The organism is Methanobrevibacter sp., from assembly GCF_017431965.1.
Taxonomy (GTDB): domain Archaea; phylum Methanobacteriota; class Methanobacteria; order Methanobacteriales; family Methanobacteriaceae; genus Methanocatella.
Genome location: NZ_JAFRKB010000055.1, coordinates 1 through 51,146, shown reverse-complemented (window position 1 = coordinate 51,146; position 51,146 = coordinate 1). Strand labels below are relative to the sequence as shown.

At 34.0% G+C, this 51,146-nt stretch carries 52 protein-coding genes and 6 tRNA genes; 21 read left to right on the top strand and 37 right to left on the bottom strand.

The genetic code is table 11. From position 1 onward, the window contains the following. A partial coding sequence (locus IJI93_RS08460; protein WP_292822130.1) for a 6-pyruvoyl tetrahydropterin synthase family protein occupies positions 1-330 on the bottom strand: 330 nt, incomplete at its 3' end. Beyond that, positions 327-920, bottom strand: coding sequence for a DUF366 family protein (locus tag IJI93_RS08455; RefSeq protein WP_292822128.1), 594 nt, complete (start codon positions 918-920; stop codon positions 327-329). The genes IJI93_RS08460 and IJI93_RS08455, both read right to left, overlap by 4 nt. 170 nt (positions 921-1,090) lie before the next feature. Here IJI93_RS08455 and IJI93_RS08450 point away from each other — a divergent pair, with 170 nt between their 5' ends. The 3 genes from IJI93_RS08450 to cas4 all read left to right on the top strand — a co-directional run bounded on the left by IJI93_RS08450 (position 1,091) and on the right by cas4 (position 4,630). Beyond that, entirely contained in the window at positions 1,091-2,164 is a 1,074-nt protein-coding gene (locus IJI93_RS08450) for a DNA polymerase subunit beta (RefSeq protein WP_292822126.1), read from the top strand. A 57-nt stretch (positions 2,165-2,221) separates the two neighbouring features. Further along, positions 2,222-3,697: a sodium-dependent transporter gene (locus tag IJI93_RS08445; RefSeq protein ID WP_292822124.1), complete on the top strand. Its 1,476-nt coding sequence runs from the start codon at positions 2,222-2,224 to the stop codon at positions 3,695-3,697. Positions 3,698-3,835: 138 nt separating this feature from the next. Continuing rightward, entirely contained in the window at positions 3,836-4,630 is a 795-nt protein-coding gene (cas4, locus tag IJI93_RS08440) for a CRISPR-associated protein Cas4 (protein WP_292822123.1), read from the top strand. Positions 4,631-4,682: 52 nt separating this feature from the next. Here the strand turns inward: cas4 and IJI93_RS08435 are convergent, their stop codons facing one another. From IJI93_RS08435 to IJI93_RS08345, 19 genes are all read right to left on the bottom strand, one after another. Beyond that, positions 4,683-5,342 (bottom strand): DUF5612 domain-containing protein, encoded by a 660-nt coding sequence (locus IJI93_RS08435; protein ID WP_292822122.1) that lies wholly within the window; start codon positions 5,340-5,342, stop codon positions 4,683-4,685. Next, the gene (locus IJI93_RS08430; RefSeq protein WP_292822120.1) at positions 5,335-5,598 is read right to left on the bottom strand and encodes an energy-converting hydrogenase B subunit P; all 264 of its coding nucleotides are present in this window, start codon (positions 5,596-5,598) and stop codon (positions 5,335-5,337) included. Before IJI93_RS08430 ends, IJI93_RS08435 begins: the two co-directional genes overlap by 8 nt. 10 nt (positions 5,599-5,608) lie before the next feature. Further along, positions 5,609-6,607, bottom strand: coding sequence for a respiratory chain complex I subunit 1 family protein (locus IJI93_RS08425; RefSeq protein WP_292822118.1), 999 nt, complete (start codon positions 6,605-6,607; stop codon positions 5,609-5,611). Positions 6,608-6,610: 3 nt separating this feature from the next. Beyond that, positions 6,611-7,738, bottom strand: a complete 1,128-nt coding sequence (locus tag IJI93_RS08420) for a nickel-dependent hydrogenase large subunit (RefSeq protein WP_292822116.1) — start codon at positions 7,736-7,738, stop codon at positions 6,611-6,613. Between the two features lie 12 nt (positions 7,739-7,750). Continuing rightward, complete coding sequence (locus tag IJI93_RS08415; RefSeq protein WP_292822114.1) at positions 7,751-8,197, bottom strand: NADH-quinone oxidoreductase subunit B family protein; 447 nt, start codon at positions 8,195-8,197, stop codon at positions 7,751-7,753. After that, positions 8,198-8,689, bottom strand: a complete 492-nt coding sequence (locus tag IJI93_RS08410) for a 4Fe-4S binding protein (RefSeq protein ID WP_292822112.1) — start codon at positions 8,687-8,689, stop codon at positions 8,198-8,200. Next, positions 8,690-10,096, bottom strand: coding sequence for a 4Fe-4S binding protein (locus IJI93_RS08405; protein ID WP_292822110.1), 1,407 nt, complete (start codon positions 10,094-10,096; stop codon positions 8,690-8,692). A gap of 12 nt (positions 10,097-10,108) precedes the next feature. Beyond that, the gene (locus IJI93_RS08400; RefSeq protein ID WP_292822108.1) at positions 10,109-10,360 is read right to left on the bottom strand and encodes an energy-converting hydrogenase B subunit J; all 252 of its coding nucleotides are present in this window, start codon (positions 10,358-10,360) and stop codon (positions 10,109-10,111) included. Beyond that, positions 10,357-10,833 (bottom strand): MnhB domain-containing protein, encoded by a 477-nt coding sequence (locus IJI93_RS08395; protein ID WP_292822106.1) that lies wholly within the window; start codon positions 10,831-10,833, stop codon positions 10,357-10,359. The genes IJI93_RS08400 and IJI93_RS08395 overlap by 4 nt, the downstream gene beginning before the upstream one ends. After that, positions 10,830-11,111, bottom strand: a complete 282-nt coding sequence (locus tag IJI93_RS08390) for a hydrogen gas-evolving membrane-bound hydrogenase subunit E (protein ID WP_292822103.1) — start codon at positions 11,109-11,111, stop codon at positions 10,830-10,832. The genes IJI93_RS08395 and IJI93_RS08390 overlap by 4 nt, the downstream gene beginning before the upstream one ends. Continuing rightward, a complete protein-coding gene (locus IJI93_RS08385; RefSeq protein WP_292822101.1) occupies positions 11,104-11,439 on the bottom strand; it encodes a hydrogenase in 336 nt (111 codons plus the stop codon). Before IJI93_RS08385 ends, IJI93_RS08390 begins: the two co-directional genes overlap by 8 nt. Beyond that, positions 11,436-12,890 carry an energy conserving hydrogenase EhbF gene (gene ehbF / locus IJI93_RS08380; protein ID WP_292822099.1) on the bottom strand — a complete coding sequence of 485 codons (1,455 nt, stop codon included), beginning with the start codon at positions 12,888-12,890 and terminating at the stop codon, positions 11,436-11,438. The genes IJI93_RS08385 and ehbF overlap by 4 nt, the downstream gene beginning before the upstream one ends. Next, positions 12,883-13,269, bottom strand: a complete 387-nt coding sequence (locus IJI93_RS08375) for a cation:proton antiporter subunit C (RefSeq protein WP_292822097.1) — start codon at positions 13,267-13,269, stop codon at positions 12,883-12,885. Before IJI93_RS08375 ends, ehbF begins: the two co-directional genes overlap by 8 nt. Next, positions 13,269-13,511 (bottom strand): DUF4040 domain-containing protein, encoded by a 243-nt coding sequence (locus IJI93_RS08370; protein ID WP_292822134.1) that lies wholly within the window; start codon positions 13,509-13,511, stop codon positions 13,269-13,271. The genes IJI93_RS08375 and IJI93_RS08370 overlap by 1 nt, the downstream gene beginning before the upstream one ends. Then, positions 13,504-13,926 (bottom strand): cation:proton antiporter, encoded by a 423-nt coding sequence (locus tag IJI93_RS08365; RefSeq protein WP_292822095.1) that lies wholly within the window; start codon positions 13,924-13,926, stop codon positions 13,504-13,506. Before IJI93_RS08365 ends, IJI93_RS08370 begins: the two co-directional genes overlap by 8 nt. Then, a complete protein-coding gene (locus IJI93_RS08360; protein ID WP_292822093.1) occupies positions 13,923-14,189 on the bottom strand; it encodes a hypothetical protein in 267 nt (88 codons plus the stop codon). The genes IJI93_RS08365 and IJI93_RS08360 overlap by 4 nt, the downstream gene beginning before the upstream one ends. 47 nt (positions 14,190-14,236) lie before the next feature. Continuing rightward, entirely contained in the window at positions 14,237-14,551 is a 315-nt protein-coding gene (locus tag IJI93_RS08355) for a monovalent cation/H+ antiporter subunit E (RefSeq protein ID WP_292822091.1), read from the bottom strand. A gap of 297 nt (positions 14,552-14,848) precedes the next feature. Further along, positions 14,849-15,556, bottom strand: a complete 708-nt coding sequence (locus IJI93_RS08350; RefSeq protein WP_292822089.1) for a metal-dependent hydrolase — start codon at positions 15,554-15,556, stop codon at positions 14,849-14,851. A 156-nt stretch (positions 15,557-15,712) separates the two neighbouring features. Next, positions 15,713-16,453: a succinylglutamate desuccinylase/aspartoacylase family protein gene (locus IJI93_RS08345; RefSeq protein ID WP_292822087.1), complete on the bottom strand. Its 741-nt coding sequence runs from the start codon at positions 16,451-16,453 to the stop codon at positions 15,713-15,715. A 44-nt stretch (positions 16,454-16,497) separates the two neighbouring features. Here IJI93_RS08345 and IJI93_RS08340 point away from each other — a divergent pair, with 44 nt between their 5' ends. The 3 genes from IJI93_RS08340 (at position 16,498) to IJI93_RS08330 (ending at position 20,603) form a co-directional block, all read left to right on the top strand. Then, positions 16,498-18,420 (top strand): IGHMBP2 family helicase, encoded by a 1,923-nt coding sequence (locus IJI93_RS08340; RefSeq protein ID WP_292822085.1) that lies wholly within the window; start codon positions 16,498-16,500, stop codon positions 18,418-18,420. A 251-nt stretch (positions 18,421-18,671) separates the two neighbouring features. Further along, positions 18,672-19,850 carry an argininosuccinate synthase gene (locus tag IJI93_RS08335; protein ID WP_292822083.1) on the top strand — a complete coding sequence of 393 codons (1,179 nt, stop codon included), beginning with the start codon at positions 18,672-18,674 and terminating at the stop codon, positions 19,848-19,850. Positions 19,851-19,877: 27 nt separating this feature from the next. Further along, positions 19,878-20,603, top strand: coding sequence for an NAD-dependent protein deacylase (locus IJI93_RS08330; RefSeq protein ID WP_292822081.1), 726 nt, complete (start codon positions 19,878-19,880; stop codon positions 20,601-20,603). Here IJI93_RS08330 and sfsA read toward each other — a convergent pair. Then, positions 20,553-21,296, bottom strand: a complete 744-nt coding sequence (gene sfsA, locus IJI93_RS08325) for a DNA/RNA nuclease SfsA (protein WP_292822079.1) — start codon at positions 21,294-21,296, stop codon at positions 20,553-20,555. The genes IJI93_RS08330 and sfsA overlap by 51 nt on opposite strands. Then, positions 21,283-22,824, bottom strand: coding sequence for an NAD(P)H-hydrate dehydratase (locus IJI93_RS08320; RefSeq protein WP_292822077.1), 1,542 nt, complete (start codon positions 22,822-22,824; stop codon positions 21,283-21,285). Before IJI93_RS08320 ends, sfsA begins: the two co-directional genes overlap by 14 nt. A gap of 69 nt (positions 22,825-22,893) precedes the next feature. On the opposite strand from IJI93_RS08320, the gene IJI93_RS08315 reads away from it, so the two are divergent. Further along, positions 22,894-24,024 carry an NAD-binding protein gene (locus IJI93_RS08315; RefSeq protein ID WP_292822075.1) on the top strand — a complete coding sequence of 377 codons (1,131 nt, stop codon included), beginning with the start codon at positions 22,894-22,896 and terminating at the stop codon, positions 24,022-24,024. A 45-nt stretch (positions 24,025-24,069) separates the two neighbouring features. Here IJI93_RS08315 and fhcD read toward each other — a convergent pair whose 3' ends face one another. Both fhcD and IJI93_RS08305 read right to left on the bottom strand, forming a co-directional pair. Then, positions 24,070-24,954: a formylmethanofuran--tetrahydromethanopterin N-formyltransferase gene (gene fhcD / locus IJI93_RS08310; protein WP_292822073.1), complete on the bottom strand. Its 885-nt coding sequence runs from the start codon at positions 24,952-24,954 to the stop codon at positions 24,070-24,072. Between the two features lie 178 nt (positions 24,955-25,132). Then, the gene (locus IJI93_RS08305; protein WP_292822071.1) at positions 25,133-26,185 is read right to left on the bottom strand and encodes a UPF0104 family protein; all 1,053 of its coding nucleotides are present in this window, start codon (positions 26,183-26,185) and stop codon (positions 25,133-25,135) included. 81 nt (positions 26,186-26,266) lie between these two features. Here IJI93_RS08305 and IJI93_RS08300 point away from each other — a divergent pair, with 81 nt between their 5' ends. Together IJI93_RS08300 and IJI93_RS08295 are read left to right on the top strand one after the other, a co-directional pair. Next, on the top strand, positions 26,267-27,700 hold the full coding sequence (locus tag IJI93_RS08300) for a TrkH family potassium uptake protein (RefSeq protein WP_292822069.1): 1,434 nt from the start codon (positions 26,267-26,269) through the stop codon (positions 27,698-27,700). A 55-nt stretch (positions 27,701-27,755) separates the two neighbouring features. Next, the gene (locus IJI93_RS08295) at positions 27,756-28,406 is read left to right on the top strand and encodes a TrkA family potassium uptake protein (protein ID WP_292822067.1); all 651 of its coding nucleotides are present in this window, start codon (positions 27,756-27,758) and stop codon (positions 28,404-28,406) included. Here the strand turns inward: IJI93_RS08295 and IJI93_RS08290 are convergent, their stop codons facing one another. From IJI93_RS08290 to IJI93_RS08255, 8 genes are all read right to left on the bottom strand, one after another. Continuing rightward, the gene (locus tag IJI93_RS08290) at positions 28,407-29,024 is read right to left on the bottom strand and encodes an MBL fold metallo-hydrolase (RefSeq protein WP_292822065.1); all 618 of its coding nucleotides are present in this window, start codon (positions 29,022-29,024) and stop codon (positions 28,407-28,409) included. Between the two features lie 61 nt (positions 29,025-29,085). Continuing rightward, positions 29,086-29,233: transfer RNA gene (locus tag IJI93_RS08285), tRNA-Trp, on the bottom strand. Between the two features lie 53 nt (positions 29,234-29,286). Continuing rightward, positions 29,287-29,694 carry a Holliday junction resolvase Hjc gene (gene hjc, locus IJI93_RS08280; RefSeq protein WP_292822063.1) on the bottom strand — a complete coding sequence of 136 codons (408 nt, stop codon included), beginning with the start codon at positions 29,692-29,694 and terminating at the stop codon, positions 29,287-29,289. Between the two features lie 97 nt (positions 29,695-29,791). Beyond that, positions 29,792-29,867, bottom strand: a tRNA-His gene (locus tag IJI93_RS08275). 28 nt (positions 29,868-29,895) lie between these two features. Beyond that, positions 29,896-29,978, bottom strand: a tRNA-Leu gene (locus IJI93_RS08270). A 55-nt stretch (positions 29,979-30,033) separates the two neighbouring features. Beyond that, positions 30,034-30,108 (bottom strand) — tRNA-Glu (locus tag IJI93_RS08265). Positions 30,109-30,136: 28 nt separating this feature from the next. Then, positions 30,137-30,210, bottom strand: a tRNA-Ile gene (locus IJI93_RS08260). A 5-nt stretch (positions 30,211-30,215) separates the two neighbouring features. Continuing rightward, positions 30,216-30,288: transfer RNA gene (locus tag IJI93_RS08255), tRNA-Asn, on the bottom strand. Positions 30,289-30,465: 177 nt separating this feature from the next. Here IJI93_RS08255 and IJI93_RS08250 point away from each other — a divergent pair. The 8 genes from IJI93_RS08250 to IJI93_RS08215 all read left to right on the top strand — a co-directional run bounded on the left by IJI93_RS08250 (position 30,466) and on the right by IJI93_RS08215 (position 38,736). Further along, positions 30,466-31,458, top strand: coding sequence for a radical SAM protein (locus tag IJI93_RS08250; RefSeq protein WP_292822132.1), 993 nt, complete (start codon positions 30,466-30,468; stop codon positions 31,456-31,458). Positions 31,459-31,607: 149 nt separating this feature from the next. Further along, complete coding sequence (gene gatB / locus IJI93_RS08245; protein ID WP_292822061.1) at positions 31,608-32,960, top strand: Asp-tRNA(Asn)/Glu-tRNA(Gln) amidotransferase subunit GatB; 1,353 nt, start codon at positions 31,608-31,610, stop codon at positions 32,958-32,960. Between the two features lie 14 nt (positions 32,961-32,974). Next, positions 32,975-33,778 carry a CBS domain-containing protein gene (locus IJI93_RS08240; RefSeq protein ID WP_292822059.1) on the top strand — a complete coding sequence of 268 codons (804 nt, stop codon included), beginning with the start codon at positions 32,975-32,977 and terminating at the stop codon, positions 33,776-33,778. A gap of 2 nt (positions 33,779-33,780) precedes the next feature. Beyond that, on the top strand, positions 33,781-34,071 hold the full coding sequence (gene hisE, locus IJI93_RS08235; RefSeq protein WP_292822057.1) for a phosphoribosyl-ATP diphosphatase: 291 nt from the start codon (positions 33,781-33,783) through the stop codon (positions 34,069-34,071). 17 nt (positions 34,072-34,088) lie between these two features. Next, positions 34,089-34,856: an ABC transporter permease gene (locus IJI93_RS08230; protein WP_292822055.1), complete on the top strand. Its 768-nt coding sequence runs from the start codon at positions 34,089-34,091 to the stop codon at positions 34,854-34,856. 12 nt (positions 34,857-34,868) lie between these two features. Beyond that, entirely contained in the window at positions 34,869-35,684 is an 816-nt protein-coding gene (locus tag IJI93_RS08225; protein WP_292822053.1) for an ABC transporter ATP-binding protein, read from the top strand. A gap of 13 nt (positions 35,685-35,697) precedes the next feature. Next, the gene (locus IJI93_RS08220) at positions 35,698-36,204 is read left to right on the top strand and encodes a hypothetical protein (RefSeq protein WP_292822051.1); all 507 of its coding nucleotides are present in this window, start codon (positions 35,698-35,700) and stop codon (positions 36,202-36,204) included. A 12-nt stretch (positions 36,205-36,216) separates the two neighbouring features. After that, positions 36,217-38,736 carry a CDP-glycerol:glycerophosphate glycerophosphotransferase gene (locus IJI93_RS08215; RefSeq protein ID WP_292822049.1) on the top strand — a complete coding sequence of 840 codons (2,520 nt, stop codon included), beginning with the start codon at positions 36,217-36,219 and terminating at the stop codon, positions 38,734-38,736. Here IJI93_RS08215 and IJI93_RS08210 read toward each other — a convergent pair. Together IJI93_RS08210 and larB are read right to left on the bottom strand one after the other, a co-directional pair. Beyond that, positions 38,725-39,285: a GNAT family N-acetyltransferase gene (locus IJI93_RS08210; protein WP_292822047.1), complete on the bottom strand. Its 561-nt coding sequence runs from the start codon at positions 39,283-39,285 to the stop codon at positions 38,725-38,727. The two genes, IJI93_RS08215 and IJI93_RS08210, sit on opposite strands and share 12 nt — an antisense overlap. Then, positions 39,275-40,048 carry a nickel pincer cofactor biosynthesis protein LarB gene (larB, locus tag IJI93_RS08205; RefSeq protein ID WP_292822045.1) on the bottom strand — a complete coding sequence of 258 codons (774 nt, stop codon included), beginning with the start codon at positions 40,046-40,048 and terminating at the stop codon, positions 39,275-39,277. Before larB ends, IJI93_RS08210 begins: the two co-directional genes overlap by 11 nt. A 52-nt stretch (positions 40,049-40,100) precedes the next feature. Between larB and hypF the strand changes: the two genes are divergently transcribed. Further along, positions 40,101-42,341, top strand: a complete 2,241-nt coding sequence (gene hypF, locus IJI93_RS08200; RefSeq protein WP_292822043.1) for a carbamoyltransferase HypF — start codon at positions 40,101-40,103, stop codon at positions 42,339-42,341. A gap of 52 nt (positions 42,342-42,393) precedes the next feature. Here the strand turns inward: hypF and IJI93_RS08195 are convergent, their stop codons facing one another. Then, complete coding sequence (locus IJI93_RS08195; protein WP_292822041.1) at positions 42,394-42,969, bottom strand: ArsR family transcriptional regulator; 576 nt, start codon at positions 42,967-42,969, stop codon at positions 42,394-42,396. A 305-nt stretch (positions 42,970-43,274) separates the two neighbouring features. On the opposite strand from IJI93_RS08195, the gene grpE reads away from it, so the two are divergent. From grpE to dnaJ, 3 genes are all read left to right on the top strand, one after another. Further along, positions 43,275-43,826 (top strand): nucleotide exchange factor GrpE, encoded by a 552-nt coding sequence (gene grpE / locus IJI93_RS08190; RefSeq protein ID WP_292822039.1) that lies wholly within the window; start codon positions 43,275-43,277, stop codon positions 43,824-43,826. Positions 43,827-43,867: 41 nt separating this feature from the next. Further along, positions 43,868-45,739, top strand: a complete 1,872-nt coding sequence (dnaK, locus tag IJI93_RS08185) for a molecular chaperone DnaK (protein ID WP_292822037.1) — start codon at positions 43,868-43,870, stop codon at positions 45,737-45,739. Positions 45,740-45,878: 139 nt separating this feature from the next. Further along, on the top strand, positions 45,879-47,021 hold the full coding sequence (gene dnaJ, locus IJI93_RS08180) for a molecular chaperone DnaJ (protein ID WP_292822035.1): 1,143 nt from the start codon (positions 45,879-45,881) through the stop codon (positions 47,019-47,021). A gap of 350 nt (positions 47,022-47,371) precedes the next feature. Here dnaJ and IJI93_RS08175 read toward each other — a convergent pair. After that, the coding region (locus IJI93_RS08175) for an Ig-like domain repeat protein (protein ID WP_292822033.1) at positions 47,372-51,146 on the bottom strand (3,775 nt) is incomplete at its 5' end.

The following is a 51,146-nucleotide window of genomic DNA, read 5'->3' as shown; positions in this document are numbered from 1 at the left end:
CCCTTTACCATCAATTTTAAAGTAAACTGATTTTTGATTTTTTAAATCAAAAATAGAATCCTTGTCCTTGTCAAAATCCTTAAAATCAATTAAGTTATTGTAAACGGGAATTAATAATCTGTGATCCAGTTCATCACAGATGGCCTTAGTATAACCTTTAACATCTTTAAAGTCAACTACAAAATCAAATTCCCCTGCCCTTTCACCTTCAATTTCTACATCCACAAAGTAAGAATGTCCATGGATAAAACCACAGGACTCATGACCTGGAATTACATGAGCAGAAGAGAATCTTAAATTTGATTGGATACCATTAACTAAAATTTTCATCCTAACACCTTTGTTTTGCTTATGTCCTTTTCAATTGTTTCCAATTCATTTATAAATCTACTTGCAATATCATTTATTAAATCCAGTATATTATCTTCATTAAATATCTGTCGATTATTAACTTCAATATCATACAATCCAATTGTTTCGACATCATCAGGAGTTCCTTTATCCTCCAGATTAAAAGCGAAATGAATTTTGGAAGAACTCAAAGAGATGGAAGCTATTGAAATGGATAATTTTCTATTGCAAACAAAAATATCATCCCCTTCTCTTTTTGTGGTCACACCATGTTCCGCTAAGATTTCTCTAAATATCATTACTAAGAGTCTTTGCCTTAAATAAGCAATCCTCATATTCGGAGGTTGCTGGTCAAAGAATTCACAAATGAAATTGACCATATAATTGGATTTTATTTCAAGGCCAACATCTGCAAAATCCTTTAAATTGTCTGGAGTAATATTGACCGGACCTATCCAAGTTATAATTGAGGATCCGTAAATTCCAAACTCTTGAAAAGCCCAAGATGGATTAATCTGACTTCCATCATATTCAAAAATTTCATCAATATGTTTATGTGTAATAGTCATTATAAAAACCTAAATTATATTATACTATTAAATATACTAACTTCAAATTATATAAACTAAACTAAAAATAGGCTTCAAAACTAAACCAAATGAAAAAAATATTAACCAAAATATATTCTTGAAAATATTAATTAATGAAAAAAACAATATTTAATCAAGGAGCCAAAAAAATGAAACAAGTTAGAACAAGAGATTTTATTTACACAAGCGATGACTTATACTTCGCATCAACCAATTACATTCATCCCGAAGACAGAGTAATATCTTTTTTAAGATATGTTCCCGATCCTGAAGGTGACCGCGAAAAAGATGGGAAACGATATAGGAAAGTGGGGTCTGAGGAAGCTTATGCTTACCTAAGAGAAAATCACCCAGATTATTTATATTTTTGTGATGTGACAAATGTCGAAATGATGGGTGTTCCACTCGATAAAGTTGAAAGGATTATAAAACCTGAAGACAGATTATATGGTCTTAAAAAGACTTTTGAAGCGGGCGGCGAAGTTAAAAATCCGGAATTGATTGCAAAATTAATGGATGTTGCTGACTTTTTCCACTTTATGGCAGATATTCCTTATGACCATCTAGGCATTTCCGGTTCCATTTTACCTGGCCTTCAAAAAGATGATGTAAGTGACTTGGATTTTGTTGTTTATGGTCTTGACAATCACAGAAATGCAATTAAAGCATTCAAAGAACATAGAGGCAAAGAAGTCTACATTGAAGAGGTGGATAAACATATCACAGTACAAGGAATTACAAATGATTATTGGGATTTCGTGTATAATAAAAGAATGAGTGATGCAAGCTTAACTAAAGAAGAATTTAGATGGTATGAAAATAGAAAAGCGAATAGAGGAACTATCAATGGAACTTTATTTGACATTTTGGCTACAAAGGATTATGATGAAATCTCTGGTGTTTGGGGAGACACTGTATATGAACCTCAAGGAATTGCACAAATTGAAGCGGATATTGTAAGCGCACTTGGTGCATTCGATAATCCTTCACTTTATACAATTGAAAATGTTAAAATCCTTGATGGTGTTGAATTCGATTTGACTGAAGTGGTTTCATTTACACACACCTATGCCGGCGAAGTAATTGACGGCGAACATGTAATAGCTAAAGGAAAAGTAGAAAAAGTTATTGTTAATGGTGAAGACTCACATTACCGTTTAGTTGTTGGAACTACTCGTGAAGCTATTGATGAGTATCTGAAACTTAAAGAAAGTCCTGCATAGGATTGAATTATATTTTAAGGAATGTAACGAATTATATCATTAAATTAATGTGATACAATGGGCGAACAAGAAAAATCAGAATGGAACAGTAACTTCGCGTTTATGATGGCGATGATTGGTTCGGCTGTCGGACTTGGAAATATTTGGCGTTTCCCGAATGTTTTATATTCCAACGGTGGAGGATCATTTATGATCCCATATATTGTTTCTTTATTCCTGCTTGGAATTTCATTTGTTTTAATTGAATATGCAGTTGGATTTAAATTCAAAAAGTCATTGGCAAGAATATTATATTCCATCAGTAACCGATTGGAACCTGTCGCATGGTTCATTTTGTTAACTGTATTTTTAATTACAACATATTATGCATGTGTTGTTGGATGGGATTTGATTTATGTATTTCTAAGCATTACAAAAGCTTGGGGTGCAAATCCTGATTTATATTTTACAAATAATGTATTGCACTCAACAGATTCCATTTCTGGCTTATTTACAATTGTGCCAATAGTATTTGTCTCCGTATTCGCCATTTGGTTTATGGCATGGTTCATTATTAAAAGAGATTTGAATGATGGAATTGGACGTGTGAGTAAAATCCTATTGCCCCTACTTTGTTTAATTGTAGTGGGCATTGTTGCATTCTCTTTAACATTGCCAGGAGCATCAATTGGATATACACAGATTTTTACTCCTGATTGGAGCGCATTAGCAAATCCAGAAGTTTGGCTATCAGCTTTTGGACAAATAGTATTTTCACTTAGTTTAGGAATGGCAATTGCTATGACTTATGCAAGTTACCTGCCCGAAGGATCCAAATTAGTGGACAATGCTTTAATTGTTGCTTTCTCAAATTCCGGTTTTGAAGTATTTAACTCCATCGGAATATTTTCGATTTTAGGATTCATGGCATTAACAAGCGGAATCCCATTTAATGAAATTGTAACTGAAGGAACAGGACTTGCATTTGTGGTATTCCCACAAGTATTTAATATAATGGGCGATGCAGCTTATATCGTTGGCCCCTTATTCTTCTTATGCATATTGTTTGCAGGAATTACATCAGTCATTGCACTTCTTGAAGGCGTTTGTTATTCTATTTCAGAAAAATTCCTTATTGAACGTAAAAAGACTGCTACAGTGGTATGCATTATAGGATTTTTAATATCCACATTATTTGCAACCGGTGCAGGAAGTGCAATTTTAGGAGTATTCGACACATATCTGAATAGTTTCGCATTATTATTTGCAATACTCCTTGAATGCATAATATTCGGTTGGATTTACAAATTTGATTATTTAGCTGAAACATTAAATAAAAACTCAACACTCAAAGTAGGAAAAATTTGGAAAATCATTATTAAATTTATTTTACCGTTATGTATTTTTTTCCTTTGGGCTCAAGGAATATACTACACATTTAAAGCAGCAGACGGATTCAGCATCACTATCGAAATAATATTAACAGTATTGTTAATAATAATCCCATTCATTTTTGCAAAATTACCTGCTGTAAATGAAAATTATTATGACTGATAAAATTGACTTAAAATAGCTAAATTACTAGCTATTCACTTTTTTTATTTTAATTGAAAATATTTATGCTCCTTATAACTTCTAAATATTTATATTATTAATTTTAAAGTAATATTACACAATTTTAGAGGTTATTATATGATAAACATATCTTCAATAAAAACACACATGTTCTGTCCCATGAAACTATATATTCAAACACATGTCGATACTGAGGAAAATAATGATTATCAACTAGCTATTGAAATTAAAAAGCTTAAAATTGATATTCAGGATTTAATTAATAAGAATATGCGAAAAATCAGAAAAGAAATGACAATTACGGAAATTGAAAATGAGTTATCCGAAAACATCAATATTTTCATTGAAAGCAGCACCAATGCCATTAGAAGCATGGAATTAAATTTGGAATCCTCACAAATTAATGAGATAATCGACAATACATATTTCAATATTAAAATAACTGCATTAAGAGTAAAACAAGCAATGAACATACTTGAAAAAGATGCATTTGCGATTACAGATATGTTTTTTCCTAATTGCATGTATTCCTACTTACTGAAAGATTCACAACTTGAATTAATTGGAATCTGTGATAAAATAGAAATAATTGATGGGAAATATTATCCAGTATCAATCAAGAGTTCAAATCCTCCATTAAAAGGAGTTTGGGACCAAGATGCAATCGAACTAGTGGCACATGCAATTTTGGTTGAAGAGGAATTTGACACGGAAGTATTTGTAGGCTTCATATACTATGAAAAAATTGCTGAAAAAAGACCTATAATAATGGACGTGAATTTGCGAAAAGGATTATTCGAAGTAATGAGAGAAGTTAAAGAAATAACTGAAAATAATAAACTTCCAAATGTTAAAATAAATTCTAAAAAATGTAAAAATTGCAAATATAAAGAAATGTGTATTAAAAATTAAAATTTAAAGGGAGTTATAAAATAACTCCCCTATATGTCCATAAACATGAATATTAATACTTGATTTTGTCTCCAAGACGATTAATATCAAAAACTGCAGTATCCGCTATAGACATTACTGCCAAAACACCGGCTTGAATCGGATCGGTAATAATCAAATCAGCATAATCAGTTACACTACCTGGCATATTAAGAGAAATAACAATTAAATCTTTTTCTTCTTTTACTTTCTTAACTGCTTGTGTAATTTTTCCTCCCATTAATGAACCGGCCAAAACCAGCACGTTTACACGAGGCAATCTGGAAATTGCTTCAATAGCTTCAGATAAATTTTTTTCACCTACTAATGGGATTGTATCAACACTGATCCGTTCACCACGTATATTATGTCTATCAGCTTCAATAATAGCACCTGTAGCCACTTGTGACACTTGTGCTCCACCACCAACAATGATTATACGCTTTCCCCATATGTCAGATTGAGAACCGTGCAATTCAACTGATTTTACTTCATCGATATTGTTTAAATCATCAATTAAATCATCAATATCCGCAACATGCTCAAGTTCCAAATTAATGGAACCCATGTTATTTTTTTCGACGAAAAGATGAACATAACTGATATTGGCACCATGATTGGTGATGACATCAGTAATATCATCCAATACGCCTTTCTTTTCATCTGATTTAATGGTTAATGTATAATCACTCATTTTTTGGCCTAATTTTATCTAATTCTGCATGTGCCCTTTTCCACATGCTTAAATAATTATCATCCTTAGTAACTGGAATTACATCAAGACCTAATTTTTTATGTTCAACAATCCATTCTTCATGAAAGACTGGTATTTCGATTTTGATTGGTTCAGAGGTTTTATTTACAACTATAAGATTTCTGTAAGGAAAATCCCATTCAACAATGTATCCTCCAAGACTTACCATATGATATGGCCTCATAACAAATTTCAAAATAATCACCTCATAATAATCCAAGTATAATAGATAGTACACCAAGCAATGTTGTACCTAAAATTGTAGGTAACAATTGCCTATTTGTAAATACAGGGCTAAATGCAGATAATATGCCCATCATAAATACGAATATTAATGCAACTGCAATATTGACTAAAATTCCTAATGACAATATGTTTGGCGGGATTCCAATAAACAATACTGAAAAGATTGCACCAAGTACAAACATGAAAAATCCTCTTGTCAAGTAAACAACGGCACGATATTTTGCAGCGTATTCCATGTATGGGCCTTCAATAACATCAGATTTTGCTTTGATTATTGAAAATGGATATTCATTTAATATAATCATGTAACCTATGAAGAATACAATAGCTGCAATTCCTCCCGCTACAGTAAACAAGAATGGACCATGAACATGTTGATAAGCTACAATATCTTGAAGGAAAATACTTCTTGCAGCAGTTACCGGAGCAAACAATGCCAAGTATAGTGGGAATGAACCATATGTAATCATTCTTAAAGATCTTCTTGCACTTATATCTTCAACAAATGACCTTGTAGCATTTAAGTGAGCAGCCCCTCTAGTCAAATCAGGGAACGGCATTCTAACAGACATGACTGATTTGGATAATGCCCCCATCAAAACATAACAGATTTCTTCCAATTTTAAAAATCCGACAATAGCCACCAAACTTGCTAATGCAGGAATTTGATAAGCTTGAGGTGTTAATGCAATAAGTATGCATAAAACCACAATAAAACAGATTATTGGTAAAGCTTTGTATAATTTTGGAACAGGAGACGAAATTTCAACATTTTCCTTAAACATGAATTTTAACGGAGCCATAATTCCTGGAGAAGTTACAGGAGGTCCGATTCTCTGTTGAATTCTTGCATGAATATATTTTCTCTCAATTCCCGGAAGCAATGTTGAAATAATAAAACAAACAAGCAATGTAAGAAATACTGCAAAAATTGAAACTATAATAGTATTAGCTGACATGATTTATCTCCTAATTATTTCAATTGCCCTGTCAGTACAAGTGAAACATGGATCACATTGTACAATACATAATTGAGCATCTGTAATCTGATCTCCAATACATGCATATTGCATTGCGCCAATATTTGCCATAGATGGAGTTCTTATAACACAGTGCCTTACTCTTCCACTTTCAAGTGCATATGAATGATATAAAGTTCCTCTTGGAACTTCAATATAACTTTCAATTAAATCTGTGTCAAACATTTCCCAATCCCTATTTATTACTTTACCTTCAGGAATGTTTGCAATTGCTTGTCTGATAATTTTAATTGACTCAAATGATTCCAATGCCCTCATAACTAAATTTGATTTGACGTCACCATCCTGTTGGGTGATAACATTAAAATCAAAATTGTCATACTCAAACATGGTTGTCCTTAAATCTCTTGCAACACCAGTAGCCCTAAGAGACGGACCAGTGACAGCCAGCTCAATAGCCTGCTTTTGAGGAAGCACACCAATGCCTGTGACCCTTGACAATAATATGGAATCTGCTAAAAATCTTTCAACGAATCCAGTAAGTCCTTCTTCAACTGCATCCATATCTTTCCTAAGCCTTTCTATCTTAGCTTCATCCAAATCACATCTAGGCCTTACTCCACCTAAAACAGAACAACCGTATTGGACTCTGTTTCCACCAATCATTGCAAGCAGTTCCATGACAATTTCCCTTAAGTAAAATATCCTCATTGAAAAAGTTTCATGAGACAACACTTCACAACCATGCGCCAAATACAAGAAGTGTGAATGCAAACGTTCAAGTTCACCCATTATCACACGAATATATTCAGCCCTCTCAGGAATTTCAATACCTAATCCAATTTCCGCGGTTCTGCAAGAATTCCATATATGTGAATTAGAACAAATTCCACAAATTTTTTCAGTAAGTGCATTAGCTTTTTCAACTGGAAGACCTTCCATAATCCTTTCTATACCCCTATGGTTAACACCAATAGTTATTTCGGCTTCTTGAACTATTTCATCTTCAACAAAAAACCTAACTCTATATGGTTCCAATGCAGCAGGGTGAACTGTACCCATTGGAATTTCCGTTTCAATAATATTGCTTCTTGGTACTTTTTCATCCATTTAATCACCTCTTCAATCCGCATCCAATAATGTAGGTAAAAGTGATACAACTCCAGCTAAAACATCTTGAGGCCTTACGGCACATCCTGGAACTTTTGCATTTACCGGTATAATATTTTCGACTGGTCCTTCAATTTCCTCAGATGGAATGTCACCATAACAGTTTTTATAAACACCACCCATCAATGCGCAACTTCCTGCCGCTACAACCAATTTAGGATTAGGAATAGCTTCGTAAATTGCTTCCAATGGCTTTCTGTTTAAGTGAGTTACAGGACCTGTAACAACAAGCACATCAGCTTCACGAGGATTCCAAGTTAAGAATACCTTATATTGTTCAGCATCAAAACGAGGTGATAAAATTGAATTAACAATTTCAATATCGCATCCATTGCATCCGCCGGTATAAACCAGCATCACATGTATTGCTCTTGCTCTTGAAAATGATTTAATTCCCATCTAATCACCATCCTCTCTATTTTTCAATACTGTTTTATCAGATAAGTATTGTGAAATAACTTTAAGCTTTTCATCAGAAATTTTAAATGGTTGTTCAAGGCAATCTGAAATATTGACCTCCTGGTCACCAACACAACCCGGATGTACTGCTCCCTTCTGCCCATAAAGTGAAAATATTGGGCAGAAATCATGACAGTAATAGCATACAACACATTTTTCAAGATTAATTTCAGGTACTTCACTTTTTATCCAATTATCAGTTAACTTAACAGGAATTGTTAAATTTTTCATCTCAATTGCACCTGTTGGACACACATTAGAACAGCCAGCACAACCAATACAAGCGGATTCATCTACCCTGTCATCCACTTCTACTGAAAGTGTTGAAATTTGTCTTCTTAACTCCATATCAGTGACTCTATCAGCTGCAAAAAAGATTCTTTTAAAGTTAGTAAATGCTCCTTCTAAAGCTACTCTAAGTATACTGCTCATTTAAATACCCTCTATTGAATCTTTAAAATTTCTTTCGAATAAAAATGCCTTTGCAGGACATGCATTTTTACATGCACCACAATAGGTACATTTTTCCTCATTAACAATAAATTGACCGTCAACTTCATCAATTGCGTCATATGAACAAATTTTATGACATAACCCACAATGCATACATAATTTTTGCTCAATGAAATTAAATCCATCACTAATTTCATTTTTATACAGAGTAGATTTTGGAATGGCGTCAACCGGACAATGGACAGCACAGTTTTCACATAATATACATTCATCTAAGTTAACGGAAATTGTTCCTCTGTGAAGAGTTATTGCCTGTTCTTGACATACTTCTACACATATTCCGCATGAGATACAATCATCACTAACAGAGCCGTCCCATGAATGAGTCATGAATTGGCGGGCTCCAGTCTCATCACAAACTTGAACACATTTTCCACAGGATACACAGAACCCAGATAATGTAGGAAGTTCTTCATCTGTAAACTCATCATAAATGAACATTTCCTCGTCTTCAGTTAATGTATTAATTGGACATGAAGCAATAGCTATCTCATGGGTTGTATTTTCCCCATCAGCACTAGGATCATATCTTAACTTGCCCTCAACATTTTTAAGCGATTCATTTTCACACAAATCAGCGCACAATCCACAATTTAGACAGGAGATAATTGAACCATTTGGCTTTTGATTCAACTTATTTACAATGATTTCAAACCCGTCAACAGAAATTGCATTGTTAGGACATGATTTCATACAATTGAGACATAGTGTACATGATGTTTTGTTAACGATTTGACGTTTATTCATTGATTCATTAGGACAAACATCACTACATAATCTACATTCTCTGCAGATTCCATCATCCCTGTCAATAGATACATGAATTGCTCCAGTAGGACAATATTCCTGACATCTTCCACACAAAATACATTTTTCTATGTCTGTTCCGACATAAGTTCGTGTGACCTCTTTTGTTTTACTTTCAACTTTATGAGGAACATTATCCAATGGAGGATACAATATTTTTAATGAATTTATTAATGTAAGTTGCTTGTCTTTTTCAAGCTCATATCCATCAACACGATTTGGACAAACTTCTTCACATACTCCACAACGTGAACACAATCCATATACAATCCCATCTTCAATAGTAATATTGTCAGTAGGACAATTGTACATACACATTCCACAGCCATTACATTTGGCTCGGTCTACAACATATCCTCCGTAGCTATTAATAAATATTGCTCCATTTGGACAGTTTTTATAACATATTCCGCATGTAAGACAACTAAAAGCTCTGCCGTTGATTAATCTAATAGCTTTTGTAGGACACTGTTTAATACACTCCCTTTTTCCATCACATGTATTAGTCGATAAAAACATTATAAAAACTCCTTATTTACTCCTTGCAAATAGTAGTTTACCTACAAAAATTCCTATTAAAGCAGACACGAATGCAGTTGATATAGGTAAATCATTATAAAATGGATAATTACCTGATTGCCATGCCACAATTAGTCCTGCAATAAATATTATTACAAATGATGCCAAAGTGAACTTTGCATCACCAATATTGAGCTTGATTTGAGATCCTATAATCACACCCAATATCAATCCGAATATAATTGGTCCTAAACTTAACATCATTCGCTCTCCTCTACAATTTTCTTAAATCCTGCAAATGCTATAACAATTGAGGATAACCCTACAAATACTTTTAAACCCACGAATATATTGAGGTATGGGATAATACCCGCATTAGTGACATCCGGATAATGTAAGATACTTTGAATTGATGCAGGAACTATATTCAATATGTCCGCACCAACATTATACAAGAAAAATCCTCCTACAAATAATCCTATTAAACCAAAGATAATGAAACCTAATGCACCAACAGATTCAAGAACTTCAATATATGCATGAGAGAACTCTAATGGAGAATTACCTAAGCCATAAACAAGAATAGATAAAATGATTCCACTAGCTATCATTGCACCACCTTGGAAACCTCCACCAGGAGTGATATGGCCTCCAAGAATAGTCATTATACCTAAACAAATCAATATGATTGATATTGGCAAAGATATAATTTTTAAAATCACACTACCTTGACTCATCGTTTATCCCCCAATAATCCTCTACCGAATATAAGCAATACAACTAAACCGGCGGATAACAGTATAATTGATTCTCCTAATGTATCATACGCTCTGAAATCAAAAATAACTACAGTAACTAAGTTTGGAGCTATTTGAGTTCCTAAAGCATTATAAATATTACTTACACCAGGATTTATCATGTTACTTAAATGGAATACTGCATCAAATAATGTAACAGAAAATACTGCTGCAAAAACTGCTGCAATTAAATTACGAAGTGAAGTTTTACTAGACAAAGTTACCACCCCAATACAATACTGTAACAATAATCACAAGTGTTACCACAGCATAAAACAACATCTTTTCAAGAGAATCCTCTTGTTCCATTTTAAACTTCGGAATAAGTGGAATATTAAAGATTAACACAAAGCCCACAATCAATGCAACTAAACCTGCAAGCAAAACACTTATATGACGCAACAATAATGTTGAAAGGACTAATGAAACAATTATAAATATTTCAGCAGTGATACTACCGGAAACATCTGCATTTGTTACTGGACCCGGTGAAAACAATTTCCTGAATTGTTTTACAACATCAAATATCTGATCATACAATTTCATAATATCCCTCCTACAAAGTTAGAAATTCCGCTTGTAACCGCATCAGGGAATAAACCTAACACAATAATGATTATTAATAATATTCCCATTGCAAAAATCATTGCACGAGGAATCTCTTTTCCTCCAACTTCCAAATCATTTGGTTTTGGTCTTAAAAACATTGCATAGAATGTTTTTACAAATACCACAAATGTAGCTATACTAACCATTATGGCCAAAATAGACAACTCCGGATATCCGCAACTTAATGATGCTTGAACAAGCATTAATTTTGATTGGAAACCGCTTAATGGAGGAACACCTGCCATTGCCAAACCTCCAATTAAAAGCATTAAACTAACTTTCGGATGGTATGCGAAAAGCCCTCCCAATTTACGGGTATCCACTTCATCTGTTGCATCTACAATTGCGCCAAATCCTATGAACAATAATGCTGTAATAATGATTTCATTTAATGCCTGGAACAGTCCTGCTGTTATTGCATACTGAGTTCCAAGACCAATACCCAAACCAATGAAACCTAACTCACCAACAGCTAAAAATCCAATCATTCTTCTGAAGTCTGTTTGGGTAAGTGCAAGAGAGACGCCCAATATCATAGCCAAGATAGAGAAGAAAACTACGAGAACTTCAAATATCGGTAAAGTTGAATAAATTCTAAACATTACAATAACAATTGAAATCATTGAAATAACTGTAAATGATTGAAGTAACGCTGCTCCGTGAGGTTCTGCTTTTGAATAAATTCCAGATTTTATAGTATGGAACGGTGGTAAACCGGAGGCATATAACCAGCCAAAGAATATTAATCCGAGTGAAATTAAAAATACTGGAGAAGTAATATCAACCAAACCACTATGAACAGCAGCTGCAATATCTGTAACATTTACACTACCAGTTATCGCAAGTAGGAATCCAATTCCCAAAAGCATTATAGGAGATCCGATTGACCCTAAAATCATATATTTTAAAGCCATCTCATAACTGTAATCTATTGATGAAGCCGCAACAATACCTACTTGTGCAAGAGCCAATATTTCAAAGAATACAAACATATGGAAAATGTCATCTGTCAACATCATTGCAGTAACTGCAGCGGTACCCATAAACAATAAGAACAGATAAGGTCCTGAAACTTTCTTATATTTAGTTAGATAAATGAAAATAACTAAAAATGTTAAAAGACCGATCATCGCTATGAATATCTGTTGCAAAAATGTGAATGAATATGTAATGGCCGGATGGAACATTGTGCTTGTGACATTGTCCAACATAGGCTCATATCCGCCAAAGTAATGAAGACCATAATTTGAAAGCAATGGAATGATTGGCAGACAAATTGCAACAACAAATGCCAAAATCTTTGAAACTTTATTAAACTTTGAAAATGCACTAATGAGCAATGCAGCCATCATAGGAACAATAACCATAAGTGGAATTAATTCATTCATTGTATTCCTCCTGTTTTGATGTGTCAGCTAACATTACCTTAGTGGATAAAGTGCCATATCTTCTATAAAGTACCATCACTAATGCAAGCATGACCGCTAAAGTACTTGCACCAATTACAATACTGGTAAGTACTAATCCGAAAGGAAGTGGATAAGCCGCATTTGAAGCAAAGAATGAAGTATCCATACCCGGCATTAAAATAGGTACAACTCCACCTTCCTTATAACCAATGGCCACAATGAACAGGTTAGCACCTTCTTCAATGAAACTAATACCAATAATCTTTTTTATGATATTATCAATAAAAATTGCTGAGTAAACACCAATAACAACCAAAGCAACTGATGTCAATAATATCGCAAGTTGAACGTATGCCATTAGCTATCCTCCCTTTGAGTTTTCTTAACAGCCAATGCAATAAACACAGGAACGATTGCCGCGCCAACAATGGCTTGAGTTAAAGCAACATCCGGCGCCAGCAATACTTGGAAAAGAACTGCCAAAGCTGCACCGGAAAATCCTGTTATAATTGCCGCTTTTAATAAGTCTTTTTGAATAAGAGCGAGAATTGCACTTACAACAATTATTATCATCAATACAAATTCCAACATCTTAATCAACCTCATCAATTTCTAGTGTAGTAACTGAAAACCTTTCATCAGCTTTTAATTTTTCTGAATTTTCACTTTCTAAAGCTTGCATCTTTTCTTTAGGATGGATGAAAGGATTATTTTCATCTACAACTTCTTCAACATTCTGTAAATCTAAATTATTTTCTCTATCTTCTTTTTTCCAATAAGCATTAGCTATTGCATGGGCTATAAATGGTGCAAGAATAAAGTAAATTCCGGCCAATAAGAATTGCCCGATTCCAATCATAGCAATAATACATGCAACATCAAAAATACCTACAATATGGATTCTTGCATAAACGATATTCTTGGTATCCTTACCTAAACTAATAAGACCTATTGCAGAAACTATCATTAAAAATGCTGAAATAATAAGAAGGATTGATTGAATATACTCTATCATTTGTCTTCACCTCCCAAAACAACAGCAAAAGCAATAGTGCCTACAAAACCAAAGAATATTAAAGCTAATGATATATCCCTAAAGAATCCAAGATTATATAAATCACCACCAATTAGCAAGACTACTGCAAAGGCATTTACGATTAAAGAACTTCCCAGAAGCCCCATGGATGTGGATTTATATGCACTTGCTCTTAAAGCGGCCAACATCACTATAATTAATGCAATAACCACCATATATTTTGAAATAAACAATATATCCATACTATCTCACTCGATTATTTTAATGAGAAAATGTAATTAACGTGAAATTATTCTAACATTTTCTTTATATACGGTTCAAAAGGAATAATATCCTCTTTACTTCTTGGAGAAATAGCAGCTACTTTGATAATGTTATTTTCACTGTCCAAATCAACAGACAAAGTACCAGGAGTTAAAGAAATACTATTTGCTAAAATTGTCTGAGAAACAGGTCTCTCTAAAACTGTTTCAACTTCAACAATTATAGGATCAATATTTCCCCTCATAATTCCATTAAACGCAACATCTATTGTTGATTTAATGATTTCATAAATAAGGTCTAAGAAATAAATAATTCCATAACCAATTCTAGTCAAAAACATTAAACAAGCTCCATTTCATTTTATAATTAATTTGCCAAAAATTGACATTAAATAATAATATTATTATTTATCATGATTATTTATTATAAATGTATGCTTTTTAAAAAAATGATAGAAAAATTTAGATAAATAATTACAAAATTTACTTAAAAATTGCATGAAAACAAACAAATTATAAAATTAAGAAAAACAATGAAATTTTATAATTAATTTTAAAAAATAGGCAATAATTTCCAGATTAGCAAAGCATTAATACAATAATGTATAAATTGGAATTTCAAAAAAATATAGTTAAATTCAGTTACTCAAAGCATATTGTTCAAACAATTCAAACAATAAAGGAACATTACAAAAAATAGCTATTACAATCAAAGCAAAAATTGAAAGTAATGCAAAGTTCTTATAAACCTTTTTTGAAGATAAAGGAGCAAAAATCTTAATTCCTGCAGGAGTGAATGAATCAAGAACAATATGTGAAAACACTCCTAAAAATAAAGCAAGGACAATTTGAATATAATTTATATCCAAATCATTAATCAAAAATAAACTAACGAAAAATACTGGCAGAAACACCATCAATAACTTCCTGTTTAAAAATAAAAAGCTTAAAATAGCTATTAAAATAGCTAAAATTATATAATGATTATTTAAAACAGTTATTCCTATTATTAATTCATATCCCCAAATTAGAATCAATGATACAGCCGAAGTTAAAGTTAAAACACCGAAAATAGAATGAGTAAAACTTCTGTGTTCGGAAAAATAAAATGTTACACCTAAAAAAACAATGATTAAACCAATATAGTAAGGTAATTTTAGAATGTAAAGTGAAATGAATATTATTAACCCAAATATAATCAACTTATAGACATTATCCTTTTTGAATTTATGATCAAAGTCTGGGATATTTGCACCGATGAATGTTAATGCAATTAACAGAGGATTGTGAAAAAACATTATTGCGAGCAGTAGTGCAAATATTGAATGCCCTTTATAAGAAGACATATTGTGACCCCAAAAGTGTTTTGCGAATGTCAATTCCCCAAGAAGCGACAAAATTCACTTTACACCAATTACCTTAATTCGGAATTTAAAATTCCATAATGAGTATATTATTAAAGTAAATATAACTACCTAATCCAAGAGCATTTGATAAGTAATTCATGTTCCAAAATAAGACAAAAAGCTTTTCATTTGAAGCAATGACCTCTCAACGCTGCCATCACCCACAGTAGAAAACGGAGATAATACCTCTCCAGTAATTGCAGGAATTCCTTTTAAGTTACATACATCTTCCACTGCTCCCTTATATGATTCACCAGCGGAATCAAGAGAAATAATTTCGCATCCGACATCCCTAGAAATATAACTTGCTATTAAAAAACTTTCTGGAGTCGGGGATTTGGTTGAAAATATAGACTCCACACCAGGATTGCTGTTAAATGCAGTTGAGTGAAAGTCCCCTACAAAATTTATTCCGAGTTCTTCAATCTTTTGAACGATGACATTGCTTAAAGAATTATTAACATGAGCAGCCCTGTTTAAATCCAATGTATGGAAAAACCTTCTATTATCCATTGTTGCTTTTGGAGCTGCAAATGGAATGAAAAACAAAGTATTGTTGATTTTTTTAGCAACCAACTCATTTAAAAGTTTGATGTTTGCAATTTGTGGAGGCAATTCATTGCCATGAACCCCAGATAAGATTAAAAGCTTATTTCCGCCCTTACCTAATTTGAAAATTGGAGTCCCATAAACAGATTTTTCCAAAATGAATCTATTTAATTTGTTTAATTCAATATTATCAAATAGATGGGTGTTTTTAGAAATGTAACCTCCAGAAAGGTTAGATATATAACCCACTTCCAAATTATCAAAATCCTCCACTTTTTCAAAATACATAATTAATTATACATTAAAGCTCTTATTTAAAATTAGGGATTAATTTGAAGAAATATATCAAGAAGTTAATAAGGCTCATAAATTACGAAAGAGATGCTGAAATTGAGTTGATGCAGACAGAAATAATGAATATGTCTGGAAAAAAAAGAGAAGAATTGGGAAGAGCAATTAATAAAGTTAAAGGGAAGTATATCGGCAAAGAATTGGGTCTGCAGATTGTTCAGTTTGGAAGATCAGAGCCCATCGATACGGAAATAAGTGTGGGCGATATGGTTCTGGTCAGTACAGACAATCCTCTCAGAAGTGATTTAACCGGCACCGTAACCGAAAAGGGAGCAAGATTTATAAAAGTTGCTTTTGACAAAAGTATTCCCAAATGGGCCTTAAAAAAGAAAGTCAGACTAGATTTGTATGCTAACGATGTCACTTTCAGAAGAATGGAAGACAATTTGAATCATTTAAGCTTGAAGGGAAAAAATGCATTGGAATACATTCTAACTGACAGAAACCCTAAGAAAAACCGTTCCGTGCCATACATTGATTATATTGATAAAAATTTAAATAACTCACAGAAAACTGCTATTGAAAATGCTTTATCCTGTGAAAATTTCTTTTTGATACACGGCCCTTTCGGAACCGGGAAAACCAGGACATTGGTTGAGTTAATCTCTCAAGAAACAAGACAGAACCACAAAGTTCTAGCAACAGCCGAAAGCAATGCCGCCATTGACAACATATTGGAAAGGTTAATGGAAAACAAGAAATTGAACTTAACAAGACTAGGTCATCCTCAAAGAGTCTCTAAAAAAAATATTACCTATTCTCTAGCATACAAAGTCGAAAATCATGAATTGAATAAAAAGATTAAGAAAATCTATAAAAAAATAGATAACCTAATTGAAAAGAGAAAATCATTTACAAAACCGACTCCCCAATACAGAAGAGGTTTTGGAGACTATGACATTTTGTTCAATGCATCGAAAGGAAAAGGCGGGCGTGGAATAAGCCCTGAGAAAATGAAATCAATGGCCCAATGGATTGAATACAATCAGGAAATTGATGAGGAACACAGCAAGATTAAGAGAATTGAAAACAAAATGATTAGAAATATTATTGAGGAAAGCGATGTGATTTTGGCTACAAATTCATCAGCCGCACTTGAATCAATAGCCAAAACAAAATTTGATGTTGCAATAATCGATGAAGCATCACAGGCAACAATTCCAAGCATATTAATTCCAATTGCGAAGGCACATAGATTTATCCTGGCAGGAGACCACAAACAACTTCCCCCAACTATAATCAGCAATCGTGCAAGCGAACTTGAAAATACACTTTTCGAGGAATTGATTAGAAAATACCCCCATAAATCACAATTATTGAATATTCAATACAGAATGAACAAATTACTTATGAAGTTTCCAAACTCCGAGTTTTACAACAATAGCCTAAAAAGCGATTCCAGCGTCAATGCCATTAACATTAAAGATTTGATCGGTTCAGATTATGATGAAGAGGCACTGCTTTTTATGGACACATCCGCTATTGAAAATAACAAAGAAAACCATTTAAAAGATTCAAAGTCCATCATTAACAAATTGGAAGCTGAAATAGCGATAAGCGTTGCAAATGATTACATTACAGGAGGAGTCAACGAAGAAGACATAGGCATAATCAGCCCTTATGCCGATCAAGTAAAGATTATCCAAAACGAAACACCCGTTGAAGTTAAAACAGTTGATGGTTTTCAAGGAAGAGAAAAAGAGATTATTATAATATCTACTGTTAGAAGTAATGATAATGGAAATATTGGATTTTTAAGCGACTTAAGGCGTTTGAATGTTGCAATTACAAGGGCAAAAAGAAAACTAATCATAATAGGGAACAGAGAAACCTTAAAAAACAATCCTACATATGCGAGATTAATTGATTTTGTTGAAGATGAAAACCTATTGATAAAAATTTAGGCATACCTAAACTTTATATACTATGAAGTTCAATCTATTATTAGGTGTGAAAGTACATTCTACTTTCACAGCTTAGAACTCTTAATTGAGGTTTTTAATTTTTCCAAAACCCATATAACTTTCAACCTCAATTATCCCTCAATTAAGAGTTTTTCTTCTGCCTTGTTTTTTATAAATTATAAATACTATTAAAAATAAAAATAGTTAATGAATTCTTATTCTTATTTAAAATTATTTAACGGTGACTAATTATGACTGATAAAGTAGTTTTAGCATTTAGTGGTGGTTTAGACACCTCAGTATGTGTTAAATTATTAGAAGAAAAATACGATGTAGAAGTAATTACTGCATGCGTAGATGTAGGACAAGGCGAAGAAGAAATGGAAAAGGCAAAAACAATGGCATCAAAAATTGGAGGATTAAAACACTACAACATTGATGCAAAAGAAGAATTTGCAAACGAATACATCGCTCGCGGAATCAAAGCAAATGCAGAATATGAAGGATATCCATTAAGCACTGCACTTGCAAGACCATTAATCGCTCAAAAAATCATTGAAGTGGCTGAAAAAGAAGGAGCAACCGCAATTGCACATGGCTGTACCGGAAAAGGAAATGACCAATTCAGATTTGAAGCAGTTATCCTTGCAATGTCCGATTTGGATATTATTGCACCAATCAGAGAAATGAATTTAACAAGAACCGAAGAACAGGAATATGCAGCTTCAAAAGGTATCGAATTAAGTTATGATAAAATTTACAGTATTGATGAAAACCTCTGGGGAAGAGCAATTGAAGGAGATGTCCTGGAAGACCCTGCAAATGAACCTCCTGAAGACATTTATGAATGGACCGCTTCCTGGAGCGATGCTAAAGATGAACCTGAAAAAGTATCCATTGAATTTGAAGAAGGTATCCCAGTAGCTATAAATGGGGAAATGATGCCTTTAATTGATTTGATTAAAAAAGCAAATGAAATTGCAGGATCCCACGGTATCGGAAGAATAGATACTATTGAAAACAGAATGATTGGTCTTAAAAGTAGGGAAATCTATGAAACTCCTGGTGCAAAATTATTAATTGCAGCTCACCAAGCTCTAGAGGAATTGGTTTTAACTACTGATGAATTAAGATTTGCTGAATACATGTCCACACTATATTCCGATTTGGTATATAGAGCACTCTGGCAAGAGCCATTAAGAGATGACTTGGACCAGGCTATTGACAATATGCAAGAAAGAGTAAGTGGAGAAGTTGTAATGAAACTCTTTAAAGGTTCAATCCAACCGATTATCAGAAAATCTCCATTCAGCTTACACAGCATCGAACAAATCACCTTTGAAGACAAAGAGACTGATCAAAGGGAAGTTGAAGGTATGATTAAATACCACGGTCTTCAAGCAGCAAATTATCAAAAATTAAACAGATAGCTTTAAAGCTATCACTTTCTTATTTTTATGTCAAAAATTAACGAATTGCAAGAAATTATTGACTCTTCAGACAATATCGTGTTTTTTGGAGGAGCTGGCGTTTCAACTGAAAGTGGAATTCCTGATTTCAGGTCTGAAAGCGGCATCTTTAAAAGTTTGGAGAAATACGGAGACACGCCAGAAAATTTAGTCTCACATAGCTATTATATGGACCACACAGAAGAATTTTTTAATTATTATAAGGAAAATCTAATTTTCAAGGATGCTAAACCTAATCCTGCACATATCACATTAGCCAAGTTGGAAAAAGCAGGAAAATTAAAAGCAGTAATTACACAAAATATCGATGGTCTTCATCAAAAAGCTGGAAGCAAAGAAGTATTGGAACTCCACGGAAGCATTCACAGAAACTATTGTCAGATTTGCGGAAAGGAATACGGCTTAAATCATATTCTCGAAAGTGAAGGGATTCCAAGATGTGAATGTGGAGGGATTGTGAAACCGGATGTTGTGCTATATGAAGAACCGTTGAATAATGCGATTTTAAGCTTTTCAATTGACTATATTCAAAATGCAGAAACATTGATAATTGGCGGGACATCATTAGTTGTATACCCCGCAGCAGGATTAATAAATTACTTTAACGGGAAAAATCTGGTTCTTATCAATAAAAGTGAAACTCCTTATGATAATCTTGCAACATTAGTCATTAATGAAGCCATTGGAGAGACTTTCTCCCAAATCAAAATCTAAAGATTCAGGAACCAATTCAATTCCATCCAATTGATTATCACATTTATAAACCAAAATCTCAACGCCCTCATCATATGCTTCATTAAGTGTTTTTGAAAATTCTGGATCATTATCCCAATTTGGCCTGAAGAAATTGCCAGCAGGATGTTGAATTAAAAAGAACACAACGCAACGATTTCCTTCTTTTTTAAGTTTAATCAGCTCTTTTAAATGCTTTGTACCCCTTTCAGTTGGGGCATCTGGAAATCTGGCTTCGCCGTCAACAATCAATGTGACTCCCTTAACTTCAATATAGCAGGAGTCAACCAAAAAATTCATTCCGCAGCAATCATCTTCATTATTTGCCAGGTAAATATCTATTCTTGAGTTATCAACCGTTTTTTCCCTTTTGTGGTATGAATAGCCAGAAAGTTCCTTAATTTTGCCATCAATTATTGCATCATATACAATGCTGTTTGCTTCTTGGGAGAAAAGGGACACCAACACACTTTTATTCTCAACAAAGTGAAGTGAATATTTTGTTTTTCTATTTGGATTATCCGAAGGCTTTAGCCAAACTGTTGCACCTTCAACCAGAAGTTCCTTGCATCTTCCAGTGTTGGGCACATGAGCTATCTCAACATTGCCGTCGACTTCAACTTCCGCAATAAATCTGTTGGGTCTTTTTAAAAAAGTCCCCTTAACATAATCCATCTTTAATCACACTGCCAATATATGAAACCAAATCTGTAGCTGAAAAGCCATTGCCTTTCACTTCAAATGCCTTATCTCCGGCAAGACCATTGATAAAAGCGCCTAAAGCGGCTGAATCAAAAGAACTTAGTCCTTGTGAAAGTAAAGAAGTGCAAATTCCCGCCAGCGCATCACCAGTTCCTCCAACTGTCATTCCCGCATTACCTGATTTGTTTATCTTAAATCTTGTTCCGGACAATATAAGATCATACTCACTTTTGACAACAACGGACGCATTGATTTTTCTTGTTATCTGCTGGAATTGGGTGATGTTTTCATCAACTTTTTTAAAGTCAAAGCTGTCAATATCCAATTTCAAGTCCTCTTCAACATTGAAAAATGACTTGAATTCAAAAATATGAGGAGTCAATATGATGTCGTGCCTATTTTTAATCAATGAAAGTTCAACCTGTTTTAGGGCATCGGCATCAAGCACAATAGGTTTCTTGATTTTAGTTACCAAAACATTGAACAATTTTGAGGTTTCATCATCAATTCCAGCGCCAGGACCTATAAGAACTGCATCGACATTTTCTGCAAGTTCCAATATTTCATCAGCATGATTTAAAGATAGTTTATCTCCCTCCAAAGATTTTACTATTAAATCTGGAGAGGTTGATTTGATGGCTTCAGCAGCATTTTGAGGGCTTGCAACGTATACCAAGTCTGCACCTGCTCCAATGGCCGCCATTCCTGCAATGGCCGGGGCGCCAGAGTAATCCTTACTGCCACCAACTACAAGCAACCTTCCATTGTTTCCCTTATGTGATTTTGAATCCCTATTGTTAAGTCTTAAAAAGTCCCCATAGTTAACGAAATACTCCGCTTCAAATGGAATTCCTATATCTGCAGTTACAAGACCTCCGACATCTTCCTCATCGGCATTTCTCACTCCGGTTTTTATCTTATGAAAACTGATTGTATAATCCGGAACAACCGCCAAATCATTAACTTCTCCAGTTAAAGGATCCATTCCTGAAGGAACATCGACACTGATTTTCAAACCGCCTGATTCGTTGATTACTTCAATAGCTCTCCTGATGTTGGTCTGTAATTTTCCATCGATTCCAGTTCCCAAAAGGCCATCAACAATGATGAATTCAGAGTTGTCACTTGTGGCGACTTCACAGGAATTTATATCCTCAAGAGTTTTTAAATTATATATCTTCAAGCGTGACAAGCGAGGTTTCATGTTTTTCAGTATTTCAAAATTGGTTTTTGCATCGCCAGAACGAATGTTTTCCTTTAACATGTAAATGTCAACATCATAACCTCTATTTAATAGATAACGTGCTGCAACAAATCCGTCACCGCCATTTCCACCGGAACCCGTAAATATTACAACTTTCACAGGTTTTGAAAAAGCATAAACCGCTATCTTACCAACTTCTTCTGCTAGAGATTTTCCAGCCGATTCCATCAAACACAGTCTTGACAAACCCAAATATTCACAATTGTAATCTGTAACCATCATATCAATAGGATGCAAAAAATCACCTTAAATTAAAATATAACTAGTCAATATAAATATAATTATCTTAACTAATGGAAAAATAATATGAAAAAAATTACTGTAAAACTTCTAAAAACATTACCAACAAGATATGTTACAAACGGCATAATCCTGATTTTAGCATTGTTTATCTATGGAATAGTGGGTTCTTACCTCATAATGGGTTTGAATTTAATTGATTCCATTTATTATGCAGTAATTACTATGGCTACCGTAGGATATGGAGACTATACCCCACACACAGGCATTCAAAAGATTTTTGCAACAACCCTTGCTTTGGGAGGTGTTGCACTGCTCGCTTATGTATTTAATATTATTTTAACAAATTTTCAGGAAAAAATGAGCGAATATTCAAAAGGAGCAATGAAAATGAGAGCAATTGAAAATATGGATGATTATTATATTCTTTGTGGTTATGGGAGGGTTGGAAAAGTAGTTTTTGAAGAACTGACCAGAAGAAACCAGAATATTATATTGTTTGAAAAAGATGAGGAAATACTTGAAAGTATCGAGGAAAACGATTCTGTTGTTGTAATACACAAAGATGCAACCGAAGATGATTTGATTTCAAAATTGGCTGGAGAAAAATGCAGAAGCGTGATAATAAGTACTGGGGATGACGTGACCAATTTATTTATAGTTTTATCCATTCGTGAAAGCAATCCAGATGCATGGATTGTATCAAGAGCAAGCAAAGAGGAAAATTATTCAAGGCTTAGAAAAGCTGGTGCAGACAAAATCGTGTCTCCAGAATTGATTGGTGGAAAGGATTTATATTATGAATCAACAAGACCACATATCCTAAAAATAACCGTAAGGCATACCGTAGACGAGATTTATGATGAATTCAAGATAATCAGCAAATATGGATGCACATTAGAAAACATACAATACCACATTCCGGGAATTGAAACACCTCTAACACGAAAAATAAATACCATGGACATCAAGGACGGCAAACAGTTTAGAGATTATCTTGAAAAGAACGTGGAACAAAAAGAAGCCATTGAAAACTTGTATTCCCTTGTAAACAATACACATTCACATATCATCTCAGGTCCTGATCGTGCTACTTTCATTAAACTAGTGGATGAACTGAAAAAGCATGAAGAGATTCTTGGAATAAACTTAAGCAAAAAAGAAGTAACAGAAATAACAAGGAAAAATATTAAATAATTTCATTTTATTAAAAAAAGAAAGGAAAAGAGAGTAAAACTCCCTCTAGAATAATTCTTGTAAGTGAATTTGGTAAGGTCCTAAGCTTCCGCCGTAGTTACCTGCACCAATTTCAATAACACCCGGTACTTGACAAGCAGCTTCAATACCTGCTTTCATAGCAGCTTTAACGGATTCTTCATCTACACCATCAATAACGATTTCCATATTTCCGAATACGTTTTCCGGTAATTCTGTGTCAACTTGGTCTTTTAAGGTTACACATTCTTTTTCGTTGGTAGATGCGCTCATGAAAGAGTATTTGGAACCAGTTTTGGAACCGGAAGCAACCATTCCTCCTGAGAACGGAGTGATTACACCAGGAATAGCGTGAATAGCATCAACAGCAGCTTCAGCAGCAACGATAGAAGCCATTTGACTGTCAGCCATGATGAAGAAGTTTCCACCTGCTACACCATCTTTCCATCCCATTTCATCTTCAACTAAGAAGTCACCAGACATAATTGGAATTACGTGCATTTTTTTGCCGTTTACATCTTTTTCTGTTTCATATCCGTCACCGAAGAACTTGAGTTGTTTTCCGGTTGGGAATGATTCTTCACTTTCAAGGGCATTGAATGCAGCTGCAGTAGGAGCGGTTAAAACACATTGACCGATTCTGTCCATAATTTGTCCACCTAAAGCTTTTTTGGACATATGACAAATCATGATTGCATAACCAGGTCTTCCATCTGGAGATTCAGTTGGAGGAACATATTGGTCGATACCTGCTTCTGCAGGACATCCGATAACTGAAGTAGCAAATCCAGTAGCTTCAGTAGCTGCAATTTTAGCTAAATGTTTAGTAGCTGCAGTAATAATCAATCTAGATACTTTAATTCCGAAACCTTCAGCAAAGGTGTCTTGTATATTTACGCCATTAATTTCCATTTTTTCACCATTAAGTTCGTTAAAAATTAGATTAAATTATAAATTAAACTAATTTTCTATAACATTTAAAGATATATTTAATTATTAAAATAAAGTTTTCTATTTTATATCCCACTCATAATTGTCAAATAAAAAAAGATGTATCCTGCAGTAAATTATCCTCAAAAACCGCTTATTTTCATTCATCCAGTCCTTCTTCGAGTTTTTCATTTGAAGAACCTAATGAAATCTTATCAAGAACGGAAGATCCATAGTAAGGCATTAAGAGCATACCAATAATTGTAGCCATCCAAAATGAAATCAACCTTTCTATAACGGTTGCAGCTGCACTTACTGAAGCTGAAATTCCTGCAGCAGAGTAAAATAGAATCATCAATCCATCAACAGCCCCAAGGCCTCCAGGAAGAAGTGGAATCATACCCACCAAACAGGCGACAATGAATACTTCACCTATGACTATCAGATTGACATTGGCGCCGAATGCCAAAAATACCAAATAAACCCTGATAATCTCAAAAATCCATATAATAAATGATAATGTTAAAGTATAAACCAATCCTTTCCTGTTTGAAATCAGGAGTTTCATTGTTTCCTGAAAACCGGCAATGGCTTCGTGTATCTGATTTTCCAATTTTTCAGAATTTTTCTTGTAAAACCTTCTGACAAGCCCGATAATCCAACCGTCAACCCTTTTTCCAAAACTAGGATTGATGCACATATAAACAATAACAATCAATAGAGCAACTATTGCTATAACTGCCAAAACCATAACAACAAGCAGCCATAAATCAAAGTTGAAAAAAAGTGCCATGGAAGCTATTGTAATTGCAGCCAGCACAACAAACGGAAATGTATCCAACGCCCTATCTGCAACAACTGTTGCCAATGTGTCTTCAAAGTGATACTCTTCCTTTTCTTTGGCCAATATATATGCCCTTACCGGCTCCCCACCACCACGTCCTGATGGAGTGATATTGTTAACGGCAAGCCCTACCAAAACCATTGGAAGCAACCTTTTAAAGCTTACATCCATATCTGCTAATGAATTAAGGATTTGCCAACGTAATGTGTATAAAAAATAAGTAAAAACCTGAGTAACCACTGCCAAAGCTATAATGCCAATATTAGCTATCTTTAAAGCAGCCACTACTTCCTCTATCCCTATAAACCATAACATTATGAGAAGGATAAGAACACTTATTCCCAGCAACAATACTGTTTTTTTGTCCATGATTTAACCAACTTATAATTTATAATATTATTTTATAATACTTATAAATTTATATAGATATTTATTCAAATTATTAGAATAATGAGGTATATAACTAAAACTGATTTGTTGATTGTAGCAAGAGATTCATCATATTTGATGATTGGTATTGGAATAATGTGCATAATACCCCTAATTTTTGATTTGATTTATTTTGAATTCGACATGATCAGTTTTCTTATCCCTGCAGCGATTTCGATAGCATTAGGGTTGTTTTTCAAGAAATATTTTGAAAATTCAACTAACAAAAAGATGAGACTCAAACATGGGATGATGATTTCATCATTTGCATGGCTCTGGGCAAGTGTAATCGGAGGACTTGTCTTCATGCTTGCAACAAACATGCCATTCATAGATGGAGTCTTTGAAAGCATGTCTGCTCTGACCGGAACCGGAATAACCATGTTTGAAAACGTTGAAATCTTACCTCACAGCATACTATTTTTTAGAGCTTTAGAACAGTGGATTGGCGGTTTGGGAGTTGTTGTTATGGTTATCGGTGTTTTAACAAAACCTGGATCTGCTTCATCAAAACTTTATCAATCAGAAGCTCGTGACGAACGTATTAAACCCAGCATTAAAACCACACTTGAAAAAACATTGGAAATATATGTAATTTATACCATCTTAGGGATAGTTCTATACTTATTGGCGGGAATGCCTGCCTTTGACGCCCTATGTAACACATTCAGCATCATTTCCACCGGAGGAATGAGCATTAAAAATGCAAATATGGGATACTATCAAAATGACATATACTACATGATTTCCATAATTTTAATGGTATTGGGAGCAACAAGCTTCTTAGTACATTATAAAGTTATAAAAACAAGAGGAAAATCATTAATTCAGGATTTACAATTTAAAATCATAATTTGTGTAATAGCATTTGTCAGTTTAATGCTTTATCTTGTATCCAACATAGTCCCTATAGAATTGGTGTTTACAGTAGTATCTGCAATTACAACAACAGGAGCAAGTGTCGCCCTACCTCAAACAATGGCGGGATGGCCGTCATTTGTCATAATATGTTTAATGTGTCTAATGCTGACTGGAGGGTCCAATGGATCCACAGTAGGTGCAATCAAGCTTGTAAGAATGATTACTTTCTTTAAGGGAATGTATAGGCATGTCAGAGAGATATTATCTCCAGAAGGAAGAGTAGTTGCTATAAAATTAAACGGGCGTAAAATACCTGAAAAGGCAATATCACAATCTGGAAACTTCATTACACTATATATGATGTTTATCATGTTTACATGGGCATTATTCTGCCTTTACGGATATGATCCATTTAGAAGTTTGTTTGCTGCAATGTCCCTTCAAGGTAACAACGGTTTAGAGCTGGGAATTATAAATCACACATTAAATCCGGTGTTAAAAGTAGTAAGCATGTTTGACATGTGGACCGGAAGGCTGGAAATCTATCCTGTATTGATAACATTAAGAGCATTTTTTGAAATTTTTAAAAGATAGATTTATAATGTACTAAAATAAATATTGATTATTTAATGTTAAGTAAGGTGATTTAATGTATGTGGTCATTATGGGGGGAGGCCGTGTAGGTCTTGCACTTGCAAATTTATTAATTGATAACGGTGAAGATATTACACTTATTGAAAGTGATGAAACATTATGTGCAGAAGTGGCAGCGGAGCTTGATGCACTAGTTATTTGCGGAAACGGTACAAATTCAAAATTGCTTGAAGAAAGCAATATTGAAGATGCTGATTTTTTCATTGCAACAACCGGGAATGATGAAGCAAACCTATTATCCTGCATTTTAGTTAGAAAATATGATGTGCCGAATATCATTGCCCGTGTAAGCAATCCTGACCACGAAGAAGCATTTAAAGCAGTTGGAATCGACCATGTAATCAGCCCGGAAACTGCAGCTGCAGCACAATTGCAAAAATTGGTTACAAGACCTAATGCTGCAGAGTTAATGACACTCGGTGAAGGAGATGCCGAAATATTGGATATGACCATAACCAACGATAAAATTGTTGGAAAACGTTTCAAGGAGATTTCACCAACTAAAGATTATATCATTATATCATCCTATCAAAACGGGAAATTAGTTATACCACAACCGGACAACACAATCAGCCGTGGGGAAAAAGTAACAGTTCTCGTTAAAAGAGGATCATTTAAAAAATTAGCTAAAAAATTAGGAAAATAATTATAAAATGGAATAAGACAGTTTAATATGGTCCTTTCCATTATTTTCCACAATTGGACCATGACCCGGATAGATGTTTTTAACATCCAATTCCATTAATCTTTTAACACTATTTTTCATATCTTGGTAATTTCCGCCGATATCCATTCTGCCAACACCACCACCGGCAAATATTGTATCACCAGATATCAAGTTTTCACCATCCCATAAGCAAATTCCACCGCTGGTGTGTCCAGGAGTATGGATTACTTCAAAATCGCCAATTTTATCTCCCTCTTCAAGTTCAATGTCGACACGAGTATTGTTTACGTTTTCAAACCCAAAAGCGGAACCTGCAGTACCTAATGTATCTTCATTTCTAATAGGAATTGCATCCAATTTATGAACTGCAATTTTTGCATTTGGAAATAGGTGATTGCCACCGATATGATCAAAATGACAATGAGTATTTACAACCAATTCAATATCTTCAGGTTCAACACCATTTTCACGAAGTTTAGAGAATAAATATTCCTTATTTTCACCAGCGCCAGTGTCTACCAAAATATTGCGATTAATTAAATAACAATTTGAATCATAATTATAACCTAAAATAAAAATAATCTCATTAGAACTCATGAAAGATACTATTGTCAATAAAGTAATTAAAATTTTTGAAAAAAAAGTTTTGTATAGAAAATGGGGTCACAGGGATTTGAACCCCGATCCTGGGATATCTCTTGCCTCAGTACTCCAATTGTTCATCACAACGGATACTGTTCAGTTACGCGTATATTTCTTCAAAGACAACTGGAGTCCCAGATGATGCCAGGTTACACCATAACCCCACATAACATACTATATTAAATATATTTTAATGATATATAAAGATTACCATTACTTAAAATTTCATTTGCTTATCTATTCCAGCAATTTCATCAATTTCCAAGCCTTTTTCTAATGCATAGTCCTTTTCTACCTTATAATTTCCATTACGGGTACGGGGAGTATTATTAGGTTCCAAAAATAACCATTTTGTATATTTGAATCTAACCCCAATATATGGTTTAGCACCGAATATCTTCGAAAATTCGCAAAGCGCTTCGATTTGGGGAGCTTCAATATAAACTTTATCCTTTGTAGTTGTTTTAACTTCAATAGCCAAATATAATTTGCCATTTCCAGCAACAACATCAGGCAATGGATTTTTTGTAGCCCCTCCAGAAGCCGGAGCCCTCATTGCTGCAAAATTCCTTTCCCAAAGTTTATGCACCAAATCCCTTTCTTCAGCAGACCCTTTTTTAGCCATGATTACACCTTATATTCACTAATTTATTAAAAGTTACATATAAAAAGAATGTGAGAGCATTTGAAAAGTAATGAATTTTAAAAATAAGTTTTATAAATGGGGCCGGGGCCGAGATTCGAACCCGAGTCCCGGGATCCACAGTCCCGGAGGATGACCACCTACCCTACCCCGGCATTAATGAATTGAAAAAATTGTTAAAAGTGCGGGAGCAGGGATTTGAACCCTGGTAGACCTGCGTCAACAGGTCCTAAGCCTGTCCCCTTTGGCCTCTCGGGCACCCCCGCTTATAAAAGAAAGGATACATAGAAACCATTAAAAATCTTAACAAATTTTTTTAAATGCTCCGGCCGGGATTCGAACCCGAGTCTTCGGCTCGAAAGGCCGAAATGATTGGCCGGACTACACCACCGGAGCATACAAATACAACAAATTTTAGTTAACATGGGCCCAATGGGGTTCGAACCCATGGCCTTCCGGTTATGAGCCGGACGCTCTACCTGGCTAAGCTATGGGCCCCAAAGCGCCGTCGACAGGGCTCGAACCTGTGACCAATCGGTTAACAGCCGAACGCTCTACCTACTGAGCTACGACGGCATATAATAACCCATCTACTCAACCAACTAAAACCCATGTTTAAAAATCAAAAGACTTTAAACAGTAATAATAATTATTATTTGAATAGTATATAAAGGTTTTGGTTTTTTGTAAATTTATTCAAAAAACAAAATAAAATTGAAATAATAAACTAATATATAAACTTAAACAGACAATATAAAAAATATGGATTCAGACATATTTGACTTGATAAAAAATGCTAATAAAGCAACCTTAAAACATCATGGTGATTTAATTACTCTTGAAAGGGCAGTATTCCTATCATGGTGGTGTGATAAGGGAGATTGTGCTTTTTGTTATATGTCTACACAAAAAAACAAAATAAAAGATCCGAAAAAAGCCAGACGCAACATAAGCAATATCTATGCAGAAGCGGAAATGTGCAAGCGTCTCGACTGGAATATAGAATTTTTATCAGGAGGATATGAATCATTCACCACCCAAGAAATTAAGGAAATAGCTACAAACATTAAAGACATTACCGGCGATGGAGTTTGGTTAAATACAGGAATCACCGATGAATTAGATCACTACGGTGATGAAATCAAAGGAATAACCGGAGCAGTGGAAGTAGCAAACCCCGAAATTCATGAAAGAGTGTGTCCTTCTAAAAAATTGGATGACATAAGCAATATGCTGGATGCAGCAGGAGATTACGGATTTAAAAAAGCAATTACAATCATATTGGGACTTGGGGAAACATTAGATGATGTTAACTATATCATAGATTATATCCGAGACCATAAAATCGATAGAGTGATTTTTTATTCACTGAACCCCCATAAAGAAACTATTTATGCAAATTCGTCACAACCTGCATCACTATATTATGCACAAATCGTATCTCAGGTCAGATTAGCTTTTCCAGACATTGAAATCATCTGCGGAACATGGGTGGATAATTTGGCAAATATTGGAATACTGATTTTAAGCGGAGCTAACGGAATAACAAAATTCCCACTATTTAAAATGTTTGGAACAAAATATGGAAAACGTGTTGAAGAAGAGGTGAAATGGGCCGGACGTAAACTTAAAGGAACATTTACCGATGAAAACAGATTAGGTCCGCAAAAAAGTGAAATTTCACCTGAATTGGATAAATTTATAAAAAGGTATGTCAAGGAATCCCTGAAAAATAAATACCAATGACATTTAATTGATTAAATATATCAATCGATTTCCAACAAAAACCCTTATTTTAAAAATCTTTATAAATCTAATGTAATAAATATAAATATAATATAAATTATTAAAAAATTATCCTAATTGGAGGAATTATTATTAGTGACGATGTTGATATGATGTGTGGACTTGAAATCCACGTACAATTAGAAACCGAATCAAAATTATTCTGTGATTGTCCTACAAATTATCAGGACGCACCTGCAAATACAAACATCTGTCCAGTTTGTTTAAACCAACCAGGTGCAAAACCACATCCAACAAACGAAAAAGCTTTAGAAAATGCATTGATGATAGCTTTAATGCTTAACTGTGAAATTGATCAAGATGTAATTTACTTCATGAGAAAACATTACGATTATCCTGATTTGCCTTCCGGTTATCAAAGAACTTCAGTTCCTATTGGATTTAATGGAGAATTGAATGGAATCAGAATAAGAGAAATTCACGCTGAAGAGGACCCTGGACAATTTAAACCTGACAGAGGTACTGTTAACTTTAACCGTTCAGGAATTCCGCTAGTTGAAATCGTTACCGAACCGGATATCAAATCCCCTGAAGAAGCAAGAAACTTCTTAAAAGAGTTAATTCGTGTTTTACAATATAGTGGAGGAGCACGTGGTGAAGGTACTATGAGAGCTGACGTAAATATCTCCATTAATGGAGGAAACAGAGTAGAAATGAAAAACGTTAACTCCATCAAAGGTGCTTACAAAGCTTTGAAATTTGAACTCATCAGACAAAAAAACCTTATGAAAAGGGGAGTTGAAGTAAAACAGGAAACTCGTGCATACTTGGAATCCCAAATGATTACTGTAGGAATGAGGATGAAAGAGGATGCTGATGATTACAGATTCATTACAGACCCTGATTTGCCACCAATGAAAATAAGTGATGAAACAATCCAGAGAGTTTTAGACACCATGCCTGAAGCTCCGCACAATAAAGTAAAAAGATTTGTTGAAGAATACGGCATTGATGAGGAATCTGCAAAAGTATTAACCTCAGAGCTTGATTTGGCTATCGCATATGAGGAAGTAGCTAAAGAAATTGATCCTAAATTCGCTTCAAAATGGATGAGAGATGAGCTTAAAAGAGTATTAACCTACAATAAACTAGACTTTGCAGACAGTGGAATTACAGTAGAAGATCTCGTTGAATTCTTAAACATGTTACAATCAAAAGAAATCACAGTTAAAGCCGGGCAAAGAATTATCGAACAGATGCCAAATAATGACAAATCACCTAAAGCTATTGCAGAAGAATTAGGCTTGCTTGGTGTTGTAAAAGATGATGAAGTATTGGCTGCTGTAAAACAGGCCATTGATGAAAATCCGAAAGCTGTTGAAGATTATTTATCCGGTCAAAAAGCATCCCTTAACTTCCTGGTAGGTCAAGTAATGAGATTAACACGTGGAAAAGCGGATCCTGGTGAAACTGTCAAATTATTAAGAGAAAATATTGAATAAACGGAGAGAGAAACATGTCTGAGAAAAAGACTTTTGTAAAAGATTATATGACAAAAAACGTTATTAACGTTTCTCCGGATACAACAACTGAAGAAGTTATCAGATTAATGAGAGAAAGTCGTCACAACAGTTATCCTGTGGTAAAGGATAATAAATTAGTAGGTATGATAACCGCATTCGATATTGTGTCAAAGAAATGGGCAGACACTGTTGAAGGCTTGATGAGTACAAAGTTAGTTGTTGCAAATCAAGATTTATCAATTAACGATGCTTCCAGAGTAATGTTTAGAAGAGGAATTTCAAGAATGCCTGTTGTTGATAAAGAAGGAGTATTAGTTGGAATCATTACAAATACTGATATGGTAAGGTCCCACATTGAAAGGTCAACACCTAATAAAGTAGAATACTTCAAAAAAACAATGGAACAGCTATATGGAATTAAAACAACCTTAAAACACATGCCTGTTGAAACTGATAAATTGAGGCCTACACAAGACAGAGTCTATGCCGATGAGCTTGAAGGAAGAGCATATGAATTGGAAAAAGGTTTGGCAGAACCTGCAATTGTAGTCAAAACTGGAGACAGATGGATTTTAGTTGACGGTCACCACAGAGCAGTAGCTTCAAAACAAAGAGGCTATGAAACTGTTGATTCATATGTTGTTGATTTAGGTCAGGACATTAAATTGGGTATGGAAAAAACCGCAGATAAAGCGGGAATTAAAACCTTTGACGATATAGAAATTATTGATGACGATAAACATCCATTAATCGCCCTTACTGAAAGCCTTCAAGACCAAGAATCAAAGGGTGATTAATAGTGGCTGATGATAAAATAATACGTGAAGTATATGAAGTTTTAGAATCCAGAAGAGACAATCCGATTGATTCATACACTTCAAACATCATGCAAGATAGCGATAAAAAGGCTGAAGATAAAATTCTTGAAAAAATAGCTGAAGAAGCTGGAGAAGTTCTGCTTGCAGCTAAAAATGATGAAAATCTCGTATATGAATCCGTAGATTTGATATTTCACACCTTATTGATCTTGGTTTACAAAGGTATTGAAATCGAAGAAATCTTTGATGAATTCGCAAAAAGAAGAAAATAATTTAATTGAGGAACAATATGTTTGATACATTCTCAGAAATGAAATTTTTGCTAAAGCAACTGGTTAAAAGGGATTTAACTTCAAAATATAAGGACTCTGTCCTAGGTATCCTTTGGAGCTTTTTGAACCCCCTTTTGATTATGCTAGTTTTTACAGCAATCTTTTCAATGTTATTCGGTAGAGCTATTGAAAATTATCCTGTTTACTTCCTTTCCGGAAGATTAATCTTCGATTTTTATAATAATGCTACAAAAGGAGCAATGAGGTCACTTAAAAGCAATGCATATATCCTGAAAAAGATTTATGTTCCAAAATATATGTTCTCCATAAGTGCCGTTTGCTATGAATTTGTAAACTTTTTGATTTCATTTGTAATCTTATTTGGAGTGATGCTAATTACAGGTGCCCAATTCCACCTTACACTCATATATGCAATCATACCTATAGCATTATTATTTATATTGATATTCGGAGCAGGATTGATTCTAGCAGTCTGTAACACTTATTTCTCAGATATCGGATACTTATACAACGTATTCACATTGATTTTAATGTATTCTTCTGCATTATTTTATCCGATGGAAATTGTGCCTGCACAGGTTCAGATGATATTCACATTAAATCCAGTGTATTCTGCAATTTCCTGTTTTAGGGAATGTGTTATGTATGGAGTTCCGCCAACAGCAGGCACATTGTATTACTTAGCCGCATTTGCATTTACAGTATTTGGAGTAGGAATTTTGTTATTTAACATATACGATAAAAAATTATCGTTAGAAATATAAGTGGGTAATATTATGAAAATAATTGATAGACTTTTAATATTTTTTGGAAAAAAAGAAGTGCCAGTGTTGCCTGCCGAAGACGATAATGAAATTGCAATCGAAGTGAAAGATTTAGTAATGGAATTCAAAGTTACGAAAGATAAGATTGATACACTGAAAGAATATGTTATTAGAACCATTAAAAGAAACAAAAAGGAAAAACGAAAAATCAGGGTTCTTGACGGCATTTCATTTAAGGTTTATAAAGGCGAAAGAATGGGTATCCTCGGATTCAACGGGGCGGGAAAAAGTACGCTGCTAAGAATTATTGCAGGAATTTATGAACCTACCGAAGGGTCCATTACACTCAACGGAAAAATTGCACCATTGCTTGAACTCAGCGCGGGGTTCGATAAAAACTACACAGGAAAAAACAATGTGTTTTTGAATGGCGCATTTTTAAGTATGGATGAGAAATTCATCAATGAAAAATATGATGAAATAGTCGAATTTTCCGAACTTGGAGAATTTATCAACTATCCTGTTAAAAATTACTCTAGCGGTATGAAATCAAAATTAGGATTTTCAATAGCTACTGTAGTGAATCCAGACATTTTAATTATTGATGAAATCCTATCTGTGGGAGACATTAAATTTAAAAAGAAAAGTTCCAAAAAACTCAAGCAGATGATGAAGGATGGTACTACAGTTCTTTTCGTTTCACATTCACTTAGAGACATAAAAGAAATTTGTGACAGATGTATCTGGATTGAAAATGGAAAGATAATGATGGAAGGAGAAACCAAAAAAGTCGTTGACGCTTACGTTGAACACAGTGAAAATAAATAAAAAAGGTTTTATTATGGATAAACGAGTTATTGGAATTATAATTATATTAATAATCGGGATTGGATGCATGTATTTTGCTGCATCAAACTCCAATAATGTAGGAAGTGCAATTACAACTTTTAGTAAAACAATTGTAACACTGCCAAACGGTTTTTCAGTTGGAGAAACAAATGAACAGACTGCAGAACTATACAATAAAAACACTCCTGAAAGAATAAACATTAGTGATTTGGGAAAAAATGATTCTTCGTTAAAAGCGTTTGAAGATGATTTGAACTCATTAAGCAAAGATTCGAATGTGAATGAAATAACTAACTCTACAAGGACAGTGAACAATATAAATGTTTACACCATTACTTATAAAACCAATGATGAAACCAAGTACAGTTCCTTTGTTTATACGTCCAACCATACCTACTGCATAAACATGACCGGATTTGACAATGCAGATAAAGTTAATAACGATTTGGATTTGATAATTAAAACAATACAACCAGATTACAAACAAGGAAAAGATTAAAGGGGAATGAAGTTGAATGAGTTTAAATTTTCAATCATATTGCCCACACATAATTCCGCAGCAGGTATTAGAAATACAATTGAATCACTAATTAATCAGACACTTGATTTTAAAGAAAACATTGAAGTAATCATTGTAGATACCAACAGTATTGACAATACTGAAAAGATATGTAGTCAGTATCTTGACAAATATCCCGAAAACATTAAATTTTTACAAAACACCACTCCAATAGCTAAAAACATAGGGCTTGAAAATATTAACGGAGAGTATGTTGGCTTTTTAGAAAATAATGATTATCTTTCAAAAAATACGTTGCAAAATGTCTTAAAATTTATTAAAAATAATCCCACTACCGATTTAATAACAATACCAATATATTATTATAAAAATGGTAGAAAAGAAAGATATTTGGACCATAAAATTAAAGACAGCAAGAATTATGACCTTATAAAAGAGCCAGAACCCGTGCAACTGTTGAATCCTGCAATATATTTTAAAAGAGAATCAATTGCTGGATATTTTAAAAACAATTACAATGAGTATACTTCATTCATAAGTGAAATTTTATTGAACAATCCTCATTTGGGAGTTTGTAAAGATGGAAGTTACTATATGGAAAATATCGAAGAAAAAATGCTTCCTACAGAGGATTTCACCTTTAACTCCAAAGAATACAATCGATTCATCGAAGAAAATTTAAATAGCCTAATTGAAAAAAGTGAAAAGAAATTATCCTGCATTCCAAAGTTCATGCAGTATATCCTATTAAATCAAATTAAATGGGTATCATCAATTAAAAAATCAAAAGAAGATATAGACTTATCTGAACTCAAAAAAATAACACAATACATTGATGACGATATACTCCTAAACAATATTTTAATTGAAAATGACTATAAGATATTTCTATTATTGCTGAAATACGATGAGTTAAACAATGAGGCAATGGAAAAATTAAATCTAAACACAGTATTTATTGATATTTACGATATAATAAATAACAAATTAAACATTCTGGGCAATATCTCCAATATCTCAAAACGAGAGATTGAACTTTTAGTCAATGGTGAAAAAATACCTATAAAAAAAATCAGATTTCCTCAAAACGATCTGTACAGTCTCGGACATAGGTATGTTGAGAACTATTCCTTTAAAGCGGAAATACCACTATCCACTAATGAAACATATCAAATAGAATTCAAACATGGTAATTGCAAACTAAACATTGATTTTTCAAGGCCATGCAATTTTTCAAAAAGTGTGGGATATGCCAAAAGCAAACATTATCTCAGTGTTTATGAAAATGATAAAATAATTATAAAAAAGAAAACTGGACTAAATTGGATTCTGCAAGAGCTAAAATCTGAAATCAACATGATTAAAAATCATGAAAGCGGTTTTGAAAAGGCACTTCCATTTAGAATAGCTTACATGATTGGATATCCATTTTTAAAAAATAAAAGAATATGGTTTTATATGGACCGCCCAGATGAATCCGATGACAATGGCATACATCTTTTTAAATATTCGCAGAAAAAAGATGATGGAGTGAGAAGATATTTCATATTGGACTCAAACAACAGGGATTATAATGAAATTAAAAAGATTGGTAAGGTCCTGCCTTACAAATCACTTCGCCACAGATTTCTGGGAATGTTTGTTGAAAACATAATCACATCACATCCAGACAATGGAATAATCTATCCGTTTTGGGGTGGTTATCCATTTTTTGCAGGACTTTTAAAATCAAATACCCTATTTCTGCAGCATGGAGTTCTTAAAGACAACATTTCATCCTGGCTAAATAAATCAACCACCAATTTATCTTTCTTTTTAGTCAGTTCTACAAAAGAATATGAATCAATCTTTAAATATCATTACAACTATGAAGAGAACGTCATTCAATTGAAAGGTCTGCCTAGATATGATAATCTAAAAAATATTGAAAACAAAAAACAGGTTATTATTATGCCTTCCTGGAGAAGGGATCTTACCGGAAAGTCAAATGAATATATTCTAGAAACTGAATATTTCAAAAGGTTCAACTCATTAATCAATAATGAAAAACTAATCGAAAAAGCGAAAGAATATGGTTACGAGATTATATTTAGGCCACACCCTAACGTTTATAATTTTATAGGACTATATGATAAAAACGATTATGTGACAATTGATTATGAAAAGACAAAATTTCAAACATTATTCAACAATGGATCCATAATGATTACTGATTATTCTTCAGTGTCTTTTGATTTTGGATATCTGCACAAACCAGTGATTTATTATCAATATGGCAATGACTATCACTTTGACATTAAGGAAAGCTACTTTAATTATGATACAATGGGTTTTGGAGAAGTCTGCAAGGATGAAGATGAACTGGTAGATATAATAATCGAATATCTGGAAAATGATTGTGTGGCCAAAGAGAAATATTCAAAAAGAATTGATGACTTTTTTGTATTTACAGATAAAAACAACTGCAAAAGAGTTCATGAAGCGATAAAAAAAGTTCCTTTAAAGGATTAATTCCATATTGCTCATGCCCCTTTCAAAACTTCCTATTTTTAATCTCTTTTTGTTGAATACATTAAATCCTATTTTTTCATAAAGCGCCTTTGCACCATCATTTCTGAAATCAGCATCTAAGATTACACGTTTATAATTTTTAGATTTGGCATAATCAATAGCGTCGAATAAAACCTTTCTTCCCAAACCTTGACCCCTTAAACTCTCATCAATGGCAATTTCTGCAACATAGAAATCACCTTTTTCAATGTCGCACAATACAAAATGATCCAAAATATCTACGATTAACAGTCTAATTGATTTGAAATAGAATTTATGTGATGTTTTGGAAGTATATATTATCAATATCCCGATTATATTCCCATCATCATCCAAAACAACCTTGAAATATTCATCTGTTTTTCCTTTCCTCAAATCCTTTTCTATTGTTTTAACTGCATTCTGCGGTTTTTTAAAAAGCATGTCAAAAGTTCTAAAATCAACATCATAAACCAATTTTGCCACTTTTGAAACATCATGGATTTTCGGATTGAAAGTTTCATAATTCATGTTGATCACTATTAACAATTGTAAGTGCAAATACTCCCGCCCCGAATCCATTATCAATATTTACAACTGCAATTCCAGGAGCGCATGACTGAAGCATTGCATCCAACGCAACTCTTCCACCTTCACCTACGCCATATCCAACCGAAGTAGGCACTCCTATTACAGGAACATCAACAAGACCTGCAACAACTGAAGGAAGAGCACCTTCCATTCCCGCACAGACAATAAATGCTCGAACGCCCTCCTTTACCATATGTGCAATCTGTGGAAACAACCTGTGGATTCCTGCAACACCAATGTCATAAGAGGTTATGGCATCACAACCTCCTTCCTCAACGATGACCCTTGCCTCTTCGGCAATGTTGATATCAGAAGTTCCGGCAGTTATTATCCCAATTTTTGCAATTGGATCTTTTTTAATAATCTCTTTTCTTATAATTAAAATCTGGGCCCTTTTATTATAGTCAAATATGTATGAATTTTGTCCCAAATCATCCAAAATTTTTTCATACCTCTCATAGGACAATTTGGTTATTATCAAGTCTTCATCGCTATTATTAAGATATTTTTTAATGATTAAAATCAAGTCTTCATAATCCTTGCTTGGTGAAAAGACCGCTTCAGGAAACCCTGTACGTTCATTTCTTTTAATATCAAATCTAACAATCTCATCAAACTCCAGAATATTATCTGCCCTTATGAGATTTTCGGCTTCATCAACATTAAGCTCCCCACTTACCAATTTTTCAAGAATATCTTTCATAGTATTAATTAGGATAAAATTTTATATAAAATTTAACTTAAATAATATATTTATGAAAGCCCAAAAGATTTTGACACAAGGAATAGTTCAGGGTGTGGGATTTAGGCCATATGTCTACAGGCTTGCAACCGAACTAAATCTTAAAGGATATGTTAGAAACCTTGGAAATGTAGTCGAAATCATAATTGAAGGCGAAAATACTGATTTGTTTATTGAAAGACTGCCTCGCGAACTGCCACCAATCGCCAAAATAAATTCCATGAATGTGGAAGGAATTGAGGTTAAAGATTATTCCAGTTTTGAGATTATCGAAAGCGGAGATTCCTACTCTGGAATCAGCGTAATTCCACCAGATATCGCAATCTGCGATAAATGTCTTGATGAGATAAGAAATCCCCAAGACAGACGATACAAATATCCATTCAATGCATGTACAGATTGCGGACCTAGATTTACTGTGATTGAAAGTGTTCCCTATGACAGAATAAGAACCTCAATGGATGAATTTCCGTTATGTGATGACTGTATGGTTGAATATAAGCAGCCACTTAACAGAAGATATCACGGGGAAGCCATCTGTTGCGGAGAGTGCGGACCCCAAATGGCATTTTATGATGGATTAAACAAAATCGATAGCGAAAATTCAATCAAGTTAGGTGCAGATGCCTTAAAAGATGGCAAAATTCTTGCGATTAAGGGAATTGGCGGGACACACTTGGCAGTTGATGCATATAATGATGATGCAATAAAAGAATTAAGAAAAAGGTTGAACCGTCCAAATCAGGCATTTGCAGTAATGAGCAAGGATTTAAAATCCGTTCAAAATTATGCGCAACTGTCAGAAAGGGAAATTGATACAATAACCTCAAACAAAAGGCCTATTGTTATCTTAAAGAAAAACGACAATTATCCATTCCCTGAATCACTGTCACCGGGACTTCACAATATCGGAGTTATGCTCCCATACTCTCCAATGCATTATTTGCTTTTTGATGAAGGGGATATCGATACTTATGTCATGACCTCTGCAAATATTCCCGGCGAACCTATGATGATTCAAAACGAGGAAATCATTACAGGAGTCAATGATTACTCTCTAGTTCATAATCGTAAAATCCTAAATAGATGTGACGATTCTGTAATCAGGTTTAGAAACAACGAATTATCATTTATCAGGCGTTCTAGAGGTTATACACCTGAACCGTATAAGATCAACTATGAAACAAATGACCTGAATGTTCTGGCAGTGGGGCCTGAACTTGACGTTACATTTTCAATTGCCAAGGATGACATCGTATATCCATCACAGCATATCGGAAATACTAATAAACCCAAAACATTGGAATTTCTAAAAACAGCCATTGAAAATATGGAAAGAATTACCAAAATCAATGAATTCGATGTTATTGCATGTGATATGCATCCCCACTTTTTTACAACACGATTGGCATATGAACTGGCCGAAAAATATGGTGCTGACGTTTTGCCTGTACAACACCACCATGCACATTCAGTTAGCCTGGCCAACGACAGTGCAATTGATGAGATGATTGTAATTGCAGCTGATGGAGTTGGATTTGGAAGTGATGGGACAAGCTGGGGAGGAGAAATCCTATATACTGATATTAAAAGCTTTGAAAGAATGGCTCACTTGGAAAGCCAACTTATGCCTGGCGGAGATATGGCAACCAAATATCCTGCAAGAATGCTTGCAAGCATCCTGAAAGATGAAGATTTGATTAAAAACTACTCAAATCATTTCAAATATGGTGAAACGGAAATCAAAAACATATTCAAACAATTGGAATCAGGAATTAATGTTGGAAAAACAACAAGTACCGGAAGAGTTCTTGATTCAATTGCCGTTGCTTTAGATATATGTGATGAAAGAACATATGAAGGAGAATGTTCAATGAAACTTGAATCCTGCGCATATTACTCAACAAGCGATTTAAATATACCCTATATTATCGAAGGCAATACCCTAAATACAACAGAGATATTAAGGGAAGTTGTAAGACTATACAAAAATGGAGAAAAGAAAGCCGATATTGCACGTGCAGGCCAAACTGCTGTTGCCCAAGGATTGTCAGAACTTGCTGTCCAATCAGCAGACAAGAAGAAAATTAGAGAAATTGGAGCAACAGGCGGCGTATTCTACAACGAAGCCATTACCGACACCGTTAAAAATTATATTGAAAACAACGGCTATAATTTCATACAACACAAAAACACCTGTGCCGGAGACGGATCGGTGTCTCTTGGACAGGCAATTATTTCTAAAAAAAAGTAAAAAGAATTGTTTGAATTTCACAAACAATCAAATTAATGGCCACAACGCGAAGTTATCGATTTTTCAAGGTCCTCTCAAGTATATATTCAGCTCTTTCTTTAAGATTACCATATAATCTAATCTGATTTTTCAGCTCGTCGATTGCTTCAAGTTGCCCATCATCTATCCTTCTTTCGATATCCAAAAGTTTAGACCATTCATCGCCTGAAGGAAGTTGTAATGTATTGAGCATATCTTCTGAGAGATTTACATCAAAAGTGTTTCTGTTGATAGTAATATGGATATTAACTTCGTTTTGCAAATCATAATATTTACGCGGACGGCCCCTTAAGATTTTTTTATAGGAAGAGTTCAGAATACCTATTTCTTCCATTGCACGCAAGTGCTCTATTATTGCCTTTTGACCTATGTCAAGCTCATTTGATATCTCACTGACAAACATAGGTTCCTCTCTTAAAAGGTTTATAATATCTCTTCTAGTTTTACAACCCATTACATCAAGTATATCTTCTTTATCAATCTCTCCTAATGAGTCATTATAGTTTCCCCTAATTTCTATGCGGCCATTAGAAGAATTGACATTTCCATGATATTTATCATTTTTTCCAATGTCGTTACTATTAGTCATAATTATCATTATATCGGATGGCATATTTAAAGTATTGTATTTTTATTACACATTGTAAGAAAAAAGTACCAAAATATCGAAACCTTTATATAACTTTTTGTTACTATAATATAGTAGGAGAAAGATAACTTTTTGTTACTTTAATATTTGGTTCAGAAAAACTTGAAGTAATAACTCTTAAATGATGAACCATTTTCCTATATGTCCATAAATTCCCAAAGCCAATATTAAAGTACTTAAAGCAAACTATTCTCTGCCAAGAGTTATTACCATAGTTTTTCAAAAAATGCACAAAGGGTGGCACTATGACTGATGAAAATAAAAGCGAAACTGAAGCTGAAACTCAAGATTATCAGGAAAAATATGATGAACTTCTTGAAGAGTTAACCTTAAAAGATGAAGAGTTGACAAAACTTAAAGAAGATCTTGAAAAGCAGGAAGCTGAAACTCAGGAATATATTTCATTATCCCAAAGACTTCAGGCAGATTTCGAAAATTTCAAGAAAGTTACCGATAAACAGAATAAGGAAATTATCAAATTTGCAAATGAAAATATCCTTAAAGAGTTTTTAGACTGCTATGAGGATTTCGGTAGAGCTTTGGAAATTGAAGATGATAAAGATTTAAAACAAGGAGTAGAACTCATCTATAATAAATTTAAAGATATTTTGACTAAAGAAGGTATAGAAGAAATTCCTGCAAAAGGCGAAAAATTCGATTTTACACGTCATGAAGCATTAATGACACAAGAATCAGAAGACGTTGAAAACGGATATATTATTGATGAATTAATGAAAGGATACATGTATAAGGATAAAGTCCTTAAATACTCCAAAGTTATAGTTTGTAAAAAATAATCATGTTTATTAAATTATTTATAAAAAAATAGGTGATAATTATGTCTGACGCTAAAAAAGAAAAAATTATTGGAATTGATTTAGGAACAAGTAACTCAGCAGCATCCGTGCTTGTAGGAGGTAAACCAACTACAATTCCTTCTGCAGAAGGTGCAAGCCAATACGGTAAATCCTTCCCAAGTTATGTTGCTTTTACTGAAGACGGTCAAATGTTAGTTGGAGAACCTGCAAGAAGACAAGCAGTAACCAACCCGGAAAATACAATCAGTGCTATTAAAAGAAGCATGGGTACCGACCACAAGGTAACCGTAAACGGCAAACAATATTCCCCACAAGAAATTTCCGCATTTATCTTGCAAAAAATCAAAAAGGATGCAGAAACTTTCTTAGGCGAACCTGTTGAAAAAGCAGTTATTACCGTACCTGCTTACTTCGACGACAACCAAAGGACCGCAACCAAAGATGCGGGAACCATTGCAGGACTTGATGTTGTAAGACTCGTTAACGAACCAACTGCTGCAAGCCTTGCATACGGTCTTGACAAAGCTGATGAAGATGACATGAACATCATGGTATACGATTTAGGTGGAGGTACCTTAGACGTAACCATCATGGAATTCGGTGGAGGAGTATTCGAAGTAAGATCAACCAGCGGAGATACCCAACTTGGTGGTACCGACATGGACAATGTATTGCTCAAATACTTAGCTGATGAATTTAAAGCAAAAGAAGGCGTTGACCTAATGGATAATGACCAAGCAGTGCAAAGATTAAGAGAAGCTGCTGAAAAAGCAAAAATCGAATTATCCACTACCACAACCACTGAAGTAAACTTGCCATTTATTGCAATGGGAAGCGATGGAACCCCTAAAAACTTAATCATGACACTTACCAGAGCCAAATTAGAAGAGTTAGTTGATTCCATTGTGGAAAAATCAGGTAAACCAATGCAACAAGCATTAGATGATGCTAAAATGAGCAGAAATGATATTGATAAAATCATCTTAGTCGGCGGACCTACCAGAATGCCAATTGTACAAAAATACGTTGAAAAATTCATAGGCAAACCAATTGAAAGAGGTATTGATCCAATGGAATGTGTATCCATGGGTGCAGCTATTCAAGGAGGGGTATTGGCTGGTGAAATTAAAGACATTGTTCTTTTAGATGTAACCCCATTATCCTTAGGTATTGAGACCTTAGGTGGAGTATCCACTACTTTAATTGAAAGAAACACTACCATTCCTACCAAGAAAAGTCAAATATTTTCCACTGCTGCAGATAACCAACCTTCCGTGGACATCAATGTATTGCAAGGGGAAAGAAAAATGGCTGCTGACAACACTTCACTTGGACGTTTCCAACTTGTAGGAATCCCACCTGCTCCTAGAGGCGTTCCACAAATTGAAGTGACTTTCGATATCGATGCGAACGGTATTATCAATGTAACTGCTAAAGATAAAGGAACCGGTAAAGAACAAGCTATTACCATTACTTCCTCAACCAAATTGTCCGATGAAGAAATCGAACAAAAAATCAAAGAAGCAGAAATGAATGCTGAAGCAGATGCAAAAAGACAAGAAGAAATCGAAATCAGAAACAACGCAGACTCATTAATTTACACTTCAGAAAAAACCTTAGATGAACTCAAAGATCAAGTATCTGAAGATGAGAAAACTAAAGTCGAAGGACTTGTAGCTGAATTAAGAGAACTTATAGCTGGCGATGACGTTGCTGCCATTAAAGAAAAGTCTGATGAATTATCCAATGTAGTTCAAGAGATTGGTGCTAAAATTTATCAACAAGCACAAGCTGAGGCTCAAGCTCAACAAGCACAAGGCCAAGATCCAAATGCTGGTGCTAAAGACGATGATGATGACACAATCGATGCAGACTATGAAGTAAAAGATTAGATTAAATAAAAAAGTTTTATTAAATTGTTAGGTTAATATAATAAAATCAGAAATCAGAATCAAAACAATAAACTAACAATAAGATAAAACTTTTATTTTTTCTATTTGTTTTTAAAATTATCATTATTAAGGTGAATAAATGGCAGACAAGCGTGATTATTATGAAGTTCTTGGAGTAGATAAAACTGCAGATGAAAAGACTATTAAAAAAGCTTATCGTAAATTGGCCAGAAAATACCATCCAGACGTTTGTGATGAAGAAGGCGCTGAAGAAAAATTTAAAGAGGTAAGTGAAGCTTATGCTGTCTTATCCGATGATGAAAAGCGTCAAAGATATGACCAATTCGGTCATGCGGGAATGGATGGATTTACTGCTGAGGACTTCTATCAAAACGTCAACTTTGAAGATATTTTCCAAGGCTTCGATATAGGAAACATTTTTGATATGTTCGGCTTTGGCGGAGGAAGTCGCAGCAGAGGCAGAACTGGTCCGCAAAGAGGTTCAGACATTTACACAGAAGTTCCGATTACTCTTGAAGAAGCATTTACCGGATGCGATAAAGAAATCAAAATCACAAGAAGCGAAATTTGTCCAACATGTAATGGGTCCAAATCCAAACCGGGAGTGGAACCCGAAACCTGTAAAACATGTGGAGGAACAGGACAAATTAAAGAAGTCAGCAATACATTCTTAGGCCAAATGGTGAATGTAAGGCCATGTAGGGAATGTGGAGGTACCGGTAAAATAATTACCCAACCGTGCGAAGATTGTCATGGTAAAGGAAGCAAAAGGAAAACCAAGACAATTAAAATTGAAATTCCGGAGGGTGTCGATGAGGGCAACCATTTAAGGGTTTCAGGTGAAGGAAACTGTGGTGAAGCACCGGGACTCGAAGGAGACTTAATTGTTACAGTCCATATCAAACGTAACAAAAAATACGCTCGTGAAGGAGATCACTTATACTACGAACAGCAAATCAGTTTCCCTCAAGCCGCATTAGGTGATTTGATAAGCATTCCAACAATTGAAGGAAAAGAAGTTGAATTTAAGATTACACCAGGAACACAAAGCGGAACTGTATACAAATTGCGCGGCCAAGGTATGACTTCATATAGGCATTCCAGCAGAGGAAACATGTATGTTACAGTAACAGTAGTAGTTCCTAAAAAGTTAAATTCCAAACAAAAAGACTTGCTTAAAGAATTCGCTGAAGTGAGCGGAGATGAAATTAAACATGTTGAAAAAGGACTCTTTGATAGGGTTAAAGATGCAATGAAATAGATTGGCTTTTGCCAATTTATTTTTTCCACCCCACTAATTATTAAATTAAACATCACCATATCTTGTTACTTACTGTTTTTTTAATTTTTAAAATTACATTATGATACGATATTTTGAAAATGATATTCCCTCAAAATAATTGAATATAAGCTTCATTAAATACATAGTAAATTAAATCAGTTGAAAAATAAATGTAAGGAAAATTAATAATAATTAATAGATATTTTAAAAATTATCATTATTATTGGTTCATTATATATGAAATACTAAAAGTTTGATTAAAATTAGTTTTTACAGGAAAAATATCAGATAATTTGAAATTAATTAAAAAAATAAAAAAAGTTAGGAGATTATAAATCTCCTACTGAATCAAATTTTACAACAGTTATGCTTGTGACTGATTTAGCGTATTTGGTGTTTCCTGCATAGGAAGTATCAACAGAATAAGTATTAGCGTCTAAATCTACAATTGAAAGTTTAGCTTGACCATTCTTATCTGTTTTTATAGTAGTTTTAACACCATCTACTTTGATTGCAACGCTTGCACCTTTAATGAATGCACCGGTTGCAGTGTTGGTTAATGTAGCCACAATTTCGCCTGTTTCCTTGTCATAGACTGTGGAAAGAGTTGTTGTTGTTTTGTTTTCAACAGCGTTTATGCTGGTTGTTGATTTGAGATATTTACTGTTTCCTCCATAGGAGAATGCCGCATGGTATTCAGTTATATCTGCATCATCAACTGCAAATATTGCCTGACCGTTCTTATCGGTTTTGACATTGGTTTTTGCACCGTTTAAATACATAACAACAGTTGCGCCTCTAATTCCTGCGCCGGTTTCTGTGTTGATTAAAGTTGCAATAAACTCATTACTTTCATCATCGAAGATGGCTGAAATACTTGTTGACATTTTATTTACAACAATAGAGAACTCTTCGCTTGAAGGGTTATAGAATTCGTCACCTTCACATGAAACAGCAGCAGTGTAAGTGCCTGGAGCTAAACCGGAAACGGTAACTGTAGCCTGACCATTGTCATCAGTTGTAGCATTGTAACTTTCACCATTAATGTTGAATGTAATGTCTGCACCAGCAATAGGCTGAACAGTGTCAACATCCATTAATGTAGCAACAACTTCAGCGTCACCACCGTATTCGACAAATAGATCTTCAACAAGAATAACAGCATTCAATTTAACAACCATATCCACAGTTGTAGTGGAACGAGTATACTTAGCGTTACCATTGTATGAGACTGTAGCAGTGTAATTGCCTAGAGCCAAATCTGCAGTAGACAATTTAGCTTGACCTTTAGCATCAGATTTAACAGTGTATTTCACACCATCAATATTAAATCTTACAGTACCACTTTTAATAGGCTGACCGGTAGCATTGTTAATCAAAGTAGCAACTAACTCTTTAGCAGAATCATCATAAACAGCAGAGACAACAGTGCCTGCTTTAACAACTACATCTGCAGTTGCATTGGAAGGCATGTAATCCGCAGCACCATAATAACTAATAGTAGCAGGATAAGTGCCAGGAGCTAAATCCTTACAATCGAATTTAACTTGACCATTATCATCAGTAGTGTTAGTAAATGATTCGCCATTAATTTCAATCTCAACTTCAGCCTGTCCAATTCCATTACCATCATAACCTTCCAAAATAGCAGTAACGTAATCATTAGTGTTATCAATAATGGTAGTTTCAACAGTTATGACAGTCATTATTGGAGTGTTATTATAAACGGTTGCATCTCCAGTTGATAAAACTGATTCATCACCAGTAAGAGGAGTGTAAGAATATAAGTAATTGTCATGGACAGTACCTGTAACATTTCCAATGTCAACAGTGTATTCAGTATCAGTCACAACAAAATTATTTGTAATAGTAATCTCGTCAATATCTTTTACAACAATAGCCGCATTGTTAACAACATCTCCGTTACTTGCAACAGATATATTATTGTTGTTTACGGTAATTTCACCAGTTTCAACAAGATTAATGCCTAAACCAGTAGAATAAATACTATTGTTCTCAATTAAGGAAGTTCCTTTAACTGAAATTGCCATTGAGTTTCTAGGAGTTAAAGAGTCACCAGTAGGAACAGTACCAACATTAGAACCATAAACACTAATATCATTACCGGAAATAACACCTTCAGTATTTCTAATACTTGCAACAATACCATAAGTGTAATTACCCATAACCTTAATTGTGCTGTCTACAACATAAACATCAGCTTCAACTACTTCCATAGCACAAGCAAGATAAGCATTAGCATCTATAGTATTATTAATATAATTAATACCGGTAATCTTACCCATGTATTGGAAAGAATAAGTACCATAAGCAGAATCAGGAGCTTCAACACTAATTACGTTACCGATAACATTACCAGTAGTAGAAGGACCTTCAACATTAATACCATTAGCATAATGACTATCCGCAGTAGCATTAATTGTATTGTCACTTATAGTGAAATCATTAGCAGTAACTGTAATTGCATAAATATAATTGTGACCTGCAGCATTAATAGTGTTATTATCAATGAAAATATTAGCAGATTGAATCTCACCGCCACTATAAGCATCACTTCTTACAGCAATAGCATAAATAGTATCATAGCCATAAGCAGTAGTGAAATTATTATATCTTAAGTCAACACGGTTATCAACAAATTCAACACCATCAACATAATAGAAAACAATACCTTCAGACATAACAGTAGCCTCATAAGTATCAGGGTCATAAACAACATCGACAGAAGGAATATAAATATCAAAAGCATTGCCCTCAAAAGTAATATCCTTAGCAGGAACTACCTTATCATCATCACCTTCAATGCGAACAGCATTGTTAACAGCAGTACCATCAGTATTACCATTAAAAGTAACTGTGTTATCAGTGAAAGTCAAATCATCAACAGCCTTAGCATAAATAGCATAACTATCTAAAGCAGGATTATTAGCCTCAATAACAATAGTATTACCATCAATAACAGATCCGCCTTCTTCAACAAAGTTAAGACCAATATTAGTTGAATAAACACCATTATCCACAATTGAAACTTTACCTTTAACTGTAATGCCCATAGAATTAGCAGGCATTAAAGAATCACCAGTAGGATCAGTACCAACATTAGAACCTAAAACAGTAATCTGATTATTAATGATTTCCCCTTCTTCATAAATACTTGCTACAATACCATAAGTATAGTTACCAAAAGCAAAAATATTGTTACCAATAACAGAAGGAGCTTTCTCCATTAACTCCATACCAGCACTGGCATAACCTTCAACAGTGATAGTATTGTTACTGTAAGTAATAGAATCAACAGGACCTGCCCAAGATCCATCAGAATAAACACCATAAGCATCAATAGCATCAACATCAATCTCATTAAGATCTACAACACCATTGAAAGAAGGAGCCAAAATGTCAATACCATGAGCAAGATAATTCTCAGAATCAACAGTAATAGTATTGCCACTAACTGTAAAGTTATCAGCAGCTACACTAACACCATAAACACAATCAGGACCCTCAATAGTAATGATATTATCAGCAATCACAACATCTTTAGACATGATAGGATAGAACATCTCATCATTATCATCAAAATCATAAACATACGCATTACTTTTAACACTCACAGCATACAATGAATCATAACCATACTTAGTAATGACATCATTATAACCAACAGTCACACGGTTATCAACAAACCTAAGACCATCAACATAATAGAAAACAATACCCTCAGACAAAGTAGTAGCCTCATAAGTAATAGGATCATAAGCAACATCAACAGAAGGAATACTAATATCAAAAGTATTGCCCTCAAAAGTAATATCCTTAATAGGAGCTATCTTATTATCACTGTCATCATCATCACCTTCGATACGAACAGCATTGTTAACAGCAGTACCATTAGTATTGCCAATAAAAGCAACTTCGTTATCAGTGAAAGTCAAATTATCGGCAGCTTTAGCATAAATAGCATAACTATCTAAAGCAGGATTATTAGCCTCAACAGTAATAGTATTACCATTAATAACAGATCCGCCTTCTTCGACAAAGTTAAGACCAATATTAGTAGAATAAACACCATTATTCTCAATT

What these genes read in the sequence shown, in the direction of transcription:
- IJI93_RS08455 (WP_292822128.1), bottom strand. Translation starts at nt 920, where the DNA reads ATGACTATTACACATAAACATATTGATGAAATTTTTGAATATGATGGA.
- IJI93_RS08450 (WP_292822126.1), top strand. Translation starts at nt 1,091, where the DNA reads ATGAAACAAGTTAGAACAAGAGATTTTATTTACACAAGCGATGACTTA.
- IJI93_RS08445 (WP_292822124.1), top strand. Translation starts at nt 2,222, where the DNA reads ATGGGCGAACAAGAAAAATCAGAATGGAACAGTAACTTCGCGTTTATG.
- cas4 (WP_292822123.1), top strand. Translation starts at nt 3,836, where the DNA reads ATGATAAACATATCTTCAATAAAAACACACATGTTCTGTCCCATGAAA.
- IJI93_RS08435 (WP_292822122.1), bottom strand. Translation starts at nt 5,342, where the DNA reads ATGAGTGATTATACATTAACCATTAAATCAGATGAAAAGAAAGGCGTA.
- IJI93_RS08425 (WP_292822118.1), bottom strand. Translation starts at nt 6,607, where the DNA reads ATGTCAGCTAATACTATTATAGTTTCAATTTTTGCAGTATTTCTTACA.
- IJI93_RS08420 (WP_292822116.1), bottom strand. Translation starts at nt 7,738, where the DNA reads ATGGATGAAAAAGTACCAAGAAGCAATATTATTGAAACGGAAATTCCA.
- IJI93_RS08415 (WP_292822114.1), bottom strand. Translation starts at nt 8,197, where the DNA reads ATGGGAATTAAATCATTTTCAAGAGCAAGAGCAATACATGTGATGCTG.
- IJI93_RS08410 (WP_292822112.1), bottom strand. Translation starts at nt 8,689, where the DNA reads ATGAGCAGTATACTTAGAGTAGCTTTAGAAGGAGCATTTACTAACTTT.
- IJI93_RS08405 (WP_292822110.1), bottom strand. Translation starts at nt 10,096, where the DNA reads ATGTTTTTATCGACTAATACATGTGATGGAAAAAGGGAGTGTATTAAA.
- IJI93_RS08400 (WP_292822108.1), bottom strand. Translation starts at nt 10,360, where the DNA reads ATGATGTTAAGTTTAGGACCAATTATATTCGGATTGATATTGGGTGTG.
- IJI93_RS08395 (WP_292822106.1), bottom strand. Translation starts at nt 10,833, where the DNA reads ATGAGTCAAGGTAGTGTGATTTTAAAAATTATATCTTTGCCAATATCA.
- IJI93_RS08385 (WP_292822101.1), bottom strand. Translation starts at nt 11,439, where the DNA reads ATGAAATTGTATGATCAGATATTTGATGTTGTAAAACAATTCAGGAAA.
- ehbF (WP_292822099.1), bottom strand. Translation starts at nt 12,890, where the DNA reads ATGAATGAATTAATTCCACTTATGGTTATTGTTCCTATGATGGCTGCA.
- IJI93_RS08375 (WP_292822097.1), bottom strand. Translation starts at nt 13,269, where the DNA reads ATGGCATACGTTCAACTTGCGATATTATTGACATCAGTTGCTTTGGTT.
- IJI93_RS08365 (WP_292822095.1), bottom strand. Translation starts at nt 13,926, where the DNA reads ATGATAGAGTATATTCAATCAATCCTTCTTATTATTTCAGCATTTTTA.
- IJI93_RS08360 (WP_292822093.1), bottom strand. Translation starts at nt 14,189, where the DNA reads ATGGATATATTGTTTATTTCAAAATATATGGTGGTTATTGCATTAATT.
- IJI93_RS08355 (WP_292822091.1), bottom strand. Translation starts at nt 14,551, where the DNA reads ATGTTTTTGACTAGAATTGGTTATGGAATTATTTATTTCTTAGACCTT.
- IJI93_RS08350 (WP_292822089.1), bottom strand. Translation starts at nt 15,556, where the DNA reads ATGTCTTCTTATAAAGGGCATTCAATATTTGCACTACTGCTCGCAATA.
- IJI93_RS08345 (WP_292822087.1), bottom strand. Translation starts at nt 16,453, where the DNA reads ATGTATTTTGAAAAAGTGGAGGATTTTGATAATTTGGAAGTGGGTTAT.
- IJI93_RS08335 (WP_292822083.1), top strand. Translation starts at nt 18,672, where the DNA reads ATGACTGATAAAGTAGTTTTAGCATTTAGTGGTGGTTTAGACACCTCA.
- IJI93_RS08330 (WP_292822081.1), top strand. Translation starts at nt 19,878, where the DNA reads ATGTCAAAAATTAACGAATTGCAAGAAATTATTGACTCTTCAGACAAT.
- sfsA (WP_292822079.1), bottom strand. Translation starts at nt 21,296, where the DNA reads ATGGATTATGTTAAGGGGACTTTTTTAAAAAGACCCAACAGATTTATT.
- IJI93_RS08315 (WP_292822075.1), top strand. Translation starts at nt 22,894, where the DNA reads ATGAAAAAAATTACTGTAAAACTTCTAAAAACATTACCAACAAGATAT.
- fhcD (WP_292822073.1), bottom strand. Translation starts at nt 24,954, where the DNA reads ATGGAAATTAATGGCGTAAATATACAAGACACCTTTGCTGAAGGTTTC.
- IJI93_RS08305 (WP_292822071.1), bottom strand. Translation starts at nt 26,185, where the DNA reads ATGGACAAAAAAACAGTATTGTTGCTGGGAATAAGTGTTCTTATCCTT.
- IJI93_RS08300 (WP_292822069.1), top strand. Translation starts at nt 26,267, where the DNA reads ATGAGGTATATAACTAAAACTGATTTGTTGATTGTAGCAAGAGATTCA.
- IJI93_RS08295 (WP_292822067.1), top strand. Translation starts at nt 27,756, where the DNA reads ATGTATGTGGTCATTATGGGGGGAGGCCGTGTAGGTCTTGCACTTGCA.
- IJI93_RS08290 (WP_292822065.1), bottom strand. Translation starts at nt 29,024, where the DNA reads ATGAGTTCTAATGAGATTATTTTTATTTTAGGTTATAATTATGATTCA.
- hjc (WP_292822063.1), bottom strand. Translation starts at nt 29,694, where the DNA reads ATGGCTAAAAAAGGGTCTGCTGAAGAAAGGGATTTGGTGCATAAACTT.
- gatB (WP_292822061.1), top strand. Translation starts at nt 31,608, where the DNA reads ATGATGTGTGGACTTGAAATCCACGTACAATTAGAAACCGAATCAAAA.
- IJI93_RS08240 (WP_292822059.1), top strand. Translation starts at nt 32,975, where the DNA reads ATGTCTGAGAAAAAGACTTTTGTAAAAGATTATATGACAAAAAACGTT.
- IJI93_RS08230 (WP_292822055.1), top strand. Translation starts at nt 34,089, where the DNA reads ATGTTTGATACATTCTCAGAAATGAAATTTTTGCTAAAGCAACTGGTT.
- IJI93_RS08225 (WP_292822053.1), top strand. Translation starts at nt 34,869, where the DNA reads ATGAAAATAATTGATAGACTTTTAATATTTTTTGGAAAAAAAGAAGTG.
- IJI93_RS08220 (WP_292822051.1), top strand. Translation starts at nt 35,698, where the DNA reads ATGGATAAACGAGTTATTGGAATTATAATTATATTAATAATCGGGATT.
- IJI93_RS08210 (WP_292822047.1), bottom strand. Translation starts at nt 39,285, where the DNA reads ATGAATTATGAAACTTTCAATCCGAAAATCCATGATGTTTCAAAAGTG.
- larB (WP_292822045.1), bottom strand. Translation starts at nt 40,048, where the DNA reads ATGAAAGATATTCTTGAAAAATTGGTAAGTGGGGAGCTTAATGTTGAT.
- hypF (WP_292822043.1), top strand. Translation starts at nt 40,101, where the DNA reads ATGAAAGCCCAAAAGATTTTGACACAAGGAATAGTTCAGGGTGTGGGA.
- IJI93_RS08195 (WP_292822041.1), bottom strand. Translation starts at nt 42,969, where the DNA reads ATGACTAATAGTAACGACATTGGAAAAAATGATAAATATCATGGAAAT.
- grpE (WP_292822039.1), top strand. Translation starts at nt 43,275, where the DNA reads ATGACTGATGAAAATAAAAGCGAAACTGAAGCTGAAACTCAAGATTAT.
- dnaK (WP_292822037.1), top strand. Translation starts at nt 43,868, where the DNA reads ATGTCTGACGCTAAAAAAGAAAAAATTATTGGAATTGATTTAGGAACA.
- dnaJ (WP_292822035.1), top strand. Translation starts at nt 45,879, where the DNA reads ATGGCAGACAAGCGTGATTATTATGAAGTTCTTGGAGTAGATAAAACT.